This is a genomic window from Acuticoccus mangrovi (genome assembly GCF_016411865.1).
In the GTDB taxonomy this organism is placed as follows: Bacteria; Pseudomonadota; Alphaproteobacteria; order Rhizobiales; family Amorphaceae; genus Acuticoccus; species Acuticoccus mangrovi.
In genome coordinates this window covers 1-57,671 of the sequence record NZ_JAEKJA010000013.1, presented here as the reverse complement: position 1 = coordinate 57,671, position 57,671 = coordinate 1, and the positions used below count along the sequence as shown (strand labels likewise).

General features: G+C 69.8%; 48 protein-coding genes, 1 tRNA gene and 1 other RNA gene (1 of these 50 running past the window's edge). 22 read left to right on the top strand and 28 right to left on the bottom strand.

Going from position 1 to position 57,671, the window contains the following annotated elements:
- Nucleotides 1–1,322, bottom strand: the 5' portion of a protein-coding gene (argH, locus tag JCR33_RS15830; protein WP_198883080.1) for an argininosuccinate lyase. 130 nt of this gene lie to the left of the window's left edge; 1,322 of the gene's 1,452 nt are visible here — the first part of the coding sequence; the start codon lies at nt 1,320–1,322; the stop codon falls past the left edge of the window.
- 29 nt (nt 1,323–1,351) lie between these two features.
- On the opposite strand from argH, the gene JCR33_RS15825 reads away from it, so the two are divergent.
- A complete protein-coding gene (locus tag JCR33_RS15825) occupies nt 1,352–1,996 on the top strand; it encodes a TlpA family protein disulfide reductase (RefSeq protein WP_198883079.1) in 645 nt (214 codons plus the stop codon).
- A 226-nt stretch (nt 1,997–2,222) separates the two neighbouring features.
- The gene (locus tag JCR33_RS15820; protein ID WP_198883078.1) at nt 2,223–2,660 is read left to right on the top strand and encodes a L,D-transpeptidase; all 438 of its coding nucleotides are present in this window, start codon (nt 2,223–2,225) and stop codon (nt 2,658–2,660) included.
- Nucleotides 2,661–2,675: 15 nt separating this feature from the next.
- Here the strand turns inward: JCR33_RS15820 and JCR33_RS15815 are convergent, their stop codons facing one another.
- The gene (locus tag JCR33_RS15815; RefSeq protein WP_198883077.1) at nt 2,676–3,506 is read right to left on the bottom strand and encodes a potassium channel family protein; all 831 of its coding nucleotides are present in this window, start codon (nt 3,504–3,506) and stop codon (nt 2,676–2,678) included.
- A 128-nt stretch (nt 3,507–3,634) separates the two neighbouring features.
- On the opposite strand from JCR33_RS15815, the gene JCR33_RS15810 reads away from it, so the two are divergent.
- Both JCR33_RS15810 and pbpC read left to right on the top strand, forming a co-directional pair.
- Entirely contained in the window at nt 3,635–9,013 is a 5,379-nt protein-coding gene (locus JCR33_RS15810) for an alpha-2-macroglobulin family protein (RefSeq protein ID WP_198883076.1), read from the top strand.
- 101 nt (nt 9,014–9,114) lie between these two features.
- A complete protein-coding gene (gene pbpC / locus JCR33_RS15805) occupies nt 9,115–11,187 on the top strand; it encodes a penicillin-binding protein 1C (protein ID WP_198883075.1) in 2,073 nt (690 codons plus the stop codon).
- A gap of 97 nt (nt 11,188–11,284) precedes the next feature.
- On the opposite strand, the gene JCR33_RS15800 is transcribed toward pbpC, so the two are convergent.
- The 16 genes from JCR33_RS15800 to JCR33_RS15725 all read right to left on the bottom strand — a co-directional run bounded on the left by JCR33_RS15800 (nt 11,285) and on the right by JCR33_RS15725 (nt 26,803).
- Nucleotides 11,285–12,097: an inositol monophosphatase family protein gene (locus JCR33_RS15800; RefSeq protein WP_198883074.1), complete on the bottom strand. Its 813-nt coding sequence runs from the start codon at nt 12,095–12,097 to the stop codon at nt 11,285–11,287.
- Nucleotides 12,098–12,142: 45 nt separating this feature from the next.
- Entirely contained in the window at nt 12,143–12,706 is a 564-nt protein-coding gene (gene efp / locus JCR33_RS15795; protein ID WP_198883073.1) for an elongation factor P, read from the bottom strand.
- Nucleotides 12,707–12,841: 135 nt separating this feature from the next.
- Nucleotides 12,842–15,157, bottom strand: coding sequence for a tetratricopeptide repeat protein (locus JCR33_RS25530; protein ID WP_198883072.1), 2,316 nt, complete (start codon nt 15,155–15,157; stop codon nt 12,842–12,844).
- Nucleotides 15,154–15,735 carry a thiamine phosphate synthase gene (locus JCR33_RS15785; RefSeq protein ID WP_198883071.1) on the bottom strand — a complete coding sequence of 194 codons (582 nt, stop codon included), beginning with the start codon at nt 15,733–15,735 and terminating at the stop codon, nt 15,154–15,156. The genes JCR33_RS25530 and JCR33_RS15785 overlap by 4 nt, the downstream gene beginning before the upstream one ends.
- Before the next feature lie 21 nt (nt 15,736–15,756).
- A complete protein-coding gene (locus JCR33_RS15780; protein ID WP_198883070.1) occupies nt 15,757–16,785 on the bottom strand; it encodes a class I fructose-bisphosphate aldolase in 1,029 nt (342 codons plus the stop codon).
- 45 nt (nt 16,786–16,830) lie between these two features.
- Entirely contained in the window at nt 16,831–18,033 is a 1,203-nt protein-coding gene (locus tag JCR33_RS15775; protein ID WP_332461208.1) for a phosphoglycerate kinase, read from the bottom strand.
- The gene (locus tag JCR33_RS15770) at nt 18,030–18,611 is read right to left on the bottom strand and encodes a GNAT family N-acetyltransferase (protein WP_198883068.1); all 582 of its coding nucleotides are present in this window, start codon (nt 18,609–18,611) and stop codon (nt 18,030–18,032) included. The genes JCR33_RS15775 and JCR33_RS15770 overlap by 4 nt, the downstream gene beginning before the upstream one ends.
- Before the next feature lie 2 nt (nt 18,612–18,613).
- On the bottom strand, nt 18,614–19,615 hold the full coding sequence (gene gap, locus JCR33_RS15765; protein WP_198883067.1) for a type I glyceraldehyde-3-phosphate dehydrogenase: 1,002 nt from the start codon (nt 19,613–19,615) through the stop codon (nt 18,614–18,616).
- A 262-nt stretch (nt 19,616–19,877) separates the two neighbouring features.
- A non-coding RNA gene (gene ssrS, locus JCR33_RS15760) (6S RNA) lies at nt 19,878–20,033 on the bottom strand.
- Nucleotides 20,034–20,106: 73 nt separating this feature from the next.
- Complete coding sequence (locus tag JCR33_RS15755; RefSeq protein WP_198883066.1) at nt 20,107–20,721, bottom strand: LysE family translocator; 615 nt, start codon at nt 20,719–20,721, stop codon at nt 20,107–20,109.
- A 49-nt stretch (nt 20,722–20,770) separates the two neighbouring features.
- Nucleotides 20,771–21,247, bottom strand: coding sequence for a Holliday junction resolvase RuvX (gene ruvX / locus JCR33_RS15750; protein WP_198883065.1), 477 nt, complete (start codon nt 21,245–21,247; stop codon nt 20,771–20,773).
- Nucleotides 21,247–21,984, bottom strand: a complete 738-nt coding sequence (locus JCR33_RS15745) for a polysaccharide deacetylase family protein (RefSeq protein ID WP_198883064.1) — start codon at nt 21,982–21,984, stop codon at nt 21,247–21,249. Before JCR33_RS15745 ends, ruvX begins: the two co-directional genes overlap by 1 nt.
- A 184-nt stretch (nt 21,985–22,168) precedes the next feature.
- On the bottom strand, nt 22,169–23,287 hold the full coding sequence (locus JCR33_RS25525; RefSeq protein ID WP_198883063.1) for a glycosyltransferase family protein: 1,119 nt from the start codon (nt 23,285–23,287) through the stop codon (nt 22,169–22,171).
- Nucleotides 23,284–24,363: a glycosyltransferase family 4 protein gene (locus tag JCR33_RS15735; protein WP_198883062.1), complete on the bottom strand. Its 1,080-nt coding sequence runs from the start codon at nt 24,361–24,363 to the stop codon at nt 23,284–23,286. The genes JCR33_RS25525 and JCR33_RS15735 overlap by 4 nt, the downstream gene beginning before the upstream one ends.
- A complete protein-coding gene (locus tag JCR33_RS15730) occupies nt 24,360–25,589 on the bottom strand; it encodes a glycosyltransferase family 4 protein (protein ID WP_198883061.1) in 1,230 nt (409 codons plus the stop codon). The genes JCR33_RS15735 and JCR33_RS15730 overlap by 4 nt, the downstream gene beginning before the upstream one ends.
- On the bottom strand, nt 25,589–26,803 hold the full coding sequence (locus tag JCR33_RS15725; RefSeq protein WP_198883060.1) for a glycosyltransferase family protein: 1,215 nt from the start codon (nt 26,801–26,803) through the stop codon (nt 25,589–25,591). The genes JCR33_RS15730 and JCR33_RS15725 overlap by 1 nt, the downstream gene beginning before the upstream one ends.
- Before the next feature lie 139 nt (nt 26,804–26,942).
- Here JCR33_RS15725 and JCR33_RS15720 point away from each other — a divergent pair, with 139 nt between their 5' ends.
- Genes JCR33_RS15720 through JCR33_RS15705 form a run of 4 tightly spaced genes read left to right on the top strand, consistent with a single transcriptional unit; the run spans nt 26,943 to nt 31,713 of the window.
- A complete protein-coding gene (locus JCR33_RS15720; RefSeq protein WP_211110342.1) occupies nt 26,943–29,582 on the top strand; it encodes an ABC transporter ATP-binding protein/permease in 2,640 nt (879 codons plus the stop codon).
- Complete coding sequence (locus JCR33_RS15715; protein WP_198883058.1) at nt 29,579–30,037, top strand: cyclic nucleotide-binding domain-containing protein; 459 nt, start codon at nt 29,579–29,581, stop codon at nt 30,035–30,037. The genes JCR33_RS15720 and JCR33_RS15715 overlap by 4 nt, the downstream gene beginning before the upstream one ends.
- The gene (locus JCR33_RS15710) at nt 30,030–30,917 is read left to right on the top strand and encodes an MBL fold metallo-hydrolase (RefSeq protein ID WP_198883057.1); all 888 of its coding nucleotides are present in this window, start codon (nt 30,030–30,032) and stop codon (nt 30,915–30,917) included. The genes JCR33_RS15715 and JCR33_RS15710 overlap by 8 nt, the downstream gene beginning before the upstream one ends.
- A 31-nt stretch (nt 30,918–30,948) precedes the next feature.
- Nucleotides 30,949–31,713, top strand: a complete 765-nt coding sequence (locus JCR33_RS15705; protein WP_198883056.1) for an SDR family NAD(P)-dependent oxidoreductase — start codon at nt 30,949–30,951, stop codon at nt 31,711–31,713.
- Nucleotides 31,714–32,285: 572 nt separating this feature from the next.
- Here the strand turns inward: JCR33_RS15705 and JCR33_RS15700 are convergent.
- Complete coding sequence (locus JCR33_RS15700) at nt 32,286–33,467, bottom strand: helix-turn-helix domain-containing protein (protein WP_198883055.1); 1,182 nt, start codon at nt 33,465–33,467, stop codon at nt 32,286–32,288.
- Nucleotides 33,443–34,945, bottom strand: coding sequence for a lytic transglycosylase domain-containing protein (locus tag JCR33_RS15695; RefSeq protein WP_198883054.1), 1,503 nt, complete (start codon nt 34,943–34,945; stop codon nt 33,443–33,445). Before JCR33_RS15695 ends, JCR33_RS15700 begins: the two co-directional genes overlap by 25 nt.
- Nucleotides 34,946–35,124: 179 nt before the next feature.
- Between JCR33_RS15695 and JCR33_RS15690 the strand changes: the two genes are divergently transcribed.
- From JCR33_RS15690 to JCR33_RS15675, 4 genes are all read left to right on the top strand, one after another.
- The gene (locus JCR33_RS15690) at nt 35,125–35,739 is read left to right on the top strand and encodes a ribonuclease D (RefSeq protein WP_198883053.1); all 615 of its coding nucleotides are present in this window, start codon (nt 35,125–35,127) and stop codon (nt 35,737–35,739) included.
- Nucleotides 35,736–36,386: an LPS export ABC transporter periplasmic protein LptC gene (gene lptC, locus JCR33_RS15685; RefSeq protein WP_198883052.1), complete on the top strand. Its 651-nt coding sequence runs from the start codon at nt 35,736–35,738 to the stop codon at nt 36,384–36,386. Before JCR33_RS15690 ends, lptC begins: the two co-directional genes overlap by 4 nt.
- 31 nt (nt 36,387–36,417) lie before the next feature.
- Nucleotides 36,418–36,975 (top strand): LptA/OstA family protein, encoded by a 558-nt coding sequence (locus tag JCR33_RS15680; RefSeq protein ID WP_198883051.1) that lies wholly within the window; start codon nt 36,418–36,420, stop codon nt 36,973–36,975.
- A gap of 257 nt (nt 36,976–37,232) precedes the next feature.
- Entirely contained in the window at nt 37,233–38,771 is a 1,539-nt protein-coding gene (locus JCR33_RS15675; protein WP_198883050.1) for a 2-isopropylmalate synthase, read from the top strand.
- Nucleotides 38,772–38,936: 165 nt separating this feature from the next.
- Here the strand turns inward: JCR33_RS15675 and JCR33_RS15670 are convergent, their stop codons facing one another.
- Genes JCR33_RS15670 through JCR33_RS15655 form a run of 4 tightly spaced genes read right to left on the bottom strand, consistent with a single transcriptional unit; the run spans nt 38,937 to nt 41,893 of the window.
- On the bottom strand, nt 38,937–39,194 hold the full coding sequence (locus tag JCR33_RS15670; protein WP_198883049.1) for a hypothetical protein: 258 nt from the start codon (nt 39,192–39,194) through the stop codon (nt 38,937–38,939).
- A complete protein-coding gene (locus JCR33_RS15665; RefSeq protein WP_332461207.1) occupies nt 39,176–40,063 on the bottom strand; it encodes an SDR family oxidoreductase in 888 nt (295 codons plus the stop codon). Before JCR33_RS15665 ends, JCR33_RS15670 begins: the two co-directional genes overlap by 19 nt.
- Nucleotides 40,060–41,223: a tRNA epoxyqueuosine(34) reductase QueG gene (gene queG / locus JCR33_RS15660; RefSeq protein ID WP_211110340.1), complete on the bottom strand. Its 1,164-nt coding sequence runs from the start codon at nt 41,221–41,223 to the stop codon at nt 40,060–40,062. Before queG ends, JCR33_RS15665 begins: the two co-directional genes overlap by 4 nt.
- A complete protein-coding gene (locus JCR33_RS15655; RefSeq protein ID WP_198883048.1) occupies nt 41,204–41,893 on the bottom strand; it encodes a glutathione S-transferase family protein in 690 nt (229 codons plus the stop codon). Before JCR33_RS15655 ends, queG begins: the two co-directional genes overlap by 20 nt.
- Nucleotides 41,894–42,000: 107 nt before the next feature.
- On the opposite strand from JCR33_RS15655, the gene JCR33_RS15650 reads away from it, so the two are divergent.
- The gene (locus JCR33_RS15650) at nt 42,001–42,813 is read left to right on the top strand and encodes an undecaprenyl-diphosphate phosphatase (RefSeq protein WP_198883047.1); all 813 of its coding nucleotides are present in this window, start codon (nt 42,001–42,003) and stop codon (nt 42,811–42,813) included.
- Nucleotides 42,814–42,898: 85 nt separating this feature from the next.
- Here JCR33_RS15650 and JCR33_RS15645 read toward each other — a convergent pair whose 3' ends face one another.
- Nucleotides 42,899–43,888 (bottom strand): substrate-binding domain-containing protein, encoded by a 990-nt coding sequence (locus JCR33_RS15645; protein WP_198883046.1) that lies wholly within the window; start codon nt 43,886–43,888, stop codon nt 42,899–42,901.
- A gap of 142 nt (nt 43,889–44,030) precedes the next feature.
- Between JCR33_RS15645 and JCR33_RS15640 the strand changes: the two genes are divergently transcribed.
- The 7 genes from JCR33_RS15640 to JCR33_RS15610 all read left to right on the top strand — a co-directional run bounded on the left by JCR33_RS15640 (nt 44,031) and on the right by JCR33_RS15610 (nt 52,911).
- Entirely contained in the window at nt 44,031–44,975 is a 945-nt protein-coding gene (locus JCR33_RS15640; RefSeq protein ID WP_198883045.1) for a LysR family transcriptional regulator, read from the top strand.
- A gap of 130 nt (nt 44,976–45,105) precedes the next feature.
- Entirely contained in the window at nt 45,106–47,154 is a 2,049-nt protein-coding gene (locus JCR33_RS15635; protein WP_198883044.1) for a hydantoinase/oxoprolinase family protein, read from the top strand.
- Complete coding sequence (locus JCR33_RS15630) at nt 47,154–48,878, top strand: hydantoinase B/oxoprolinase family protein (protein WP_198883043.1); 1,725 nt, start codon at nt 47,154–47,156, stop codon at nt 48,876–48,878. Before JCR33_RS15635 ends, JCR33_RS15630 begins: the two co-directional genes overlap by 1 nt.
- A gap of 11 nt (nt 48,879–48,889) precedes the next feature.
- Nucleotides 48,890–49,918: a TRAP transporter substrate-binding protein DctP gene (gene dctP / locus JCR33_RS15625; protein ID WP_198883042.1), complete on the top strand. Its 1,029-nt coding sequence runs from the start codon at nt 48,890–48,892 to the stop codon at nt 49,916–49,918.
- A 106-nt stretch (nt 49,919–50,024) separates the two neighbouring features.
- Complete coding sequence (locus JCR33_RS15620; protein WP_198883041.1) at nt 50,025–50,558, top strand: TRAP transporter small permease; 534 nt, start codon at nt 50,025–50,027, stop codon at nt 50,556–50,558.
- Complete coding sequence (locus tag JCR33_RS15615; protein ID WP_198883040.1) at nt 50,555–51,850, top strand: TRAP transporter large permease; 1,296 nt, start codon at nt 50,555–50,557, stop codon at nt 51,848–51,850. The genes JCR33_RS15620 and JCR33_RS15615 overlap by 4 nt, the downstream gene beginning before the upstream one ends.
- Before the next feature lie 17 nt (nt 51,851–51,867).
- A complete protein-coding gene (locus JCR33_RS15610) occupies nt 51,868–52,911 on the top strand; it encodes a D-cysteine desulfhydrase family protein (RefSeq protein WP_332461206.1) in 1,044 nt (347 codons plus the stop codon).
- Nucleotides 52,912–53,023: 112 nt separating this feature from the next.
- On the opposite strand, the gene JCR33_RS15605 is transcribed toward JCR33_RS15610, so the two are convergent.
- Nucleotides 53,024–53,995 (bottom strand): complex I NDUFA9 subunit family protein, encoded by a 972-nt coding sequence (locus JCR33_RS15605; protein WP_198883039.1) that lies wholly within the window; start codon nt 53,993–53,995, stop codon nt 53,024–53,026.
- Nucleotides 53,996–54,131: 136 nt separating this feature from the next.
- On the opposite strand from JCR33_RS15605, the gene JCR33_RS15600 reads away from it, so the two are divergent.
- Nucleotides 54,132–54,216: transfer RNA gene (locus JCR33_RS15600), tRNA-Leu, on the top strand.
- 108 nt (nt 54,217–54,324) lie between these two features.
- A complete protein-coding gene (locus JCR33_RS15595; RefSeq protein WP_198883038.1) occupies nt 54,325–55,968 on the top strand; it encodes a tyrosine-type recombinase/integrase in 1,644 nt (547 codons plus the stop codon).
- Here JCR33_RS15595 and JCR33_RS15590 read toward each other — a convergent pair.
- Nucleotides 55,965–56,501 (bottom strand): BRO-N domain-containing protein, encoded by a 537-nt coding sequence (locus tag JCR33_RS15590; protein ID WP_198883037.1) that lies wholly within the window; start codon nt 56,499–56,501, stop codon nt 55,965–55,967. The genes JCR33_RS15595 and JCR33_RS15590 overlap by 4 nt on opposite strands.
- A gap of 748 nt (nt 56,502–57,249) precedes the next feature.
- The coding region (locus JCR33_RS24720; RefSeq protein WP_211110339.1) for a hypothetical protein at nt 57,250–57,671 on the bottom strand (422 nt) is incomplete at its 5' end.

Here is a 57,671-nt window from a genome sequence, read left to right as displayed (position 1 = left end):
AGCACCGTCAGCGCGTCCTCGGTGATGCGCCCGTCGACGGCGCGCAGCTCCGCGAGCGTCAGGTCGGCGATCTCCTTGCCCGCCCGCTCGGCGGCGAGAACGGCCTCACCGGTGATGTGGTGCGCCTCGCGGAAGGGAAGCCCCACCTCGCGCACCAGCCAGTCCGCCAGATCGGTCGCGGTGGTGTGGCCCTTGGAGGCGAGCGCGCGCATGGCATCCTCGTTCACGGTGAGATCGCGCACCATGCCGGCCGTCGCCCGAACGCACAAGGAGAGCGCGGGCAGCGCGTCGAACAGCGGCGGCTTGTCCTCCTGCATGTCCTTGGAATAGGCGAGCGGCACGCCCTTCATCACCACGAGCAGCGTCGTGAGCGCCCCGATGATGCGCCCGACCTTGGCGCGCACCAGCTCGGCGGCGTCGGGGTTCTTCTTCTGCGGCATGATGGAGGAGCCGGTGGTGAAGGCGTCCGACAGGGTGACGAAGCGGAACGGGGCCGAGCACCAGATCACCAGCTCCTCGGCGAAGCGGGACAGGTGCGTCGCCGCAATCGCCGCCGCCGCCAGCGCCTCGAGCGCGAAGTCGCGCGAGGAGACGGCGTCGAGCGAGTTGCGCATCGGCCCGTCGAAGCCGAGCGCGGCGGCGGTCATCTCGCGGTCGATGGGAAAGGCGGTGCCGGCGAGAGCGGCGGCACCGAGGGGGGACTCGTTCATCCGCCGCCGCGCGTCGGCGATGCGGCCGCGGTCGCGCGCGACCATCTCCACATAGGCGAGGCAGTGGTGGCCGAAGGTGACGGGCTGCGCCGACTGGAGGTGGGTGAAGCCCGGCATCACCGTCGCGGCGTGGCGCTCGGCCACCGTGACGAAGGCGCGCTGAAGGTCGGCCATCTCCCCGTCGAGCCCGTCGAGCGCGTCGCGCACCCAGAGCTTGAAGTCGGTCGCCACCTGGTCGTTGCGCGAGCGGGCCGTGTGGAGCCGCCCGGCGGGCTCGCCGATGAGATCCTTGAGACGCGCCTCGATATTCATGTGAATGTCTTCGAGGGCGCGGGAGAAGGGAAAGGTGCCCGCCTCGATCTCGCCGGCGATGGTGGTGAGGCCGGCGCTGATGGCCGCGGCGTCGGCGTGCGACACAATGCCGGTTTCAGCCAGCATCGCCACATGTGCCATCGAACCGGCGATGTCCTGACGGGCGAGGCGCTTGTCGACGTCGATCGAGGCGTTGATCTCTTCCATGATCTCGCCGGGGCCGGCTTCGAAGCGGCCGCCCCACAGGGCATTGCCGGCCTTCGCGGTCGGGGCGGATGGGTTCGGGGCGCGATCGGTCATGGGCGCTTCAACGCAGACTGGAGGTTCAGGTGGCGCGGCATCGTTGGCTCATCCTCGGCACGGCCGCGGTCGGTGTCGTCATGGTGTTCGCCGCGGCGGTTCTCGTCACCGCGCGGCCGGATCTCTTTAGTGGTCCGGGCGGCGCCTCGCAATGCCGCGCCGCCACGGCGATCCAGAAGGCGACCGCCCCGCTCGCCGAGGGACCGATGGCCGCCTTCCAGACCACCACCCCCGTCAGCCTCGTCGACCTGCCTTACGGCGACGGGCGCACCCTGTCGGACTTCGCCGGCCGCACCATCCTCCTCAACCTCTGGGCGACGTGGTGCGCCCCCTGCCGCGCCGAGATGGCCGATCTCGCCCAACTGCAGCAGCGCCTCGGCAGCGATGCGTTCGAGGTGGTGGCGGTGTCGATCGACAGCAACGACGCGAACCGGCCGGAAGACTTCCTCGCCGAGACCAACGCCGAAGCGCTCGCCTATCATCGCGAGCCCACCCTCGCCCTCTTCAACTCGCTGCGCACCGCGGGTCTCGCGCTCGGCATGCCCACGACCCTCCTCGTGGGCTCGGACGGCTGCGTCGCCGGCACCCTCGCCGGCGCGGCGCCCTGGGGCGGCCCGCAGGCCGAGCGTCTCGTCCGCGCCGCCCTCGCCGCCGACACCGGCTCCGGACAGTAGTTCACGCATCCGTGACCGAACTCGGCGAGAAATTCTTACCTCGCCGGTCCATTATCGATGCTCAATACTGTTGCCGTGCCCCGGAAGAGGGCATAGCGACGTATCCATGTCACAGCGTCGCCGAAAATCGTTTCGATCATCCATTTGATTTTGCTCTGGGTCCCCGTTTCGCCTCACCATTTCTCCCTGCGCCGCCGGCGTGTTCGATTTCTTGGAGACTTTTGCCATGCGTCATCCCTTTGCCGCCTGCCTGGCCGCCGCCCTCGTGGTGGCGGCGCTGCTCGCCCCCGCCACCGCCCACGCCAACCGCGTCAGCGCCACCGTCGACCTGTCGGCGCAGCGGATGTACGTGTCCGTCAACGGGCAACCGGCCTATACGTGGAAGATTTCCTCGGGCCGCAAGGGCTACCGCACCCCCACCGGCTCCTATCGGCCGACGCGGATGTACCGCGAATACTACTCGCGCAAGTACAACAACTCGCCGATGCCCAACGCCATCTTCTTCCGCGGCGGCTATGCGATCCACGGCACCTACTACACCAAGAGCCTCGGCCGACCGGCCTCGCACGGCTGCGTGCGCCTGTCGCCGGCGAACGCGCGCACCCTCTACAACCTGGTGCGCCGCCATGGCCGGGCGAACACCCACATCCGCGTCCGCTATTGAGCGCGGGCGGGCCGCCTACACCGCCCCCTCGGTCGGGATGTTCACGATCGACCCGCAATGCTTGCAGTGCACCGCGTCGAGATCGTGCCGCTCGAGGCCGCAGGTGGGGCAGGTGTAGTTCACCTTGGTGGGTCGGAAGAGGGCCTGGATCAGACGCACGAACAGACCGACGCCGAACACCATGATGACGATCGAAAGGAGCCGACCGGCGGCGCCGGTCGGCACGATGTCGCCGAAGCCGGTGGTGGTGAGCGTCGCGACGGTGAAATAGAGCGCGTCGAGAAAGGTGTTGACGTCCGGATTGGTGTCCCGCTCCACGACCAGCACCATCGACGTCATGATGAAGATGAAGACGACGAGGTTCACCGCCGACTCCACCACCTCCTCCTGCTGGCGGAAGGTGATGAAGTCGCGCCGCAGCTCCACGAGCAGGCGGTAGGAGCGCAGCACCCGCATCATGCGCAGGATGCGGGCGTAGTCGAGATTGGGCACCAGCGCGGAGCCGAACAGCGACACGATCACCACGAGATCGATCCAGAAGGACAGCCGGCGCACGGTATGGAGCTGCTGCCGGGCGATCGCGAAGCGCACGAGAAAGTCGACGAGCAGCACCGAGCCGATCACGAAATCGAGCCACTGGTAGTGGGCGGCCGTGAACGTCACCGTGCTCGCCACGAAATAGGCGATCGACAGCACGTCGAAGGTGAGGAGCGCGAAGCGGAAGCGCCGCGAGGCCGGCGACGCGCCGTAATAGAGCTCGCGCGCCCGCCGGATGGCGCGCACCCTGCGGCTGTCCTCCGGATCCACCGGTGCCGGTGCCGTCGTATTTGGGCCAACTCTCGCCATTGCCGTCCTTCCGCGTGTCGCCGCGCATCGGCCTCTCGGCCCTCCATCATGCGTGACGGTCATCCGCGATCCTCGTTCCAACACCTTTCCGATCAAGCTAAAATAGCTCGCATACAAGGGAGGCGATCATGATCGAAGGCCTAACGACACGCGCGGCACGCATCGCGCGGCTTGCCATCGGGGCCACGCTGCTGGCGCTCGCAGCCGCCCCGGCGCAGGCCGAGCGCACGCTGGAGCGTTTCGCTGGGCAGGACCTTCCGGGCGGCGACTACCGCACCCTGCGCCGCGTTCCGCTCGGCGAATGCGAGAGCGCCTGCCTCGGCGACACCGCGTGCAAGGCCTTCACCTACAACGAGCGCGCCCGCTGGTGCTTCCTGAAGAACACCCAGCCGACGCCCTCCCCCTATGCGGGCGCCACCTCGGCCATCGTGCGCGACAGCGTTCCGGCCGACGCGTTGCCGCTGCCCGACCTCGCCTTCCTCCCGTCCGACGTCGCCACGGAGGCGGCGCGCCTCGAAGCCCAGGTCGCCGCCGCGAACCGCACGGGACAGGCGATCGGCCTCCTCACCCCCACCGCCGCGAACGGCCTCACCGACCACGACGCCGACGCCTGGCTGAGCTTCGCGCGCACCCTCCTCGGCACCAACTATCCGAACTGGTCCGACCGGGTGGAGGCGAACCGCCTCGCCGGCGCCGCCGCCTATCTCGCGATCCGCGACGCCACCACCCCGATCGACCAGGGACGCGCCCTCGCCGCCCTGTCGCGCGCGCTGGAGCGGCAGAACCTCTTCCGCCCCGCCATCGAGGCGGCGGCGGCGAGCGTCACGCTCAACCTCAGCCAGGCCGAGGTGGAGCGCCTCGAGACGCTGCGCCGGAACCACGGCTTCCGCGTGCTCGACTACTCCGTCGACGCCGACACGCAGAGCCCGCGCATGTGCATCCAGTTCTCCGAGGGGCTGAAGGGCGAGGCGGCGGACCTCGAGCGCTTCGTGTCGGTGGACAGCATCGCCTCGCCCACCCTGTCGGTCGACAGCCAGCAGCTCTGCGTCGAGGGCCTTTCCCACGGCGGGCGCTACGACGTGACCCTGCGCGAGGGGCTGCCCTCGACCGTCGGCGAAACCCTTCCGAGCGCCAGCGAATACCGCATCTACGTGCGTGACCGCTCGCCCATCGCCCGCTTCGAATCGAACCGCTACGTGCTGCCCGCCTCCGCCAAGGGCGTCCCCGTCACCACCATCAACACGGCGAAGCTGGAGCTGACGCTCTACCGCATCAACGACCGCAACCTCGCCGACGTGGTGCGCAGCGGCGACTTCAAGAGCCAGCTCTGGCCCTACCAAGTCGACAACATCAGCGACGAGACCGGCGCCGTCGCCTGGAAGGGCACGATGGACGTCGCCTCCGTCACCAACGAGGAGGTGACCACCCTCTTTCCCGTCGACTCCGTGCTGACGCGCACCGAGCCCGGCGTCTACGTGCTCACCGCGGTGCCGGCCGAGCTCGCCAACCGCTCCGAGCAGGTGGCGACGCAGTGGTTCGTCATCTCCGACATCGGCCTGTCCACCTTCTCCTCCGACGGGACGGTCGACGTGTTCGTGCGCTCGCTGCGCACCGCCGCGCCCAGCGACGGCGTGGAGGTGACGCTCCTCGCCCGCAACGACGAGGTGCTCGCCACCGCGACCACCGACGCCGATGGCCACGCCCGCCTCGTCTCCACCGCGCCCATCAGCGGCGGCCAGGCCCCCGCCGTCGTCACCGCCCGCACCGGCGACGACTATGCCTTCCTCAGCCTCGTCGGCGGCGCCTTCGAGCTCACCGACCGCGGCGTCGCGGGCCGTACCGCGCCGGGGCCGGTCGACGCCTTCCTCGCCACCGAGCGCGGCGTCTACCGCGCCGGCGAGACCGTGCACGCGACCGTGCTCGTGCGCGACGACACGGCCGTCGCCCTGTCGCTGCCGGTGACGCTCAAGCTCACCCGCCCCGACGGCGTCCTCTCCCGCCGCATCGCCGCCCGGGCCGACGACGCGGGCGGCGTCGCCGTCGACCTGCCGCTCACCACCAACGCCGCCACCGGCACCTGGGAGCTGACGGCGCACATCGATCCCGAGGGTCCCGCCGTCGGCACCACCACCTTCCTGGTGGAAGACTTCGTGCCCCAGCGCATCGCCGTCGACCTCACCTCCGACGCCACCACCGTCGACGCCGGCGGCAGCCTCGAGGCTCGCCTCGCGGCCGACTTCCTCTACGGCGCCCCTGCCGCCGACCTCATGATCGAGGGTAGCGTGACGCTACGCCAGGCCGCGGGCGTCGCCGGCTTCGAGGGCTACCGCTTCGGCCTCGACGCCGAGCCCTTCACGCCGGAGCGCGTGCCGCTCTTCAACCTGCCGCGCACCGGCCCCACCGGCCGCGCGAGCTTTGCCGTGCCGATCCCCGAGGCGAGCGACGCGACGGGGGCGCTCGAGGCGCGCGTCGCCGTCTCCGTGCGCGAGCCCGGCGGACGGCAGGTGGCGGACACCCTCACCGTGCCGGTGGAAACGGGTGCGCCGCTTCTCGGCGTGAAGCCCAACTTCGCCGACGACCGCGTGCGCGAGGGCGCCGAGGCGTCGTTCAACATCATCGCCCTCGACGGCGCGCGCGCCCGCACCGGCGCCGAAGTCGAGTGGACGCTCACCCGCATCGTCCACAGCTACCAGTGGTATCGCCGCGACAATTCGTGGTTCTACGACGCCACGGAGCGGCTGGAGCGCGTCGCGAGCGGCACCGCCACGGTCGGCGCCGACGCGCCGGCCAAGGTCTCCTTCCCGACCTCCTGGGGCCGCTACCGCTTCGAGGTGGTGGACACCGACAACGGCGCCGTCGCCACCTCCACGGTGTTCTCCTCCGGCTGGGTCAGCACCTCCTCGAGCGCCGAGACGCCCGACGTGCTCGAGGTCCATCTCGACAAGGAGAGCTACGCCGCCGGCGAGACGGCGCACCTGCGCATCCTGCCGCGCCACGCCGGCCGGGCGCTGGTGACGGTGCTTACCGGCTCGCTGCGCTATTCGACCAGCCTCGACGTGCCCGCCGAGGGCGCCGAGGTGGCGCTTCCGGTGCGCGCCGACTGGGCGCCGGGGGCCTACGTCGCCGCGACCCTCTTCCGTCCCGCCGACGTCGCGGGCGGGCCGCCGCTGCCGCAGCGCGCCGTCGGCATCGCCCACCTCGCGATCGACACCGCCGAGCGGCGCCTCGACGTCGCCATCGACGTGCCGGAGGTCACGGCGCCCCGCCAGACCGTCTCGGTGCCGGTCACCGTGACGGGGCTCGCGCCGGGCGAGACGGCCCACCTCACCGTCGCGGCGGTCGACGTCGGCATCCTCAACCTCACCCGCTACGAAGCGCCGGACCCGACCGAATATTATCTCGGCCAGCGCCGCCTGGCGGTGGAGCTGCGCGACCTCTACGGCGACCTCATCGACGCCGGCGGCGCGCCGCGCGGCCGCATCCGCTCCGGCGGCGACGGCATCGCCTCCGGCACCGACGCGCTGCCGCCGACGGAGGAGCCCGTGTCGCTCTTCACCGGCGTCATCGAGACCGATGCCGACGGCACCGCCCACGCCACCTTCGACGTGCCGGCCTTCAACGGCACGCTGCGGGTGATGGCGATCGCCTGGAACAAGAGCCAGATCGGCAACGCCGCCGCCGACATGGTGGTGCGCGATCCGGTGGTGGTCGCCGGCAGCCTGCCGCGCTTCCTCGCCCCGGGCGACGCGACGCGGATGCGCTTCGACCTCCACAACGTCTCCGGCCCCGCCGGCGACTACACCCTCTCCGTCACCGCCGCCGGACCGATCGCGCTGGAGCCCGAAAGCGAGCGCTTCACCCTCGCCGCCGACGAGCGCACCTCCATCGAGATGCCGCTGTCGGCGACCGGCACCGGCGAGGCCGCGATCGTCGCCCACCTCACCGGGCCGGACGGGATCGATCTCGCGTCCGACTACACCGTCGTGGTGCGGCCGGCGGCGACGCCGGTGCGCGCGCAGCGCCGCGTCGCCCTCGCCCCCGGCAACACCACCACCCTCGGCGCCGACCTCCTCGAGGGCTACGACACCGGGGCGAGCGCCACCGTGTCGATCGGCTCCGGCGAGATCGACACCGCGGGCCTCGTGATGATGCTCGACCGCTTCCCCTATGGCTGCGCCGAGCAGACCGTGAGCCGCGCCCTCCCCCTCCTCTACCTCAACGAGGTGGCCGCCTCGGTGGGGCTTCGGAACGACGCCGACATCCCGGCGCGCATCGAGACGGCGATCGAGCGCGTGGTCGCCTTCCAGAGCGCGGCGGGCGGCTTCGGCCTCTGGTCGCCGGGCTACGACATGTGGCTGACGGCCTACGTGATGGACTTCCTGACCCGCGCCCGCGAGGCCGGCTACCAGGTCCCCCGCATCGCCTTCGAGAACGGCCTCAACCGCCTCCAGTCCACCCTCTCCTATATCGGCGACGTGGACGGGCAGCGGGGCGCGGAGATCGCCTATGCGACCTACGTGCTCGCCCGCAACGGGCGGGCCGCCATCGGCGACCTGCGCTACTTCGCCGAGGAGAAGCTCGACGACTTCCCGACCGGCCTCTCCCGCGCGCAGCTCGCCGCCTCGCTCGCCCTCTCCGGCGATCAGCCGCTGGCGGACCGGCTCTTCCAGAACGCCTCCTTCACCCCCGCCCCCACCGGGCTGATGGACTACGGCACGCCGCTGCGCGACGCCGCCGCCATCGTGACCCTCGCCGCCGAGAGCCGCGTGGGCGAGGACACCGTCGCCGGCCTCTCCGGCCTCCTCGACGGCATCAAGGCGCGCGACGACGACACCTACTCCACCCAGGAGGCGGCCTGGCTCCTCCTCAGCGCCAACGCGACGCGGCCGGCGCCGGGAAGCGTCACGCTCGACGGCGCACCGCTCGAGGCCCCGCTCTACCGCGCCCTCGACGCGGCGGCGCTCGATGCGGGCGTCACCATCGGCAACAGCGGCACGGAGACCGTCGCCGTGGCGGCCACCGTGGCGGGCACGCCGCTCACGCCGCTGCCGGCGACGGAGAGCGGCCTCACCATCACGCGCACCTATCACGGGCTCGACGGGGTCGAGGTCGACCCCTCCGAGGTCGCTCAGAACACGCGCCTCGTCGTGCGCCTCACCGTGCAGAAGACGGAGAAGCCGGCGATGCGCATCATGCTGACCGACCTATTGCCGGCGGGCTTCGAGATCGAGAACCCTCGCCTCGTCGGCGCCAACGACGTCGCGGCGATGCCGATGGCCTCGGTGGGACAGGCGCCGGAGTACACCGAGTTCCGCGACGACCGGTTCGCCGCGGCCTGGACGCTGTCGGAGGGCAACACGTTCGAGCCGATCACCGTGAGCTACATGGTGCGGGCGATCACGCCCGGAACCTTCACGCTGCCGGCGGCGGAGGTCTCGGACATGTACCAGCCCCAATATGTCGCCCGCACCGGCTCCGGCTTCCTCGCCGTCACGCCGACGCGCTGACCGTCGCGCCCCGGCGGTCCGCCGCCGGGGCAGCTCTCCGGGCGGAAGGCTCCGAAGCGACCATCCGCCAGAACGGCCCACCACTGCGAGTGACCCCCGCGATGACCGACCCCGCCCCCCGACACCGCCGCTACCGCCGCCCGCTCCGGGCGGGGCTCGCGGCGCTCGCCGGGGTCGCCCTCCTCGCCGCGGCGGGCGCGGTGGCACTGCCCATCCTCGACACGCGCTACCCGCCTCCACTCGAAGTGCCGGCCCCCTCCACCGTGGTCGTCGACCGCCACGGTGAGCTGTTGCGCGCCTTCACCGACGAGGGCGGCCGCTGGCGCCTGCCCGTGCGCCTCGACGAGGTGGACCCCGGCTTCGTCGATCTCCTCGTCGCCTACGAGGATCAGCGTTTTCGTGACCATGCGGGCGTCGACCCGCGGGCGGCGCTGCGGGCGGCGGGGCAGGCGCTCGGCGCCGGGCAGATCGTATCGGGCGCCTCCACCCTCACCATGCAGGCCGTGCGCCTCCTCACCGGAGCGCGAGAACGCACCTTCTGGCGCAAGGCGAGCGAGGCCGTCCGCGCGCTCCAGCTGGAGCGCCGCCTCGGCAAGGACGAGATCCTCGAAATCTACCTCAACGGCGCCCCCTACGGCGGCAACATCGAAGGGGTGCGGGCGGCGAGCCTCGCCTATTTCGGGCGCGAGCCGGCGCGGCTCACCCTCGCTCAGGCGGCGCTTCTCGTAGCGCTGCCGCAGTCGCCCGAAACGCGGCGGCCCGACCGGCACCCGCAGGCCGCCCGCGCCGCGCGCGACCGCGTGCTCGACCGCCTCGCCGGCCGCGGCGTAATCTCCGCCCGCGACGCCCGCGAGGCGAAGAGCGAGGCCGTGCCGACGCGCCGTCGGCCGGTGCCCCGCCTCGCCCCGCACCTCGCCCGCCGGCTGCACGCCGCCTCGCCCGACGCGCGGCTGATCGCCACCACCCTCGACGCCGGCTGGCAGGCCCAGCTCGAAACGCTCGCCGCGAGCCGCGTCGACCACATCGGCCCCCGCGTCTCCGCCGCGATCCTCGTCGCCGACCTTAGGACCGGCGAGATCCGCGCCGAGGTGGGCTCGGCGAACTTCCTCGACGCCCGCCGCGCCGGCCACGTCGACATGACCGAGGCGCTGCGCTCGCCGGGGTCCACGCTGAAGCCGTTCATCTACGGGCTCGCCATCGAGGCCGGCCTCATCGCTCCGGGTACGCTGATGGAGGACCGGCCCAAGAGCTTCGCGGGCTATCAGCCGGAGAATTTCGACAAGACGTTCCAGGGCCTCGTCACCGCCGCGGAGGCGCTGAAGCAGTCGCTCAACGTGCCGGCGGTGGCGCTGCTCGATTCGCTTGGCGCGGTGCGGCTCGCGGTGCGCCTACAAGAGGCGGGCGCCACCGTCGCGCTTCCCGAGCGCTACGGGCCGACGCTCGCGATCGGCCTCGGCGGCTTCGGCACCCGCCTCGTCGACCTCGCCGGCCTCTATACGGCGCTCGCCCGCGACGGGCGCCCGGTCGCCCTCCACGCGACGGCGGAGCGTCCCGCGATCCCAAACCGTCTCCTGGAGCCGCGCGCCGCACGGGCCGTCTCGGCGATCCTCACCACCATGCGGCCGCCGAAGAACGCGCGGCCCAACGAGATCGCCTATAAGACCGGCACCTCCTACGGCTATCGCGACGCCTGGGCCGTCGGCTACGACGCCCGCCACGTCGTCGCCGTGTGGGTGGGGCGGCCCGACGGGACCCCCGTCGCCGCCCTCACCGGGTGGACCGACGCCGCGCCGATCCTGTTCGACGCCTTCGCCCGCATCGGCCTCCACCCGCTGCCGCCGCCGCCCGTCGCCACCGCCACGGCGGACCTTCCGCCCCCGCTCCAGCGCTTCGCGCCGCGCGGCGACGCGACGGTGCGGGCCGATCAGGACCTCGCCATCGCCTTCCCGCCGGCCGACGCCTCGATCGCCCTCACTCGCGCCGACGGCGGGCGCGATCCCCTCATCGCCCGCGTGCTCGGCCGCGCCGTCGACACCTGGCTCCTCGACGGCCGGCCGCTGCCGGTGCGCGTCAACCGCCGCAGCGCGCAGATCGACGTCACCCCCGGCCACCACACGCTGACCGTGGTGACCGACGACGGCGCGTCGGAGCGCGTTTCCTTCTCGGTGAACTGACGGGGGCGCCGATCGGGTTTGGCGGACCGATCGGAAGGGCCGACGCGTGCGAGGATCGCGTCGGCCCTCGGCCGAAACTCGCGGACGAGCGGCGGGCTCAGGCGCCGACGGGATGCCCGTCGGCGACGGTCTTGACGTTCTTCAGCAGCGCCCGCTGCACGGTCTCGTTGCCGGCGACCACGGTGCCCGTCGACAGCATCTTGTCGCCGCCGGAGCCGTCGCTGACGAAGCCGCCCGCCTCGCGCACCAGCACGATGCCGGCGGCCATATCCCATGGCTTCAACTCGTGCTCCCAGAAGCCGTCGAGCCGACCGGCGGCGACGAAGGCGAGGTCGAGCGCGGCGGCGCCCGCCCGGCGGATGCCCGCGACGCGGCCCATCAACGGCTGCAGCTCGGCGAGGGCGCGGACGTGATTGCCGTGGCCCAGGAAGGGCAGCCCGGTGCCGATCAACGTGTCGGCGAGATCGGCACGGGCGGCGACGCGCATGCGGCGGTCGTTGAGGAAGGCGCCCTGACCGCGCTCGGCCACGTAGAGCTCGTTCATCGCCGGATTGTAGACCACCCCGGCGACGAGCTCGCCCTGTCGCTCCAGCGCGATCGACACCGCGAAGATCGGGATCGCGTGCAGGAAGTTGGAGGTGCCGTCGAGCGGATCGACGATCCAGCGGTGCTGATCGTCGTCGCCCTTGGTGAGGCCGCTCTCCTCCATCAGGAAGGAGTAGCCCGGGCGTGCCTTGGAGAGCTCCTTGTAGACGATCTCCTCGGCCCGCATGTCGGCCTTCGACACGAAGTCGGCCGGCCCCTTGCGCGAGACCTGCAGGTTCTCGACCTCGCCGAAGTCGCGGGCGAGGCTGCGGCCGGCCTTCTCGGCGGCCGCCACCATCACGTTGAGGAGTGCGGAACGGGCCATCAGCGACCCCCGCGCACGTGGCGCATCGTCATCATGGCGCTCCGATCAGTCCGCCCGGCGGACGTAGGAGATTTCCTCGGTGTCGACGACGATCTTCTCGCCGGCCGCGATGAAGGGCGGAACCATCACCTTGACGCCGTTCTCGAGTACCGCCGGCTTGTAGCTCGAGGAGGCGGTCTGCCCCTTCACCACCGCGTCGGCCTCGGCGATCTCCAGCGTCACGTGCTGCGGCAGCGAGATGCCGATGGGCTTCTCCTCGTACATCTCCAGCGTCACGGTCATGCCGTCCTGCAGGAAGGCGGCGCGCTCGCCGACGAAGTCCTTCGACAGCTCGATCTGCTCATAGCTGTTGTTGTCCATGAACACGAGGTCGTCGCCCTGCTCGTAAAGGAACTGGAAGTCCTTCTGTTCCAGGCGCACGCGCTCGACGGTGTCGGCGGAGCGGAAGCGCTCGTTGAGTTTGCGGCCGTCGAGGAGGTTCTTCAGCTCCACCTGGGCGAAGGCGCCGCCCTTGCCCGGCTTCACGTGCTGCACCTTCACGGCCGCCCATAGCGTGCCTTGGTGCTCCAGCACGTTGCCGGGGCGAATTTCGTTGCCGTTGATCTTCATGGCTCGTCTCTAAGGGTTGTCATGTCACGAAACGGGGACCGGTTCCGTGCACGCAGAACACGCCCCGGCGGGGTTCCGCGGCGTGGTAAACACAGTGGCGGCCCAAGGGCAACCTCTGCGCCGACGCGAGCCGCCTCAACCGCCGCGGAAGGCGCCGGCGCGGCGCTGCGCCTCGGCCACCACGTCGGCATCGGCGGTACCCATGTAGCCGTCGAGGAAGAGATCGGAGATGCCGGCGCCGCGGGCGATGAGGTGCCACTTGATCGCCTCGACCGGGTCGGCGGCGACGCCGCGGCCGTTGGCGAGGATGCGGGCATAGCGGTTCATCGCCACCGGATTGCCGCGGCGGGCCGCCTCGGCGAAATAGTGGGCGGCGACGGCCTCGTTCGGGACGACGCCGACGCCGTTGAAGAGGCGCATCGCGTAGGGGAGCACCGCCGATCGATCGCCGGCGCGCGCGGCCCGGCCATACCAGCGCGTCGCCTCGGCGTCGTCGGGCAGCGTGCCCTGCCCCTCCTCGTACATCACCGCGAGGGCGAACTGGGCGGCGCTGATACCGCCCTCGGCCGCCTGCTTCATCCATTTGAAGGCGGCGTCGAGATCGACCTTTCGTCCCTCGCCCTTGATGTACATGAGGGCGAGGCTGTGGGCGGCACCGGCGCTGCCGGCCTCGGCGGCCGCCTCGAAGGTGTCGGCGGCGCGCCCGGCGTCCTGCGGCAGGCCGCGCCCGGCGAGCATCATCGCACCGAGGCGGTTCTCGGCCCCGGCGTTGCCGAGATCGGCGGCGATGGCGTACCACCCGGCCGCCTTCTCGAAGTCCTGCGGCACCCCGAGCGCCTCCTCGTAGAGGCGGCCGATGAGGGCGGCCGCATCGGCGTCGTCCTCGGCGGCGGCGCGCAGGGCCACATTGAAGGCGGTGTTGTAGAGACCGCGCTGATAGGCGCCGAAGGCGTAGTGGGCGAGGCGCAGCGTCTCGCCGGTGCCCGTGCCGGCGTCGAGCATCGGCTGGGGGATCGCCGAGGGTCCGACGTCCACCACCGCGCCCTCGTCCGTATGGGCGGCCGACACCACCACGCCGGGCGCTTCCTGCTGCGGCAGAACCATCGGACGGCTGAGCGGCATCGGCAGGAAGTCGCGACGTGACCGGCCGAGAAGATCGTCGGCGGCCCCGGGGGTGCGCGGCGGAATGACCGTGGTGGTGGTGGTCGTGCGGGGCGGCCGGCTCGGCGCCCTCGGTGCGGAGGGTGCCGCCGTGCCCGACGGCTCGTCCCGCGGCACCGCTCGCGGCTTTTCGAGCGGCTCCGGTGCCGCGCCGGTCTCCTCGGGCACCGTGCCGGGACGCTTGTCGGAAGCGGCGTCGGCCGGAACGCCGCTCGTCGGCGCTTCGGCATCCGGCACCGGCATCGGGGGCTCGGCCGGCGCCCCTTCGCCCGCCGGGGCGTCGACGGGCGGCGTATCGGCAGGCGGGATGATGGCGGGCGGGGCGATGGCAGGCGGGGTGGCCTCGGCCGGGATGTCGCCCGATGTCGCAGGTGGCGCCTCGGGGGGGACGGGCTGTGGCAGCTCGGAGTCGGAGACGCGGTTGCGTTCGGCGAGGTCGCCGATGGCGTCGTCCTCCGTCGGCTCGGCCTCACTCTCCGTCGGCGTCGGCATCGGCATCGGCGAGGCGCCTGGCTCGACCGGTGGCCGCTCGGCGTTCGTTGCCGGAGCGGTGTCGTCGGCCTGCGGCGCGATGTCGTCCGGCGATGCGGCGGACGGCTCCGGCGGCAGCGGCTCCACCGGCGCACCGGTGGTGGACGTATCGCCGGCTGATGTATCGGTGGTGGACGTGTCGATGGCGGACGTGTCGTCGGCGCGGGGCGTCACGTCCCGCAGCGGCGGTTCCTCCGGCGTGACGACGCGCACGGGGGCCAGCGCGGGCGCGTCCGCATCCGGCGGCTCGCCACTCGCCGGCGCTTCATGCTCCGCCCCGTCCGCCTCCGGCGAGGGAAGCGACGCCCCCTCCTCCACCGGAGCGGCGCTCTCGTCGGCAGGCGCCCCGATGGGGGATGAGGCGGTGGGGGGCGACGCGGTGGGCGATGAAGCAGGAGCCGGACCTTCGGTACCTGGCGCCGGGGCGAGGGGAACCGCCTCCTCCGTCGCCTCGGTCGCGTCGGCCGGAGGCGACGGGGGCTCGGTCTCGGCGGCTTCGGCGCTTTCGGCAGCCGCCGCCGGGGGATCGTCGACATCGTCCGCGGGCGCCCGGGGGGAAGCCTCCGGAACGCTCGCCAAGGGGTCCGTCGCCACGCCGTCTCGGATGGCCGGCGGCGCGGTCGATGGGGTGGCTTCAGCGGTCGGGGTGGTGGTCTCCGCGGTGAGCGGCGGACGCACCTCGCCCGTCCCGGGGCCGTCCTGCGCTGCCGCCCCGGTGCCGATCGCAAGTGACAGGACCAGCGCGCCCGCGCGCCTCACGACGCGGCGACACCGTTCTGAAGGCGCGCATTGATGTAGGCCACCTGCTCGCCGGGCCCGACCGAACCCTGAAACACGTTCACGGCGATGAACTCCGATTTCGTCGCGATCAACCGGTCGATCGCACTCCACTCACACGGGCCGGCAATGACGGCAGGCACCTCGAACAGCGCCTGCCACCACGATGCGAGGGCGAGAGCGTCCTCGTCGAGACGGGCATCGTCGCCGAACCAGATATAGTCTGCGCCCGTGTCGCCCAGTGTCATCGCCTCGTGACGGTCGCGCGCCAATGCGCCGATCGTCGCGCCCTCGGGGCGGGTATCGACCGCGCGGTAGCATTCGTCGAAGCCACCGCTCGCGTGGATGCCGTCGGCACCGTGCTGCACGGGCCACGGCAGCGCGGCCCCGCTCTCGAAATCATAGCCGAGAAGGGCCGCGACGCCAGCCTGCTGCGCGACGCGGACGAGCTCGTCGGTCTCAGCGGACGCCGCCGGCAGGACGACGGCGGCGACGTCGCCCCCGCCGATCGCCTCGGCGAGGGCCGCGCTCGGTAGCTGCGCCGGCGCGACGAGGATCAAACGCTGACGCAAAGGCTCGCCTTACGCCGCCTCGCGCTCGTCTTCCGGGCTCCAGGTGCCCGTCGCAGCGCGACCATTCATCCGGGCCCGATGGGTGAACGCCGCCTGCGCCGCCGGCACGTTCTCCTCGCGTCCGCCCCACGCCTTCAGCGCCGCCTGCTGCAGCGCGCGGCCATAGGAGAAGGTCATCTTCCAGGGGAAGCCGCCGATCTTGTTCATGATCGCGAGGTGCTCGGTGGCCGCCTCGTCGGACTGGCCGCCCGACAGGAAGGCGATGCCCGGCACCGCCGGCGGCACCGTCGCCTTGAGGCAGGCGATGGTCATCTCGGCGACCGTCTCGGCCTGCACCTGCGGCCCCTTCTGGCCGGGGACGACCATGTTGGGCTTCAGCACCATGCCGGTGAGGTCCACGCGCTGGGCGAACAGCTCGTCGAACACCATGTTGAGGGCGAGCTCGGTCACCTCGTAGCAGCGCTCGATGGTGTGGCCGGAGTTCGGCCCGTCCATGATCACTTCCGGCTCCACGATCGGCACGATCCCGGCTTCCTGGCAGAGCGTCGCGTAGCGGGCGAGGGCGTGGGCGTTGGCCGCGAGGGCGCCGCGGGTCGGCAGACCCTCGGCGATGTCGATCACCGCGCGCCACTTCGCAAAGCGCGCGCCGAGCTCGTAGTACTCCTTGAGGCGCTCGCGCAGGCCGTCGAGGCCTTCCGTCACCTTCTCGCCCGGGAAGCCGGCGAGCGGCTTGGCGCCCATGTCGACCTTGATGCCCGGCACGGAGCCCGAAGCCTTCATGATCTCCACGAAGGTGCGGCCGCTCTTCGCCGACTGGCGCAGCGTCTCGTCGTAGAGAATCACGCCGGATACGTAGTTCTTCATCGCCTCGTCGGCGGTGAAGAGCATTTCGCGGTAGGCGCGACGGTTCTCCTCGGTGTTCTCGACACCGATCTGGTCGAACCGCTTCTTGATGGTGCCGGTGCTCTCATCGGCGGCCAGGATCCCCTGTCCGTCCTGCACCATGGCCTTGGCAATTCCAGCCAGTGTCTCGGTCATCTCAAAACTCCCTTGGACCCTCTGCGCTTGTGCTGCTTTTAGCGCTCAGCTCGCCGACTTCAAAGCTTCAACACCGGGCAACGCCTTTCCTTCCAGCCACTCCAGGAAGGCGCCACCGGCGGTGGAAAGATAGGTGAACTCGTCCGCCACACCGGCGTGGGCGAGAGCGGCCACGGTGTCGCCGCCGCCGGCCACCGTCAGCAGCCCCTTCTTGGTGCAGGCGGCGGCGTGACGCGCCGCGGCGACGGTCCCCTGATCGAAGGGAGGAATCTCGAAGGCGCCGAGCGGGCCGTTCCACACGAGCGTCGCCGCGTGGTCCATCTCGCCGTTGATCGCCTCGATCGTGTTGGGGCCGACGTCGAGGATCATCTTGTCGTGGTCCACCCCCTCGTCCACGCCGATGTGGAGGTGGGGGGCGTCAGCCTCGAACTTCTCCGCCACCAGAGCGTCGTGCGGCAGCATGATGGCGCAGCCCGCGCGCTCGGCCGCCGTCATGATGCGGCGGGCGGTGTCGGCCTGATCGGGCTCGCAGAGCGAGCGGCCGACGTCGATGCCGAGGGCGTGAAGGAAGGTGTTCGCCATGCCGCCGCCGACCACCAGGGCGTCGACCTTGGCGACGAGGTTTTCGAGAAGCGCGATCTTGGTCGACACCTTGGCGCCGCCGACGATCGCCATCACCGGCCGCTTGGGTGTGCCGAGCGCCTTCTGGAGCGCGGCGAGCTCGGCCTCCATCGCCCGGCCCGCATAGGCCGGCAGGCGGTGGGCGAGCGCCTCGGTCGAACCGTGGGCGCGGTGGGCGGCGGAGAAGGCGTCGTTGACGTAGAGGTCGCCGTTCGCGGCGAGGGCGTCGGCGAAGGCGGCGTCGTTCTTCTCCTCGCCCGCGTGGAAGCGGGTGTTCTCGAGGACGAGCACGCCGCCCGCCGGCAGCGCCGCGACGGCGGCGGCGGCCGCCTCGCCGGTGCAGTCCTCGGCGAAGGCCACCTCGCGGCCGAGCACGTCGGCGAGCGCCGGCACCACCGGCTTCAGCGACATCTCGGGCACCACCTTGCCTTTCGGCCGGCCGAAGTGGGCGAGCAGGATCACCTTCGCCCCCTTGTCGGCGAGCTCCAGGATGGTGGGCTTCACCGCCAGGAGACGCGTCGCGTCGGTGACGCGGCCTGCCTGCATCGGCACATTGAGGTCCACGCGCACCATGACGCGCTTGCCGGCGACATCGCCGATCTGGTCGAGGCTTTTGACACCCGTCACGCTTCGATCGCCTTCTTCAACAGAATCCATTGGGACGACGGGTTGTCCCACCCGTCCTTCACTATGTCGGCGCGGGCGATTTCGCCATAGCCGAGCCGCTCGTAGAGCCGCCGCGCCCCCACATTCTCGTCGGCCACGATGATGGAGACGGCCGCCAGCCCCTCCTCCACCGCCCGCCCTTCGGCGTAGGCGAGGAGGCGGGAGCCGAGCCCCCGGCCGCGCGCCCGCGGATAGGTGGCGACGACGTTGAGGTACCAGGTCCCCACCACCATGTTCTCGAGCATCTGGAGCGGCCGGAAGATCGGCGGCATCGCCTCGCCGATCTCGACGACGCCGCAGATGGGATAGCCGTTCATCGCCGCCACCACGGTGCCGGCTTCCTCGATCACCACCATCTGGCCGTCCTCGGCGCGCTTGACCTGGCGCGCCGCCCCGATCTCCCACGGGTCCTCGTCGGGACCCGCGAGCTCCTTCCACAGATGCAGCGGCAATCCCTCCCCCGCGAAATTCACGAGGTCGGCGAGGGCAGGACCGTCGCTCGTCCGCGCGAGACGCATGCGGGGAGGGAAAGGCAGCATCGTCAGATGGTCTTCGCCATCGCGACGGCCGTGTCGGCCATGCGGTTCGAGAAGCCCCACTCGTTGTCGTACCAGGAGAGGATGCGGCAGAAGTTGCTGTCCATCACCTTGGTCTGGTCGGTGGCGAAGATCGAGGAATGGCTGTCGTGGTTGAAGTCCATCGACACCAGCTTGTCGTCGGTGACGCCGAGGATGCCGTCGAGCTCGCCGGCGGCGGCCTCCTTGATGGTGGCGTTGATCTCCTCGACCGAGGTGTCGCGCGCGGCCTCGAAGGTGAGGTCGACCACCGACACGTTCGGCGTCGGCACGCGGATCGAGACGCCGTCGAGCTTGCCGTTGAGCTGCGGCAGCACCAGCCCCACGGCGCGCGCCGCGCCGGTCGAGGTCGGGATCATGCTCATCGCCGCAGCACGGGCGCGGTAGAGATCCTTGTGCATCGTGTCGAGCGTCGGCTGGTCGCCCGTATAGGAGTGGATCGTCGTCATGAAGCCGCGCTTGATGCCGATCGCCTTGTCGAGCACGTAGGCCACCGGCGCCAGGCAGTTGGTGGTGCACGAGGCGTTGGAGACCACGAGATCCTCGCTCGTCAGCACGTCGTCATTGACGCCGAAGACGATGGTCTTGTCCGCGCCCGAGGCCGGGGCGGAGACGAGGACCCGCTTGGACCCGTTCTCGAGATGCATCGCCGCCTTGTCGCGCGCGGTGAAGATGCCGGTGCACTCCATCGCGATGTCGACGTCGCTCCAGGGCAGGGCCTTCGGGTCGCGCTCGGCGGTGACGCGGATCTTGCCGTAGCCGACGTCGATGGTGTCGCCGTCGACCTTCACCTCGGCGGGGAAGCGGCCGTGCACGCTGTCGTAGCGCAGAAGGTGGGCGTTGGTCTCGACTGGGCCGAGGTCGTTGACGGCGACGACCTCGATGTCCGTCCGCCCCGATTCCACGATCGCGCGCAGCACGTTGCGCCCGATCCGTCCGAATCCGTTGATTGCCACCTTGACAGCCATGTGTCGCCTCCGAGTGAATTTCCTCTGCTTCTGTCGCAGCCGGGCCACAAGAGCAAGAGCAGGCTTGCGCGTTGCCATGCCTTGCCGCACGGGCCAAGGAAAGCCCCTCGGCGTCCCCGATCGCTCAAGCTGGTAACTATCCCGTCAAAAAGACGGATCCACTGCCCGAACGTGCCGGATCGCAGAAAAGTCCCAGCACGTTTCGGCCGCGCGCTGGCGCGCCGGCGAAACGGTGGACCGATGATGTCGGAAAGGGGGAAGTGACGAAGCCGCCTCGGCCGATGGAAGGTTCGATCCCGGGACCTACAAAGTAGGTGGGCGCCGTATGTCCCAGCCCACGGGCCAGGTCAGGAACAGCTCCCTTTAGGATCGATAAGGCCCCGGGGATTCAAGTTCCTGTCGAGCCGAACAGCCTCGTCACCGCCAATATAGATGCGCCCGGGCCCGGCGGGAAGAAGCCCGTCGTCTTTTCCGAGCGAAAGTCGATCGCCTCACCGCCGCGTCAGCGCGAGGGCCGCGCCGCCGAGGAGGAGCATGCCCCCGCCGACCTTCTCCAGAAGGCGCACCCGCTGGCGGTTGAACATCGACCCGGCGCGCCCGGCGAGGACCGCGTAGGCGCTGTCGAGCGGCGTCGCCACCGCCATGAAGATGCCGCCGTAGACGGCGACCTGGAGCCAGGCGGGCTCGGCCGGATCCACGAAGGGCGGGATGAAGGCGCCGAAGAAGAGCAGCGCCTTGGGGTTCGACCAGATGACGAGAAAGCCCTGAACGCCGTATCCGAGCAGCGAACGGCGCTCGGCGCGGCGGGCGGCGAAGGTGCCGTCGGAGCGCAGCAGCTTGATGCCGAGATAGACGAGATAGGCCGCGCCCGCGAGCTTCACGTAGACGAAGGCCTCGCCCATCACCGCCACCACCACGTCGAGGCCCAGCGCCACCACGACGATCATGGTGGCGACCCCGAGCTGGGTGCCGGCGATGTTGGCGAGCCCCGCCGACGTACCCGAGCGCAGCGAATTCGCCACGATGAGGCTGATCGTCGGCCCCGGAACGATGGCGATCGCCGCCGAGGCGAAGACGAAGGTGAGGATCACGGAAAGGTCGAACATGGCGCGGCTCCCTGCGGGGGGCTCACCAAGCACCCGAACGCGAAGCCGTTCAATCTCTTTTCGGCAGGCCGAGGACGCGCAGCCGGTCGAGCGCGCCTTGCAGGATCATCGTGGCGGCCACCTTGTCGATCGCGGCGCGGCGCTTGGCGCGCGAGGTGTCGGTCTCGATGAGCGAGCGCTCCGCGGCGACGGTCGACCAGCGCTCGTCCCACGCGACCAACGGACGCTCGGTGAGGCGGGAGACGTTGCGGGCGAAGTCGCGCGTCGACTGCACCCGCGGCCCGGCGGAGCCGTCCATGTTGAACGGCATGCCGATGACGAAGGCGCCCACATTGTAGCGCGCCGCGAGCGCGAGCAGCGCCTCCGCATCGGCCTTGAACTTCGTCCGCCGGATGGTGTGGAGCGGCGAGGCGATGCGCCAGCCTTCGTCGGAGACGGCGATGCCGATGGTCTTGGTGCCGAAATCGAGGCCGAAGAGCGCGCCGTGGACGCCGCCGATCTCCTCGATGGGGGTGAAGGGGTCCATCAGCTCGCTCCGAAGAGATCGCGGGCGGAGCGCCAGACGGCGCCCTCGTGCGCGCTGACGAGGCGCACGAAGGCGGCGACGAAGGCGTCGACCGCCGCGGTGTGGACGGCGTGGTGGGTGAGGAGGCCGACGGGGCCCTCCCCGGCCATCGCCTCCGCCAGGATGGCGGCGCGGATTTCGGGCGCGTGGAGATCGCGCGTGGTGCGCCAGGCGATGGGGTCGACGTGGGTGTCGACCCGCAGCAGCACGCCGGCGACGGGCGGGCCGCCAAAGCGGGAGAGGCCCCGATAGCCGGCCTCGGCGAGAGCGGGCGCGAGGTCCTCGCGCATGCGGTTCCACGGCGGCACCATCACCGGCAGGAACGCCGCCGATCGGGCGAGGCGCTCGCGGGCGGCGACGCACTCGGCGACGATCGTCGCCACCGGGCGGGCGGCGCCGAGCTCGGCGGACTTGCCGTGCCGCTCGTGGTTTGCGTGGGCGACGCCGTGCTGCAGCACGTCCACCCCCTCCTCGCCGCACCAGTCGAGAAGGCCCGCCTCCACCCCGGCGGGGATCACCGCGAGCGAGAGCGGCGCGCCGTGCCGCGCCGCCACCTCCCGCAAGGCGCACAGCCGCGGGCCGACGCGCACGGCGTCGTCGTCGCGCCACCAGAAGGCGCGCGGACGGCCGGCGGCGGCCGCCGCATCGAGCGCGGCGACGAGCGGGGCGAGACCCTCCATCAGCCCACCATCCTCCATCGACGCTCCATCCTCCACCAATCTGCCACGCAACGGCGACGACGAAGGGGGGTGCCGCGTCCTGTCGTCATCATAGGCCCATCCTCGGCGTCCTCGGCGCACCGGCTTAGAGCACGTCCCGCTCCAGGGAAACGCTCGAGCGGGAAAAGCGCATTCGATGAGACGGCGCCCGCGAGAGGCGTGCTCAGCCGCCCTTCGCCGCCGCCAACAGGATCTCGGCGGTGCGGGCGGCTCCGTCGACGTCGATCGCCGGACGCGGCGGCGGTGGCGCGGCGAACGAGGCGGCGACGGCGCTCGCGAGGCGTTCGGTGGTGAGCGCATCCTCGTCGATCACCTCGGCGAGGCCGCGCCGGGCGAGCGCGGCGGCCCGGTCGGACTGCTCGGTCTCCTCGTGCGCCGCGAAGGGAACGAGCACGGCCCGCACCCCGGCAATCAATACGTCGAGGACGGTGTTGTAGCCCGCCTGGCTCACCGAGAGCTCGGCACGGGCGAGGAGGCTGCGGAAGTCGGGGCGGTTGGGCTCGAGGGTGACGCCCGCCGGCGCCGCCCGGCGCCACGCCGAGAGCCGGTCGCCGAGCTGCGGCGAGGTGAGGATGCGCCAGTCCCGCCCCGGCGTCAGCCGCGCCGCGCCGATCGCCGCCTCCACCAGCGCCGCGCCGACGCCGCCCCCGCCGGACGAGACGAGGATCTCCCCCTCCCCGTCCCCCGCCGAGACGGGTGGCGCCGGAGCGTGGACGAACCCCGTGTAGCGAATGCGCTCGGCAAAGGCGGCCGTCGCCCCAAAACTCTCCTCGAGCCGCACGAAGGCCGGGTCGGCGTGGACGAGCACCATATCGAACCAGTCCGACACCAGCGCCGCCATCGCCGCTTCCTTGGCGGCGCTCTTTCGCACCAGCACGTCGCGCACCGAGGCCGCGATCGGCACGCGGCCCTTGAGGGAGGCGAGCGCCGGCACGATCTCGCCGGCGAAGGCGCGGCGGCCGAGGGGGAAGGTCTCGGTGAGCACCGCATCGGGCCGCACCGAGCGCACCACCTCGTCGAAGGCGGCGCGGCGAGCCGGCTGCCAGTCGGCGTAGGGGCGGCCATCCTCGCCGAGGATGGTGGTGAAGCTGCCGTCGGTGGCGAGCACCGGGGGAAGCTGCACCACGTCGAGCCCGGCAAGACCGAGGGTCGCCGGCGGGCGGGCGCCGAGAACCAGCGTCACCGCGGTACCGCGCGCGGCGAGAGCATGGCCGATCGCCGCCGCCCGCACGGTGTGGCCGGTGCCCAGGAGGTGCTGCACCCAGATCAGAACGCGCGTCACCGCCGGCATCCCCGGTGCGCGGCGGCGGCGTTCAGAAGCGCCGTGACGCGGGCGGCGCCGGCCGCGAGGTCGTGGCGGGCGGCAAAGCGGGCGGCGGCCTCGCCCATCGCGCGGCGGCGCGGCGTATCGGCCAGGAGCGCCAGCGTGGCGTCGGCGATGGCGCCGGCGTCGTGCGGCGGCACGAGGATCCCGGTCTCCCCGTCCACCACCACGTCCACGGTGCCGCGGGTCGCCCCGCCCACCACCGCGAGACCGGCCGCCTGCGCCTCCAGAAAGAGGAAACCGAAGGGCTCGTCGATCGCCGGCCACATGAAGATCTCGGCGCTGCGCAGGAGTCGGCCGAGCGCCGCCTGCTCCAGCGCGCCGCGGAAGACGCCGGGCGGAAAAAGCGGCTCCAGCCGGGAGCGCGCCGGCCCGTCGCCGGCGACGACGAGGCGCGTCGCGGGCACCGCCTGCCGGACGAGGGCGAAGGCGTCGGCGAGGACGGCAAGGCTCTCCGCCTTGCGCCCCTCCCGCATCATCGCGGCGGATACGAGCGGTGCGCCACCCTCTTCGCGCGGGCCGGCGAAGGGCGCGGTGTCGATGAAGGGCGGCAGGTGGACGAGCCGCTGCGGCAGATGGGCGGCGAGCCCCGGCATGTCGTAGGCCGTCACGGCGGCGACGCGGTCGGCCCGGTCGAGCGCGGCGTCGGCGAGGGCGAAGTGGCGCGCCCAGGGGCCGTCGGCGTGGCGCGGCGCCCGGCTCGCCTCGATGATCGCGTAAGGCAGATCGAACGCCGCCGCGAGCCGCGGCCCGAGGAGATCGGGCGCCTTGTGGTAGTTGTGATAGGTGAGGATCGCGTCGGGCGCCCCCTCAGTCCGCCAGAGGGCGGCGAGGCGCGCGGCTTCCCGCTCCGCCTCGGCAAGCAGGGCGTCGAGCCCCTCCGGCGTGCGCCTCCACGTGACGAGGCGGGAGACGAGCGCCGCTTCGTGCCCGCCCCGCGCCAGCGCCGCGAGGATCAGCCGGACGAAGGTGCGGTCGCCGGAGGGCACCGGATGATCCGGCGGCTTCATCGGCGCGAGGACGGCAACCCTCATGCAGCGCGGTGAGCGGGCTCGTCGTCTCCCGAGAGGCGGCTCGCCAGGAGCTCGAGCGTCGGCATGGGCGAGAAGCGCGTCTTGACGCGGCTGATCCCCGCCTCGGCGAGGCGGGCGCGCAAGGCCGGATCGCCGCCCACGCGGGCCATCGCGTCCGCGAGCGCGGCCGGATCGCGCTGCTCGACCAGGATGCCGGTCTCCTCCGTCACGATCTCCGGCACCGCCGACACGCGGGTGGAGACCACCGGCAGCCCGAGCGCCATCGCCTCCATGATCACGTTGGGCAGCCCGTCGCGGTCGCCGTTCTTCGCCACCCGGCTCGCCAGCACGAAGACGTCGGCCCGGCGATAGGCCTCGATCACCCCGTCCTGCGCCATCGCGCCGGAGAAGGTCACGCGGTCGGCGATGCCGAGCCGCTCGGCGAGCTTTTCGAGCCGCGCGACGAGCCCGCCGCCACCGACGTGCTCGAACCGCCAGTCGAGGTCCGCCGGCAGCTTGGCGAGCGCGCGCAAGAGGTCGTCGAGCCCCTTCTTCTCCACCGCCCGGCAGACCGACAGGAAGCGCACCGGCCCCGCCCCCGTCCGCTCGGGCGGAGCGGGAAAGCGCGAGAGATCGAGCCCGTGATAGCCGAGCGTCACCTTGTCGGGCCGGTCGGCGAGAGCCCTGAGCCGCGCGACGTTGGCGGCGGTGCAGGTGACGCCCCACTCGGCCGCGGCGATCTTCTCGGCGATCTCCCAGTCGGGCGTCGTGTAGATGTCCTTGGCGTGGGCGGAGAAGGCGAACGGCAGGCCCCGCATGGTGGCGGCATAGCGGGCGACCGACGCGGGCGTGTGCAGGAAGTGCACGTAGATCATCGCGATGTCGCCAGGCAGCTCGGCCGCGAGCACGGCGGCCTGGCCCCAGCGACGACGGCGGCTCGCCGAGGGGTCGCGCGCGAGGTCGGCGGCATAGATCGCCTCCGCCTCGGCGTAGCCCGGCAGCCTCGCCGCCACGTTGCGCCCCGCCCGCACCCGCGCCGGATCGTCCTTCAGATACTCGGGCAGGTAGAGGACGGGTGCCGAGATCTCCCGATGGAGCGCGTGGACGGCGCCGTCGTAGGGCTTGCGGAGCGACACGATGAGGAGATCGAGACCGAGCCGCTCGAGCCCCAGAATCTCCTGCGCGATGAAGGTCTCCGACAGGCGCGGATAGCCCTTCACGACGACGGCGATGCGACCCTTCGCCATCAGCGCACGAGCGTCAGGGCCGGGGCCGCCCGGCGCGGCGCCTGCAGGATCTCCGCCGCCCGGTGGTTGATGGTGTCGAGCCCCGACAGGAGCTCGGTGAACCCCGCGGCGGACGGGCGCCGCTGGTCCGGCAGGTTGGCAAGTGCCTCGATCATCATCTCGACATCCGGGTAGGAATCGATGGGAAGCGACGTGAGGAGTCCCGCCGCCTCGGCCTTCGCCGCCCGGATCGCCTGCTCGCGCCGCGGCACGATGCGCGGCACGAGCAGGGTCGGTTTGTCGAAGGACAGGATCTCACAGAAGATATTGTAGCCGCCCATGCCGACGATCGCCGTCGCCTGGGCCATCAGGCGCTCGATCACCGGGGTGAAGCGGATGAGATGCACGTGGCGCAGCGCCTCGGCCCGCGCCTTGAAGCGCGCCTGCGCGTCCGGCGGCATGAAGGGACCGAGCACGATGAGCGCGGGGAACAGCGGCCGCTCGTGCGCCTCGTAGGCCTTCAGCACCCAGTCGACGAGCTCCATCCCGTCGCCGCCGCCGCCCGGGGTCACGAGGATGAAGGGCTCGTCGCCGAAGGGGTTCTCCTCGGCGTGGTCGTCGCTATCGGGGATCTCGCGGCGGAGGTAGCCGGTGAACAGCATCTTGTCGCGCACCTTCTCCGACACGGCGATGCCTTCGAGCGGGTCGTGCACGGCCTGCTTTCCGTAGACCCAGATGTCGTCGTAGATCTCCTCGAGCGCGCGCACGGCGTGCTTGCGGTCCCACTCGTCGGCGAGGCTCGCGGGGTCGTCCATCACGTCGCGCAGCCCGAGGACGAGACGCGTGCCGCGCCGCTTCAGCATGTTGAGCGTGTCCTCCACCTCGCCACGCAGGCCGAGCGGCTCCTTGTCGACGAGGAAGATGTCGGGGTCGAACACGTCGGCCGTGTGCTCGATGATCGAGGCGCGCAACTTCAGCATGTGCTCGATGTCGAGCCGCAGCGAATGGGGCGAGTAGGCCCCGTCGCGCAGCTTGATCACGCCGGGGACGCGCACGAAGTCGACCCGCGGACGAAAGTCGAAGCTGCCGATGATCGGCGATCCCGACAGGATGATCACCGACAGGCGTGGCATGGCCGCCACCATCGAATGAGCGATGGCGCGGCAGCGGCGCAAGTGACCCAGCCCGAACGAATCGTGCGAGTAGATCAGGATCCGCGGATGTTCGGTCGGCATAGTTCAGCCATCCGGAAGCCTGCGCGCACCGAAATTAGCGCCGCGCTAACTCAACAGCTATGCGACACGCAGCGCAAGGGCGCAACAACCGGAGATAAACGTTCCCCCGGCCGTTGGCTGATGCTAACGTCCGGCCACGATGGAAAGCACCCTGTTCGGCTTTATTTGGCGGTACTCGAAGCGCCAGCAAATCATCATCCTCGGGATGACCGTGGTGTCGTTCCCGATTCTCTATATGACGCTAGAACTGCCGAAGTGGATCGTCAACGATGCCATTTCGGGCAAAGATTTTCCGAAGTCGATCATGGGTTTCGAGCTGACGCAGATCCCCTATCTGATCGTGCTCTGCGGCATCTTCCTCGGCCTCGTCGTTCTGAACAACGGCGTTAAATATGTCCTGAACATCTACAAGGGCGTCTCGGGCGAGCGGATGCTTCGCCGCCTGCGCTACATCCTGTACAACTACATTCTCCGCTTTCCCCTCACCCGCTTCCGCAAGGTGTCGGGCGGCGAGATCATCCCGATGATCACCGCCGAGGTGGAGGACGTCGGCGTGTTCATCGGCGAGGCGATCGCCACGCCCGCCTTCCAGGGCGGCACGCTGCTCGTCTACATCGTCTTCATCTTCGCCCAGGACCCGTTCCTCGGCGCGGCGGCGGTGTCGCTCTATCCGCTGCAGGCCTACGTGATCCCCAAGCTGCAGCGCCGCGTCATCATGCTGACGCGCGACCGGATCAAGAACATCCGGGTGATCTCCGACCGCATCGCCGAGACCGTCAGCGCCGCCACCGACATCAAGGCCAACGACACGGCCCGCTACCACCTCGCGGACCTGTCGGACCGCCTGTTCCTCAACTACCGGATCCGGCTTGCGATCTTCCGTCGCAAGTACATGATTAAATTCCTCAATAACTTTCTCAACCAGCTCCCGCCCTTCTTCTTCTATTCGGTGGGCGGTGTGCTGGTGATCAACGGCTCGATGTCGTTCGGTGCCCTGGTGGCGGTGCTTGCCGCCTACAAGGACCTCGCCTCGCCCTGGAAGGAGCTGCTGAACTGGTACCAGAACCTCGCCAACGTGTCGGTGAAGTACCAGACGGTGGTGGAGAATTTCGACGTCGACGACGCCGTGCCGACGCACCGCCTCGACGGCCTCGGCGAGGATGCGATCAACCTCACGACCCCCACCATCGCCCTCTCCTCCCTCGCCGTCAGCGGCGGCGGCAGCGGGCAGGAGGTGCTCGACGTGTCGATGGAGGTGAAGCCGAAGGCCCGTCTCGCCGTCTATGGCCGCGACGGGTCGGGGCGCAGCGAGCTGCTGCTCGCAATCGCCGGCCTCCTCCCGCCGATCGCCGGCCGGGTGACCATCGACGGCCACCGCATCGACGAGCTCTCCCACGCGATGGTGGCGCGCCACGTCTCCTTCGTCGGCAGCGAGCCCTACATCTTCAACGACACCATCCGCGACAACATCGTCTACAGCCTCAGAACCGAGCCGCGCCGGGACGGCGAGAACGGCGGCACGGGCGACGTCAGCTCGCTGCGCTACGCCGAGGCGACGCTGACCGGCAACTCGCTGCTCGACATCTCCGCTCCGTGGGAGGACTACGAGCGGGCCGGCGTCAGCGACCCGTCCGAGCTCGACGACCGGCTGATCGAGCTCGTCGAGCTCGTGGGGCTCGAGGGCGACCTCTATCGCCTCGGCCTCGCCGCCCATCTCGAGGAGCAGCTCACCGAGAGCTTTGCCGACAAGATCATGACCGCCCGCGCCGAGGTGGTCCGCCGCGCCACCGAGGACAAGAGCTGGGCCGGACTCGTCGAGCTGTGGACCTCGGGCGAGCTCAACAACTCGGCGACGCTCGGCGAGAACACCCTCTTCGCCGTGCCGAGCGACCCGGGCTCGCGGGTGTGGGAGGCGGCGTTCGACCCGACGGTGCGCGACGCGCTGAAGACCGCGAAGGTCTACGACCTCCTCGTCGACATCGGCGCCTCGGTCGCCGCCACCATGATCGAGCTGTTCTCCGACACCGGAGCCGACGCCAGCCTGATCGGCGACTACTCCTTCCTCTCCGCGGACGAGATCCCGCTCTTCGAGCAGCGCCTGCGCCGCTACAACGCCAAGCCGCAGAAGCCGCTGCCGCAGGAGGATGCGGACGCCTTCGTCGGCCTCGCCTTCCGCCTGGTGCCCGGCCGCCACCGCATCGTGACGCTCGACGCCGAGCAGGAGGCCAAGATCGTCGGCGCCCGCGAGTACGTCCACAAGGCGCTGAAGGGCAACGACCGCTACGCGCTGTTCGACGAGGCGAGCTACATCCCGCCCCTCTCGGTGGAGGAGAACATCCTGTTCGGTAAGCCGCGGGTCGACCGTCGCGGCGCGTCCGAGCGCATCGACAACCTGCTGCGCGACACGGTGAAGGAACTCGGACTGCGCGACCCGATCGCCCGCGCCGGGCTCAACTTCGAGGTGGGTGTCGCCGGCGGACGGCTCTCGGCGAGCCAGCGGCGCCGCATCGGCCTGGTGCGCGCGCTCGTCAAGCGGCCGGACGTCCTGATCCTCGACGCGGTGGCCGACGGCGACAAGGCGCTGATGACGCGCATCATGGACGCCTGCGCCGAGCACACGCTGATCGTCGGCACGGCTGACCCGCAGATCGCCAAAACGCTCGACAAGGTGGCGGTGATGCGCGAGGGCAGGTTGGTCGCTCAAGGTCCATGGGATAGCGTGCAACAGATCGCGATCGACGGCGTGGCCGTCGAAGCCCTCGAGAAGGAGGCGTCATGAGTCTGGAGAGTGACGCCGCCGCGCTGCGGAAGATCCCCCTCTTCCGCAATGTGGACGACCAGAAGCTGAGGCTTCTCGCCTTCCTATCGGAGCGCGTGCGGTTCGATGCCGGTGAGAATCTCGTCGAAGAAGGCGACTTCGGCGATACCGCCTACATCATCCTGGCGGGCAACGCCGACGTGGTGATCCAGAGCGTCAACGGCGAGCAGCTCGTCGCCACCGTCAAAGAGAACGATATCGTCGGTGAGATCGCCATTCTGATCGACGTGCCGCGCACCGCCACCGTCCGCGCCACCTCCGACCTCGTGGCGCTCGCCGTCTCCAAGGAGCACTTCTTCAAGCTCCTCACCAATTTCCCGGACATGGCGGTGGAGGTGATGCGCGCCCTCGCTCATCGCCTCGAGCGCACCACACGCGAATTCGGACGGCTCCGCGCCGCCCTCGCCGATGGTTGAGCAGACACCCGATACGCTGTCCCTCACCATCTGGGGCGCCCGCGGATCGATCCCGGCGCCCGGCCGCGACACCCTGCGCTACGGCGGCGAGACGACCTGCTTCGAGCTGCGGGTGGGCGAGAAGACCATCCTCATCGACTGCGGCTCCGGCATCCGGCCCGCTGGAGGCGCCCTCGCCCGCCGCGGCGTCAGCCAGGTGGACGTGCTCTTCACCCACACCCACATGGACCATCTCTGCGGCCTGCCCTTCTTCTGCCTCGCCTACGATCCGACGGTGAAGGTGAACCTGTGGGCCGGCCACGTGCCGCCCGGCGGCACGCTGGAGAAGATCATCGAGCGGATGATGAGTCCGCCGATCTTCCCGGTCGCGACGTCGGCGCTCAACAACACCTTCTTCCGCAGCTACAAGGCCGGCGAGACCATCACCCTCGACTGCGGCGTCACCGTGCGCACCGTGCGGCTCAACCATCCCGGCAACGCCTGCGGCTACCGCTTCGACCATGCCGGCTCCTCCATCGCCATCATCACCGACCACGAGCACGGCAACCCGGCGATCGACGATCCCATCGCCGAGCTCGTCGAGGGCGCCGACGTGATGATCTACGACGCGATGTATCTCGACAGCGAATATCCCCGCTTCGTCGGCTGGGGCCATTCGACCCCCGGCGAGGCGCTGGCGCTCGCCGCCCGGGCCGGCGTCAAGATACCCGTGCTCTTCCACCACGATCCCGACCGGACCGACGACGAGCTCGACCGGCTTCTGGAGGACGCGCGGCGGCGGATGCCGACCACCTCCGTCGCCTATCAGGGCCAGACCTTCACCCTGCGCGGCGGACGGCTGCTCGAGACCTCGAACGCGCTCGCCTCCACGGTGAGCTGACCCGTTTGCGCGATAGCAAGGAGCGCCCCCGATGAAACTCTCCACCGCGCCCGCCGCCGTCGTCACCGGCGGCGCCTCGGGGCTCGGCGAGGCGACGGCCCGACGGCTCGCCGCCGAAGGTGCCAAGGTCGCGATCTTCGACATGTCCGATGCCGGCGCGGCCGTCGCCGAAGAGCTCGGCGGCGTCTACGCCAAGGTGGACGTGACCAGCGAAGACAGCCTGAAGGCCGGCTTCGAGGCCGCCCGCGCCGCGCACGGACAGGAGCGCATCCTCGTCAACTGCGCCGGTATCGCGCCGGTCGCGAAGACGGTGTCGCGCGGCGCCGCCCATCCGTTCGACATGTTCGCCAAGGTGATCGACGTGAACCTCGTCGGCTCCTTCCGCGCCTCGGCCCTCTCCGCGCTCGGCATGTCGGCGACTGATCCGGTCACCGAGGACGGCGAGCGCGGCGTGATCGTCTCCACCGCCTCCGTCGCCGCCTATGACGGCCAGATCGGGCAGGCCGCCTACGCCGCCTCGAAGGGCGGCATCGCCGCCCTCACCCTGCCGCTGGCGCGCGACCTCTCCCAATACGGCATCCGCGTGATGACCATCGCGCCCGGGATCTTCGAGACGCCGCTCCTGATCGGTCTCGGCGAGAAGGTGGTGAACTCGCTCGGGGAGCAGGTGCCGTTCCCCAAGCGCCTCGGCAAGCCCGCCGAATATGCCGATCTCGTGGCGGCGATCGTCCAGAACCCGCTCCTCAACGGCGAGGTGATCCGCCTCGACGGCGCGATCCGCATGGCGCCGCGCTAAGGCGCGTCGCCCGGACGCCCCGATCATGTCCGGGCTTGTGGCTGATTGCCCAGAGGGCGCCCCTCCGGGCGCGATCGCGCGAACGCCAGATGGAAACGGGCAGCCGGAGCCGCCCGTTTCCTGGAGTGCTGGGACCAGGTGAAGAGGGCATCTTCGGGAAGGTCCTGATCCCAGCCGACGAGCACCACACAGTTATGCTCGCCGATGGCGAAAGGGGGCCGCCATCATGAACGATGGCGGTGACGCTGCTTGGATCGATCGAGCCGTCAGGCCGCAGCCAACCTGCCGAGCCGAGATGCGGAATCACCTCGGCGGCGTCGGCGGACGGTGTGCTCAGGTCGATATTGAGGGGGGAAGAGTCCTCCCATCGAGATCGCCGGCTCGCCGCGGCCCGCGCGGTTGGTCGCCATGGAGAGGAAGATCCTCCTGGCAACGACCGTCGCCGCACCGTTTCGACGGAGCAGATCCGATGTGATTCCGCTTAAACGCACCATACTCTAGCTTTATCTTAATAGATCGTTGAAACTCTAAACCCAACAGACAATACGTTACGCGACATGAACGAACATAACTTACCAATTTGCGTCAGAGAGCCTCGGAGTTCGTGGTGAGCGTCCGCAGATGCTGCGGAACTCCGACGGAGAAACGCCAACCCAGCGCTTGAAGGCGCGAGTGAAGCCGGAATGCTCCTGATAGCCGAGCGCGACGGCGATCTGAACGAGCGAGAGATCGGTCTCCAACAGCATCGCGATCGCGCGCTCGCGCCGCGCCGCGTCCACGACCTCGCGATAGGAATAGCCCTTTTCGCGCAGTCGCCGCTGCAGCGTCTGTACGCCCAGTCCCGCGAGCTGCGCCGCCCCCTCGATGTCGGAGCGGCCGTCGAGGAGGCGCAGGCTCACCAGCGCGGACAGTGAGCGGGCAGGCTCCGGGGCGTCGCGCATCACGCTGTCGGCCACCACCTCGCGAAAGGTCACCGGCCCGTTGAGGGCGTGGTCCGGCAGGAGCCGGACTTGCGCGAGGTCGGCGCCCGCCAGCGGAACGCCGACGCCCGGCTTGCCGCAATGGACCGGAACACCGAGCCGCTCTTCGAGGAGCAGCACCCCCGGATCGTGCGGGTAGCCCACTTCGATCCATTCCGGCAGCCAATCCTCACCGAGGTAAATCCGGCAGAAACCGAGGAGGATGGGGATCAGGTGATCGCTGTGGTGACGCCTGTCGATGTCGACGGGGCGGTCGAAGTTGCGCAGGATGAGGCGCTCCTCGTCCCGCACCAGCCGAACGGTCCCCTGGTTGTGGTGCGCCGACACGGTGGTGGACAGCCGTGCGATCGCCGTGCCGAGCGTGAGGGCGCTGATCGTATATTGGCCCCAGCGCCCGAACGCCTTGCCGGCCATCTGCTCGCCGATGTCGAGACCGAAGGTGCGATCATCGAGATAGAGCCCGCATCGCCCGATGATGTTGACCATGGAGCGAAACGGGATCGGGATGTCGGGAAGCCCGGTCACATCGGCCGGGAGGCCGGCGCCCTCGAACATCCGCCACAAGGCGGCCTCTCCGGCGCGCTCCTCGAACAGATTTGGAAGGGGACCGAAGCCGTTCGCCCGCACCAACCCGATCGCTCCAGTGGGACGCGTCTCCATTCCGTTCGGCCTCACGCTACTAAATGTCTTCTTGTCGATTTGAGTCAGTTGTGGGCCGAGTTCTCGTTCGTTTGCAATTGGCGAATTGTTCAGCTGTTGCGAACGACCACGCACGGCGCAAGCGCGGCCGAGATGCGCTTGCAGAGCGCCTGTGCCTCGGCCCGGTTGGTCGCGCCGAACTGCACCGCGTGAATCGGCCGCCGGCCGCGCGCCGCGAAGCGGCGGAGCACCACGTGCGGCCCCTTGGCGACGAGATCGCCCGGCAGACGGGGCTTGAGCCGAGCATATTGGCGCATGGCGATGGTCCGATTCGGGTGGCCCGCGACCTGCGCCCCCCACGGCGTCCACCCGCCGGCCGTATCCGCAGGCGGGGCGACGGAACGCTGCCGCCCGAGGCGAGCGATGAGCGTCGGGCAATCGATCTCGGCCTGGTAGTCGGGCCGCGGCTGCGGGGTCGGCATCTCCGTCGCGACGCTCTCCGCGTCGGAGATGACGTCGCCCGCGGCGGCTGCCACCTCCACGGGCTCGGCCGTCGCAGAGCCGTCGTCCTCGGCGGCGGGTGGCGCGGCGGTCGCGTCCGCGCCGGAGGACCCTTCGACCGCCTCCACCTCCAGCGCGGCAGACGGCTCCGTCGTTACCGGGGTCGCGGCAGGCCGCTTTGCCGTCAGCGGGGTCGCAGCAGGCCGCTCCGCCGTGGTCAAAGTCGCGGCAGGCCGCTCCGCCGTCGTCGAAGTCGCTGCAGGCCGCTCCGCCGTCGTCGAAGTCGCTGCAGGCCGCTCCAGGGGCGTCGGGATCGCGGCGGGTGCGGCACCGCCGAGCGATCCCATCGAGCCGAGCACGTCGGCCTCCCAGCGCGCCTCCAGCACGGCCGCCTCCGCCGCCCGCGTCGCGGCCCGGCGCGCCCGCAGCGCCCAATAGTGGGCCGAGCGTCCAGTGATCGAGAAGACGTAGTCGATGGTCTCGTAGGGCAGCCCCCCGTCGCCGGCGACGAAGGGCGGCACGCGGTTCGGCCCGCCATTGTAGCCGGCCGCCGCGAGCCCCCAGGAGCCGAAGCGCTGCTTGAGGTCGGCGAGGAAATGGGCGGAGGCGAAGAGGGCCTCCCTCCGGTCGAACGGATTGGCGAGGCCGCGGATGCGGGCGGTGCCGGGCATGAACTGGGCGATCCCCTCCGCCCCCATCGGGCTGACCGCGCCGGCGTTGAAGCGGCTCTCCTTCCAGATCAGCCGAATGAAGAAGTCGTGCGGCACGCGGTAGCGATCGGCGGCCGTGACGAGGAGGCGGCAAAGCTCGGCCGTCTCCGCCGCCTTCGCCGCGTCCTCCTCCGTCTTCTCCCTTTCGGCTTCGGCCGGCTCGTCCTCGGCGCTCGCCCCGACGGCATCCTCGGTGGCTTCGCCCGCGGCGTCTGTGGCGTCTTCGGTCCCGTCCCGGGGAGTGCCGGACGCTTCCGGCACGGCTTCTGCCGGATCCTCGGTGGTCGCCACGGTGACTTCGGCGATCGACCCGCCGGTGCTCGCAAGCGTCGCCACGCTGGCGCCCGCCGCGGCGACAGGCGGCGGCGCGATCATCAGACCGGCGAGGAGTGCCGCGACCACACGACGCTCCCCTCTCAAACGGCATGGCATTCGCAACTCCCGAACATTCGCGAAGCCGTTTCCTCAATGACACGCAAATGAGGCATCGGCATATCAAATGCACCCGATGCGACGGAAAACATTGTCAAGGCGCGGTTTCATCCCCATCACAGGGCATGACACGTAAACTTGGAGCCACGGTGAAGATCCGACACCATCAGGGTGATCTGCCCGTCCCGCATGCTGGCATCTCCTCCATAGCCATCGATACCGAGGCGATGGGGCTGCAATACCCGCGTGATCGCCTCTGCGTCGTGCAGATGTCGACGGGCGACGGCTCCGTGGACATCGTACAGATCGCCCGGGGGCAGAGGGAAGCCCCCCACCTCCAGGCACTGCTCGCCGATCCGGCCGTGGAAAAGATCTTCCACTATGCCCGGTTCGACATGGGCATCCTGAGGGCGACGTTCGGGGTCATGCCGGCGCCCGTCTACTGCACCAAGATCGCCTCCAAGCTGGTGCGCACCTACACGGATCGGCACGGCCTCAAGGAGCTCGCCCGCGAGCTCGTGGGCGAGGACATCTCCAAGCAGCAGCAGAGCTCGGACTGGGGCTCGCCCAGCCTGTCCGACGCGCAGCTCACCTATGCGGCCTCCGACGTGCTCTACCTCCACAGGATTCGCGACGTGCTCACCGGCATGCTGGAGCGCGAAGAACGCCTCGCCCTCGCCCGCGAGATCTTCGCCTTCCTCCCGACGCGCGTGACCCTCGACCTTGCCGGCTGGCCCGAAACAGACATCTTCGCCCACTCATGACCGACGCGAGCGCCACCTTCTCCTATGCGGACGCGACCGCCGACGGCGGGCGTCACCTCGAGCAGCGTCGCGCTCGCCGGCACACGCGGCGCGTCCGCCGGCTTAGGGTCGTCATTCCGATCGTGAGCGCCATCATCGCGCTCGGCCTCACGGCGGCGGCGGTGCTGCCGAAGCTGCTGCCCTTCTCCGCGCTTGCCGGCCTGTCGCTCACCGCCGACGGGCTGGTGATGAATTCCCCCCGCCTCGCCGGTCATCTCGGCGAAGGGCGGCGTTACGAGGTGGTCGCCGACCGTGCGGTGCAGAGCCTCCTCAATCCGGCGCGGCTCACCCTCGAAGGGCTCAACGCCGATCTCGACATGGGTAACGACCAGCGCGTGACGATCCACGGCAACGAGGCGACCTACAACACGAGCACCGAGGTGCTCGACGTGTCTGAGGGCGTGTCGCTGGTCTCCTCGGACGGCAACGAGGCTCAGCTGAACGCGGCCACCGTGTTCCTGCGCGAAGGCCGGGTGGAAGGCGACGGCGGCATCGAGATCACCTCGCCGCGCGGCCACATCCGCGCCGGTCGCATCGACATCACCGAAGGTGGCGCACGCATCCGGATGACGGGTGGCGTCTCCATTGTCATCAACCCCGCACCTTGACCGATTAAGGCATCATCCGGAGACGACCGTTATGATCTTCCCATGGGCGCGCGCAGGGCTCGTCATCGCCATCCTTGCGGCCAGTCTCTCCGCCTCGGCCGCGCAGACACTCCAGACGGGCTTCGCCGACTTCGGGTCCGATCAGAACACCCCGATCGAGATCGAGGCCGACGCCCTCGAGGTTCAGGACAAGTCCAACATCGCCGTGTTCACCGGCAACGTGACGGTGCGCCAGAAGGAGGCCTCGCTGCAGACCTCGCGCCTCACCGTCCACTATGCCGCGAACCCGCAAGCCCCGCGCACCGACGGAGATGCCCCGGCGACGCCGCAGAACCAGCGCATCTCGCGCCTCGAGGCCGACGGGAAGGTGCTCCTCACCGCCAACGGCCAGTCGGCGACGGGTGACGCCGGAACGGTCAATTTCGACGACCGCACCCTGGCGCTCAACGGCAACGTGACGCTGTCGCAGGACGGCAACGTCATCACCGGCGACACGATCACGGTGAACCTCGACACCGGCATCGCCCGGGTGGAATCGCGCTCGCGGGTGCGGGTGCTGCTGTCGCCGGGCGGTGCGAAGTCGAATTAGCCGGCGGCGGCGGCGAGAAAGCCACTGGTCAACGAAGCGGCACGGGTGTACAAACACGCGCCATGAGACATACCGACGCCCTCCCATGCCCTCTGCGGCCGATCGCTACGATCGGGACGGGCGCGCTCGGCCTCCTTCTCCTTACCAGCCCCTGAGCGTCGGCGGCCCGCCGAGACGGGCGCACGTTCAGGGGATGATCGAAACACAGACCCGATCATGCGGTCCGGCCGTACGCCCGCCGCCCTAGGACAAGAGCCATGAGCGATCAGATCATCATTTTCGACACCACCCTGCGCGACGGCGAGCAAAGCCCCGGCGCCTCCATGACGCTGGACGAGAAGGTCCAGATCGCCACCCTGCTCGACGAGATGGGGGTGGACGTGATCGAGGCCGGCTTCCCGATCGCCTCCGAGGGAGACTTCGAGGCGGTATCGGAGATCGCTCGTCAGGTGGAGACCAGCGTCATCGCCGGCCTCGCCCGCGCGATCCCGGCCGACATCGATCGCGCCGGCGAGGCCGTGCGGCACGCCAGGCGCCCGCGCATTCACACCTTCGTCTCCACCTCCCCGATCCATCTGGAGCACCAGATGAAGAAGAATCAGGACGAGGTGCTCGAGATCATCAACGCGACGGTGCGCCAGGCCCGCAACCTGTGCGACGACATCGAGTGGTCGGCGATGGACGCGACGCGCACCCCGCTCGACTATCTGGCGAAATGCGTCGAGGTGGCGATCCGCGCCGGCGCCACCACCATCAACCTGCCGGACACCGTCGGCTACTGCGTCCCGGCGGAGTACAAGGCGATGTTCGAGTATGTCCGCGCCAACGTGCCGGACGCCGACAAGGCGGTCTTCTCCGTCCACTGCCACAACGATCTGGGCCTCGCCGTCGCCAACTCGCTGGCGGGCGTGGAAGGCGGCGCACGGCAGGTGGAATGCACCATCAACGGTCTCGGCGAGCGGGCGGGCAACGCCGCGCTGGAGGAGATCGTGATGGCGGTCAGAACCCGCGCCGACGTGCTGCCCTACACCACCCGCGTCGACACCACGCAGCTCACCCGCGCCTCGAAGCTCGTCGCCGTCGCCTCCGGCTTCACGGTGCAGTACAACAAGGCGATCGTCGGCAAGAACGCCTTCGCCCACGAATCCGGCATCCATCAGGACGGCATGCTGAAGCACGCCGAGACCTACGAGATCATGCGGCCGGAGGACGTCGGCGTGCGGGCCACCTCGCTCGTCATGGGCAAGCACTCCGGGCGCCACGCCTTCAAGGAGAAGCTCGCCGAGCTCGGCTACGAACTGGGCGGCAACGCCCTGCAGGAGGCGTTCCGCCGCTTCAAGGACCTCGCCGACCGCAAGAAGCACGTCTACGACGAGGACATCGAGGCGCTGATCGAGGATCACATCACCGAGGACGCGGAGAGCGCCAAGGTGATGTCGCTGACGGTGATCGCCGGCACCGGCGGGCCGCAGAAGGCGATCCTGGTGATGGACGTCAACGGCCGCCACGTCACCGAGGAGGCGACGGGATCGGGCCCGGTGGACGCCGTGTTCAACGCGGTGAAGAAGATTCTGCCGCACGAGGCGAAGCTCTCCCTCTACCAGGTGCACGCCGTCACCGAGGGGACCGACGCGCAGGCCGAGGTATCGGTTCGCCTGGAGCAGGGCGGCCGCATCGAATCGGGCCGCGGCGCCGACGTCGACACCCTCGTCGCCTCGGCCAAAGCCTATGTCGCGGCCGTCAACAAGCTGATGGCGCGCCGCCGCCAGCACGCCCAGGCCGTCAACGCCGCCTGACGTGGGGGGAGGACCGGTGGGCCGCCCCTCCTCTCCCCAGGATGGCGCCGGAGCGGGGCGACGAGCCCGAGTTCGTCGACCCGCCCCGAGCTCTAGCGAGAGCCCAATGACAAACGCCGGCGCCCTCCGCGCCGGCGTTTGTCATTGGGCCGACGCCGCGCGCCGTCAGCGCTGCTGCGGATCGACGGTGTAGCGCGGCATCGAGTTGGCGTCGATCTGGCGCTGCAGCGACTGCCGGTCGATCCGGTCGTTGATGGCGCGCGTCGTGTCGCGCGTGGTGATCTGCCGATCACGCGAGATCTGATCGAGCTGGCGCTGCGAATTCTGCAGGTTCAGCCGGTTCTGATACTGGTCGGCGGATTGTGCGGCGACCGGCCCCACCGTCAGCACCGCCGCCGCGGCGATCAGAAGCGTTCGTTCCATCGTCCGCTCTCCCACAAGCCTCTCAATCCTTCCCTATAGGTGGGGTTTGCGAGGCGCACGCCCAGCTCCGTGCGGATGCGGCGATTGGAAACACGCTTCACCTCGCCATAGAAGGTGCGCGCCATCGGGGAGAGGGCGGCATCATCGAACGGCACGGCGGGCGGCGGATCGACGCCCATGAGCTCGGCGGCGTAGGTCAAGACGTCCTCCGGCGGGGCGGGCAGGTCGTCGGCGACGTTGTAGATGCGATGCTGCGGCCGGGCGACGGCGGCCTCGAGGGTCGCGGCGATGTCGTCCACGTGGATGCGGTTGAACACCTGCCCCTTCTTGATCACCCGCCTGGCCCGACCTTCGGCGAGCGAGACGAGCTTGTTGCGGCCCGGCCCGTAGATGCCGGCAAGGCGGAAGATGCCCACCGGCACGCCGATCCGTCGTCCGAGCGCCGACCAGGCCTCCTCCGCCCCGAGCCGCCAGACGCCGCGGTCGGACATCGGCATGCACTGGGCCCGCTCGTCCACCTCCGCGCCCTGATGGTCGCCGTAGACGCCGACGGTGGAGAGATAGCCGATCCACTCCAGCTGTTCGGCGTGGGCGAGATCGCGCTCCACCTGGTGCAGAAACGGATCGCCCCGCTCCCCGGGCGCCGCCGACACCAGAACGTGCGTCGCCTCGCGCAGCGCTTCGGCGAGCGTCGCGCTCGGCTCGCCATGCATCAGAATGGAGCGCACGCCCCATTGGTGGAGATCGTCGGCCTTTTCCGCCGAGCGCGTGGTGCCGACCACGCTCTTCGGTCGGACCCGACGCATGAACGCCTTGGCGCTGTAGCCGAAGCCGAGGGCCACCAATCGCATGTCGTGCGGCTCGCTCACGCCGCCCACTCCGCGCGCACCATAGGATCGCGCTCCTTTTCCAGACGCTGTTCGGCAAGGCGACGGACGCGCTCGGGCGCCATCGTCTCACGGGCTGCCCAGGCGGCGGCGGCGCGCACCTGCGGCGCATCGTCGGCGGTCCGGGCGATGATGACCGGCTCGAACGCCGGGTCGTGCGCGTTGCCGACGGCCACCATCACGTTGCGCACGAAGCGCTCTCGCCCCACCCGCTTCACCGGCGATCCGGCGAAGCGGGCGCGGAATGAGGGATCGTCCAGTTCGGCGAGAACGGCAAGCGGCGGCTCCATCGCATCGTCTCCGCCGGCGAGCTTCGCCTCCCGCGCCGTGCTCGCAAAGCGGTTCCAGGGGCAGACGGCGAGGCAATCGTCGCAGCCGAACACGCGGTTCGCCATCGGGCGCCGAAACGGGCGCGGGATCATCGTCTTCGCTTCCACCGTGAGATAGGCGAGGCAGCGCCGCGCATCGAGCCGGTAGGGTGCCGGGAAGGCGTCGGTCGGACAGACGTCGAGGCAGCGCCGGCAGGAGCCGCAATGGTCGGCATGGGGCGCGTCCCCCGGAAGCTGCAAGGTGGTGAAGAGCGCGCCGAGAAAGAGCCACGAGCCGTGCCGCCGCGACACCAGATTGGTGTGCTTGCCCTGCCAGCCGATGCCGGCGAGAGCGGCAAGGGGCTTCTCCATGACCGGCGCCGTGTCGACGAACACCTTCACGTCGCCGCCGTGACGGGCAACGAGGCGCTGCGCCAGCGTCTTGAGGCGACCCTTCATGAGGTCGTGATAGTCCCGTCCGCGCGCATAGGCGGAGATCAGCCCGCGGTCCTTGTGGGCGAGGCCCTCGAGGGGATCGGCGGACGGGCCGTAGTTCATCGCCACCATCACCACCGCGCCGACGTCCGCCCAGAGCGCCAGCGGATGGCGCCGGCGGTCGGCGGTGGTGGCGAGCCAGACCATGTCGCCGTGGTGGCCGTCGGCGAGGGCGGCGTCGAGGCGCGCGCCGAGGGTCCCGCTCACCTGACGCGGGTCGAGAATGCGCGCCTCGTCGAAGCCGAGCGCGGCGGCGTCCTCCATGACGAAGGCGCGCGCCGCGGCCGCGGCGTCGGAGCGGGCGCCCTCCCCGGCTCGATCAGAAGTCGAGGTCGGCATAATGGGGCGCCGGGTGGACGAGGCGCGCCCGGTCGCTCAGGAGGGGACGGAAGGCGGGGCGCGACTTCAGCCGCTGATACCAAGTCTTCACCGCCGGGTCGGCATCCCACGGCGCTTCGCCGAGATAGTCGATCACCGAGAGAGCCGCGCCGGCGGCGAGGTCGGCGAAGGAGAATTGCTCGCCGGCGAGCCAATTCCGCGCCGAGGCGATGGATCCGAGATAGTGCATGTGGCCGACGATATTCTCCCGCGCCACGCGCAGCGCCCGCGAATCGGGCGCGCCGCCGCCGTGGCGGTTGGGGATTTCCACCTTGAGGATGCGCTCGGTCACGAAGGGTCCGGCCACCTCCTCCTCGAACTTCACCAGGAACCATTCCACGAGACGCCGCACCTCGGCGCGCTGGAAGGGGTCCGACGGCATCAGCCGGTGGCGCGGCCGGCCGGCGCCGTAGCGCTCGTCGAGATACTCCATCAGCACGGTGGCGCCGATCAAGGGGCCGCGACCATGGTCGTAGCCCATCGGCAGGGTGAGGCCCGGGTTGACGGCGACGAAGCTCTCGCGCGCCTCCCAGAAGGGCTCGGACACGAGGTCCACCTCCAGCGCATGCTCGGCAAGAGCCAGCCGGACGAACCGACATGGCGCCAGAAAAGGATGGTGATGGAGGATCATCGAGAACGCCTGACGCTGGAAAACCGGACTGATGCGCCGCCGGCGGGAAGCGCAATCACGTCAGCCGCGATATAGCGGTCTGTGCCAATAGAATGAAGGGCGCTTTTATGGAAGCGGTAGACACCGGGACGATCGCCTCGGCGATCGTCTTGGGCATCGTCGAGGGGCTGACCGAATTCATCCCCGTCTCCTCCACCGGTCACATCCTCCTCCTCGGCGAGCTCATCGACTTCCACTCGACGGGCAAAACGTTCGAGGTGCTGATCCAGCTCGGCGCGATCTGCGCCCTTCTCGCCGTCTACACCGCGCGGCTCACGCAGATCGTCTTCGCGACGCCCTACGATCCGGCGGCCCGCCGCTTCATCGCCGGCATCCTGCTCGCCTTCCTGCCGGCGGCGGTGGCGGGGGTGCTGCTCCACTCCTTCATCAAGGAGGTGCTCTTCGAGACGCCCTCCCTGATCTGCACGACGCTGATCGTCGGTGGCATCGCCCTCCTCTACATCGACCGGAAGGCTCTTACGCCGCGCTTCCACGACGCCACCCAGTTTCCGCTGTGGCTCGCCTTCGCCATCGGCTGCTGCCAGATGCTGGCGCTGGTGCCGGGCGTGTCGCGCTCCGGCGCGACGATCGGCGGGGCGCTGCTCCTCGGAGCCGACAAGCGGGCGGCGGCCGAGTTCTCCTTCTTTCTCGCCCTGCCGACGATGACCGGCGCCTTCGCCTACGACCTCTACGCCAACCGCGACGCGCTCTCGATGAACGACGCGCTGATCATCGCGGTGGGTTTCGTCGCCGCCTTCGTGGCAGCGGTGATCGTGGTGCGGGGCCTGCTCGACTTCGTATCCCGTCACGGCTTCACGCCGTTCGCCTGGTGGCGCATCGCGGTGGGCGTGATCGGCCTCGCCGCGCTCCACTTCGGCTGAGGGACAAGACCACCGCGCCCACAGGCCCCCGGCTCCGTTCGCCGCGGACCCCGCTCAACGGGGCGTGACGAGCGCCTCGGGAAGGCTAATGCATGGCCTCGAAGGGGAAGAGGTCCGCCACGGTCAGCTGCTGGCTGAGGAGGCCGTGGCGCACCGTGTAGTCGAGGAAGGTCTCCACCGCCTTGCGGTTGCGCTCCAGGCCGTAGGGCCAGAAGTCCACCCCCAGCATCTCCACCGCCCGCTCCACGGGCCGCGGCAGGAACGGCAGCGACGTGGTGAAGCAGGACATGTCCCCGAGCCGCGCGAGCGCCATGTCCTTGGCGGCCGTGAAGGCGGTCGTCAGGCTGGAATAGCGGGCGGGATCGTTGGCGAAATCCGCGCGCCGGCCCACGAGGCAGTGGACGAGCGGAATGATGCCCGTCCACGCATGGTAGGCGGTCTCGGCCGCGGCGATGTCGGCGATGAGGCGCTCCGCGTGACCGCTGCGGTAGGCCGACGGAATCTCGTAGCTGAGGAGGGCGTCGACCTCGCCGCGCCGCAACATGGCCGACAGGCAGTCGCCGGGTCGGACATAGCTCACGTCGGCGCCGGCCGGGTGATGCCGGCGCGGTTCGCCGGCGGCACCGTCGACCGCCCCGACCACCCATCGCGAGCGCGCGAAGTCGACGCCGTAAAAGTCCTCCAGCACCCCGCGGATCCACGTGATCGACGTGCCGAAATACATCGGCACCCCGATGCGGGCGCCGTCGAGGTCGGAGATCGTGGAGACCGGCCCGCCGCGCGCGCCATAGACCGCGTCGAAGCGGAAGCCCATCGCCAGGAAGATCGGCAAGGCGACGAGATCGTCTCGCCCGGCGGCGAGAAGCTGGACGTACTGGCCGAGGGAGAGCTCGGCCATCGCCACGTCTTCGCAGGTGAGAAAGGAGCCCGGCAGGTCGTGCGGATCCATCAGCTGCATCTCGAGGCGGTAGCCGTCGGCCGTCACGTGTCCGTCGGCAAGGGGCGCGACCCGATCGTAGGCCCCACACGCGATTCTGATGGTCGGGAGCGCGGAGCGGCTTGGTGTGGTCGGCATGACGACTCTCTGGTTTGGCACCACACCATTGGATCTGCGTGCTGCACACCAGCAAGGCCGTGCGGGAGACAACAATCTTTCGCCGTTTGCAACAATCGGGGAAAGCGCCTATGATTTGACCTCCCCCTCGGACTGCCCAGTAATGCATCATCAGTGTGATGTCTTCGGCTTCAACGTCTCCCCGGATCAGCTCGGACGGATCGTAACCTTCGTCGCGGTCGCCGAACGGCGCAGCTTCTCGGGCGCGGCGGATGCGCTCAATCTCACCTCCTCGTCGGTCAGCCGCCGCATCAGTCAGCTCGAGGAGGAGCTCGGCGTTCAGCTCATCGTGCGCACCACGCGCCGTGTCGCCCTGTCCGAGCTCGGCGAGACCTACCTCGCCGAGTGCCGCAGCATCCTCGCCCGCCTGTCGGAGGCGAACGACGAGATCTCCGCCCGCAACGCAGAGCCGCGCGGCGTCCTGCGGATCAGCCTCCCCGTCGCCTTCGGCCGCCGACACGTGGCGCCGGTGATCGCGCGCTTTCTGGCGACGCACCCGAAGGTGTCGATCGACGCGAGCTTCTCCGACGTGTTCGTCGACCTCGTGAAGGAAGGCTTCGACCTCGCCGTGCGCATCGGGACGCCCACGGATTCGTCGGTCAAGATCCGAGCGATCGCGCCGAACACGCGCATCCTGATGGCCTCGCCCGACTATCTCGAGGCAGCGCCACCGCTCACCGCGCCGAGCGATCTCAGCCTGCACAGCTGCATCCGCTACAATCGCTACGCGTCGGCAGGCAATCTCTGGAGCCTCAGCGACGGCAACGCCAACCTGAGCGTTCCCATCAGCGGAACGTTCCGCTGCGACGACTCCGAGGCGGTCCACGAGGCGGCGCTCGCCGGGCTCGGGGTCGGCCTCGTGCCCCGCTATATCGGCTACCGCAACCTGCAGTCCGGCCGCCTGGTGAACGTCCTGCCGGGATGGCACAGCGTACCGGAAGCCGGGATCTACGTCGCTTATCCCTCGGCCCGCCACCTCGCCCCCAAGGTGCGCGCCTTCATCGACCATCTGGCCGCTCACTTCCGCCACCCGAGCTGGGACGCCTGAGACAGATCCTCCGCGCGATTGTTGCACCGAGCAAAGAAATGTCTTGCGGCTCCAGCTCTTTTCGCAGGCGCGAAGATCCGTGAACCTCGCGAGGTCGCGATCGGTCGAACCCAGCGGAGTGAGTTACCCCATGAGTATCGAGATCGGCGTCGACACGGGCGGAACCTTCACCGACCTCGTCTGCCGCGCCCCGGGTCAGCCGCCGCGCATACTCAAGGTTCCGAGCACCCCGTCCGAGCCGAGCGAGGCGATCCTCGAAGCGCTCGCCCACGCCCGGCGCGAATGGGGGATCGACGCCGCCGACGTCACCCGCTTCATCCACGGCACGACCGTCGCCACCAACGCCGTGCTCGAGCGTAAGGGCGCGCGGGTCGGCCTCCTCGCCACCAAGGGGTTCGGCGACGTGCTCGACATCGGCCGGCAGTTCCGCAAGGAAATGTACGCCGTCAAGATGGTCAGCCAGGTGCCGGGTTTCCTCGCCCCCGGCGCGCGCCGCCGCGAGGTCCCCGAGCGGATCGACGCGGCGGGCACCGTGCTCGTGCCGCTCGACGAGGATGCGGTGCGCGCGGCCGTCACCGACCTCGTCGAGAACAAGGGCGTCGCGGCGATCGCGGTCGCCTATCTCTTCTCGTTCCTCAACCCCACCCACGAGGCACGCACCCGCGAGATCGCCCTCGAGCTCTACCCGCACCTTGCCGTGTCGCTCTCGCACGAGGTGAACCCGGCCTTCCGCGAATACGAGCGGACCCTCGCGACCGCCTTCGACGCCTACGTCAAGCCGACCCTCGACACCTACCTCTCCCGCCTCGACGCCGGGCTCAAGGCCGCCAGCGTTCCGGCCAGCCTGCAGGTGATGCAGTCGCGCGGCGGCGTCGCCTCGGCGGCCGTCGCCCGGCTGAGGCCGATCCGCCTGTTCCTGTCGGGGCCGGCGGCGGGCGTCGTTGGCGGCCGCATCGCCGGCGAGAGCGCCGCCCAGCAGGACCTCATCACCGTCGACATCGGCGGCACGAGCTCCGACATCGCCCTCATCAGCCGCGGCAAGCCGATGCTGCGTCCCGAAGGCCTCGTCGACGGCTATCCGGTGCGGGTGAGCATGGTCGACGTCAACGCCATCGGCGCCGGCGGCGGGTCCATCGCCTGGCTCGACGGCGCGGGAGGGCTGCGCGTCGGACCGCATTCGGCGGGCTCGGAGCCGGGCCCCGCCTGCTATGGGCGCGGAGGGCGCAACGCGACCGTCACCGACGCCTCCATCGTCCTCGGTTATCTCAACCCCGCCTACTTCGCGGGCGGCCGGCTCAGCCTCCAGCCGGAGCTTTCGCACGAGGTGATCGCGCGCGAGATCGCCACGCCGCTCGGCCTCGGCATCGAGGAGGCGGCGCTCGGCATCCACCGCGTCGTCAACGCACAGATGGCGGAGGGCATCCGCGCCGTCTCGGTCAACCAGGGGCTCGACGCGCGCAGCTTCGCGCTCGTGCCGCTCGGTGGCGCGGGGGCGGTCCACGCCACGGCTCTCGCCGAGGAGCTTTCCATCCGGCGCATCGTCGTGCCCCGCCATCCGGGCGTTCTCGCCGCCGCAGGGCTTCTGTCGGCCCCCGTCGAGCACGAGGCCTCGAGCGGCATGCAACGCCGCCTCGACGCCTTCGGCCTCGCCGAGCTCGAGGCCGCGCTCGCCGCGCTCGACGCCGAATGCGAGGCGCTGATGCGGCTCGAAGGCGTCGACCTGTCGCGGCGGGTCGTCTCGTACTTCGCGGACCTCTGCTTCGTCGGCCAGTCGCACCACCTCGAGGTGCCGCTCGCAATGGACGGACCCGACCCGCTCGGCGCGCTCTACGAGGCCTTCCTGTCCGTCCACGACCGCGTGTTCGGACACGCGGAGCGGCAGCCGGCCATGCTGACGGCGTTGCGCGTGGTTCATCAGGTGTGGCCCGAGGCCGACACGCCCCCGGCCGACACGCCACCCGACGCCGAAGCCTTCAAGGGCACGCGCACCGTGGTGCTGCCCGGCGCCGGCAAGGTCGATGCCCGGCTCTACGAGCGCGAGCGTCTCGCCGTCGGGACCGCCATCGAGGGACCTGCGATCATCGAGCAGGCCGACACCACCACCGTCATCGGCCTCGGCTGGCACGCCAGCGTCCTCGCCGGAGGCACCCTCCTCCTGACCCGTGCGGAGAACGCCTGATGCCTCCCGCCCTCACGCTGAGCCCGGCGACCACGCTCTGCGGCTCCACCCACGGCGAGGCGCTCGACCCGATCACCGTCGAGGTGATCCGCAACAAGCTCGACGGCATCGCCAACGAGATGCAGACGACGCTGGTGCGCAGCTCCTTCTCGCCGTTCGTGAAGGAGGGGCTCGACGCTTCGGCGAGCCTCTTCACCGTCTCCGGCCAGACGCTGGCGCAGGCGACCGCGATCCCGCTCCACCTCGCCACCATGATCCCGATGGTGGAGCGCTTCATCGCCACCTTCCCGCCGGCCGAGATGGCCGAGGGTGACATCTACGCGATGAACGACCCCTATCTCGGCGGCACGCATCTGCCCGACATCTATCTCGTCGCGCCGGTGTTCTACGACGGCACCCTCGTCGCGCTGGCGACGGCGATCACCCACCACCAGGACGTCGGCGGCATGTCGGCGGGATCGCTGCCCACCCATGCGACCGAGATCTTCCAGGAAGGGCTGCGCCTGCCGCCGCTGAAGCTGCGCGACCGCGGGCGTATGAACGAGACGCTTCTCGCCATCCTCAAACTCAACGTGCGCACGCCCGACCTTCTGATGGGCGACCTCAACGCCCAGATCGCGGCCTGCACCATCGGCGCACGGCGCCTGTGCGCGCTCGCCGAGACCTATGGCGCCCACGACCTCGCCGCCGTCTTCGACACGCTGCTCGACCGCTCCGAGCTCCTCACCCGGCAGAGCCTCGCCGCACTGCCGCGCGGCACGTTTCCCTACGTCGACTATCTCGACAACGACGGTGTCGACCTCGAGCGCCGGGTCAAGATCGCCGTGGCGGTCACGATCGACGACGCGGGGCTGACCTGCGACTTCAGCGCCTCCGATCCGCAGGTGCGCGGCCCCTTCAACAGCGTACCCTCCGGCGCTCTCGCGGCCGGCTGCTTCGCGATCCGCGCCCTCGCCGATCCGACGATCCCGACCAACGGCGGCTGCTTCCGCCCGCTGAAGGTGATCGTGAAGCGCGGCACTCTGTTCGACCCGGTACCGCCGGCGCCGGTCAACGCGCGCACCGCCACGATCAAGCGGGCGACCGGTTGCATCCTCGGCGCCTTGCGCGAGGCGGCGCCGGGCGCCTTTCCCGCCGACGGCTCGCACTCCACGATCACCCTCGCGATGGGTGGACGCCGGTCGGACGGGACGCGCTACGTCACAGGACAGGCCCTCGTCGGCGGCACCGGCGCCCACTCGGCCGGCGACGGCATCGACGCGCTCGAGACCGACGTCGGCAACGTGATGAACCAGCCCGTCGAGGCGCTGGAGGCGGATGCGCCGATCCACGTCGTGGAGCGCCGGCTGCGGATCGACTCGGGCGGGCCCGGCAAGTTCCGCGGCGGGCTCGGCATCAGCACCGCCTACACCCTCCTCGACGGAGAGCTGACCCTCACCCATCGCGGCGAGCGGCACAACAGCCAAGCGCGCGGCTATGCCGGCGGCGGCGCGGGCGCGCCGACGAACTCCCTCATCGTGCGCGCCGACGGCACACGCGAGGTCATCCCCTCGAAGATCGTCACCACCATGCACGCCGGCGACACGCTGCTGATCGAGACGCCGGGGGGCGCCGGTTACGGCGACCCGCACGAGCGCGATCGCGACCGGCTGCGTGAGGACATCGAAAACGGACGCGTCTCGGAAGGGGCCGCGACCGCCGCCTACGGACCGATAGAGACCTGAAGGATCAACAGATGCTCAAGATGACGCACCTTCGCCGAACCGTCGCGGCGATTGCGACCCTCGCCGCGGCGAGCGCGACGGCCGGCGGCGCAACGGCCGCCGAGAACGAGTGGCGCATGCACATGGTCATCTCCGACACGCGCGAGGAGGCCAAATACGTCAAGGAATTCGTCGACGAGGTGAACGAGCGCTCGAATGGCGACCTCGAGATCACGCTCTACCCGAGCGCCTCGCTCGGCATCAAAGACGTCGACCTCATCCGCATCCTGCCGCCGGGCAACGCCGTCCAGGCGGCGCTCATCGCGCCGGGCTACATGGCACGCGACGTGCCCGAGCTCGCCTACACGATCGCCTTCGGCTCGGTGCCGACGCGCGCCAAGCTCGTCGAGCTCTACCCGCTGCTGCACGAGATCTATGGCGGCATCTACGCCCGCTATGACACCGTGCTGCTCGGTTTCGTCAGCAACCAGCTCTCCACCGTCGAGGTATTCTGCAAGGAGCCGATCAACACGCTGGAGGAGCTGCGCTCCAAGAAGCTGCGCGTCAGCGACAAATTCTCGGTCGACCTGTGGGCCAAGCTCGGCGTGTCGGCCCAGATCATCGGCCAGTACGACCTCTACGTGGCGATGTCGACCGGCGTGGTGGACTGCGCGCAGCACCTGATCGGCATGTCGCTCGACATCTCGCTGCACGAAGTGGCCCCCTATGCCGCCTACATCACCCCCTACAACGTGCCGCCGTGGGGCATCGTCGCCTCCAAGCGCGCGTTCGACAAGCTGAAGCCCGAAACGCAGGCGATGCTCTTCGAGGTCGGTGAGAAGATCGGCCTGGAATCGGCCGAGCCGTTCCTCTCCGGCTCGCACAACGACGCGATCTCGGCCGAAGCCATCGCGGCGGGCGTCAAGGTGGTCGAGCCGTTCTCGGAGGCCGACCAGAAGGCCTATCGCGACGCCGCCCTCGAGATCTGGGAAGCCAAGATGCGCTCCCTCGGCGAGAGCGCGACGGCGAACTACGAGAAGATTCACGCCATGGCCCACTGACGTTGTCCGCCGCCCGACCGAAGAGGGCCGGGCGGCCCCTCCCCTTCCGCGAGGGGACGCACGGCTCGGAAGCCCGGGCCACATCCACCACCTGGGGAACGCAGCGATGGATCGCATAATCGACTGGACCGCCAGGGTGATCGCCGCCGTCGCGGTCGCCACTTCGGTCTTCATGACCGGGGTCATCCTGGTGAGCGTGGTGATGCGCTACATCGTCGGCGCCCCGCTCGCCTTCGGTGAGGAGCTCGTCGGCCTCGCGTTCGCCGGCATCGTCTTCCTGATGCTGCCCTACTGCGAGTACACCGGGCAGAACATCCGCATCACGCTTCTCGTGGAGCGCTATCCCCCAGCGCTGCGCCGGGTCGCCGACGCCGTCGCCCGCCTCCTCACCGCGTTCTTCTGCCTCGCCTTCGCGTGGCTCTCCTACGACTTCACCGCGACCTCCTACCAGTGGGAGGTGCGCACCCTCGTCGCCAACCTCATCGCCTGGCCCTGGATGGCGATCATGCCGGTCGGAATGGTGCTGACGGTGATCGTCACGCTGTGGCTGATCCGTCGCCCGCTCAACTCGAGCCCCACCGCCGGCGAGATCGGCGACCTCGACGCCATGAAGCTCGACCCCGTGGAGTCGCGCCCATGATCTGGCTCGTCATCCTCGGCGGCCTCGGCGTCATCGCCCTCACGGGGGTTCCGGTGGGCATCGGCCTCGGGCTGATCGGCCTCGTCATCCTGCACTTCCTCGCCGGCGGCGCCGAATCGCTCGCCGTGACCGCGGTGTGGAACGTCTTCACCGACGCGACCATGAGCTCGGTGCCGGCCTTCATCGTGATGGGCGAGCTGCTCCTCTACAGCGGGCTCGGACGGCGGGTCTATTCTTCGATGGAGCCGTTCTTCCGGCGCTACCCCGGCGGCCTGCTTCACACCAACATCGCGGTGTCGACGCTGTTCGGCAGCGTCGCCGGGTCGAGCACGGCGACCGCCGCGGCGATCGGCTCGGTCGCCTACCCGGTCCTCGCCCAGAAGGGCTATCCGCGCCCCGCCATCGTCGGCAGCCTCGCAGCCGGTGGCACGCTGGGACTCCTCATCCCGCCGAGCAACACCCTCCTCGTCTACGGCGCGACGCAGAATGTCTCGATCGGCAAGCTGTTCGTCGCCGGCATCCTGCCGGGGATCCTGTTGGCGCTGATGTTCATGGGGGTGATCGCGTTCCTCGCCAGCCGCAACAAGGACATGGCGCTGCGCGACACGCGGACGGTGACGCTGCGGCAAAAACTCCTCGGTCTCGTCGACGTGCTGCCGCTGATCGCGCTGTTCACGATCGTCATCGGCAGCATCGTGTTCGGGATCGCGACGCCGACCGAGTCGGCCGGCGTCGGCGTCCTCGCGGCGATCCTCCTCGGCGTCGTCTGGGGCGATCTCACGCTCAAACTGATCTGGAAGTCGTTCGTGGCCGGCGCGGTGGCGTTCGGTGCGATCGGCCTCGTCGTGGTGGGCGCCCTGGTGCTCGCGCAGGCGATCAGCATCCTCGGCGCGCCGCAGCAGATCATCACCTCGATCAGCCATTCCGGCCTCTCGGCGACGAGCGTCTTCTTCGTGATCGTCGCGATCTACATCCTCCTCGGCTGCTTCTTCGACGGCCTGTCGCTCCTCCTGATGACGACGCCGCTCGTCTACCCGCTGCTGACAAGGCTCGGCTTCGACCCGGTGTGGCTCGGCGTCATGATCACGGTGCTGATCGAGATCGGCATGATCACGCCGCCGGTGGGCATGAACCTCTTCGTGCTCTCCGCCATCAGCAAGAACGAGGTGTCGCTGATCAGCGCCAGCCGCGCCTCGCTTCCCTACTTCGTCGTGATGCTGATCGCCGTCGTGCTCTTCACGACCTTTCCGCAGATCATCCTGTTCCTGCCCAACCTGATGTCGACATTGTGATCGACTTGGAGAGTCCCGTGCCGAACGCTCGTGCCGAGATGTCGCGGATCCGCTTAGCCGGCCTGCCGACGCCCCTTGAACCGATGCCGCGCCTCACCGCGGCGACCGGCGGCCCCGAACTGTGGATCAAGCGCGACGACTGCACCGTGCTTGGCGGCGGCGGCAACAAGGCGCGCAAGCTCGAATATCTGATGGCGGATGCGATCGACCAAGGCGCCGACATCGTACTGACGGCCGGCGCGAAGCAGTCGAACCATGCGCGCCAGACGGCGGCGGCGGCCGCGAAGCTCGGGATCGACTGCCGACTGCTCCTCGCCGACTCCGTCGATGGACGGGGTGAAGCCTATGCCCAGGGCGGCAACATCATGCTGTCGCGCCTGTTCGGCGCAGAGGTCGAGTTCCTGGCGAAAGGGACGGGCCTCGCGGACGCCCTCGACGCGCACGCCGAGGCGCTGCGCGCGGCCGGGCGGCGGCCCTACGTCATCCCGGCGGGCGGCTCCAGCGTGGTCGGCGCCGCCGCCTACGCCGACGCCATCCCCGAGCTCTTCGCCCAGATGAGCGACCTCGGTGTGACCTTCGACCGGATCGTCGTCGCCACCGGAAGCTTCGGCACGCATGCGGGCCTTCTCGCGGGGCTCGCCAAGATGGGCTCCTCGATCCCCGTCACCGGCGTCTCGGTCGGCCGTTCGCGCGAGGTCCTGACGCCGCTAGTAACGGCGCTCGCCGAGGAGACTTTGGAGCGCATCGCACCGGGCGTGCGGCTCGCCGAAGACGCGGTGGACGTCGACGACGGCTTCGTCGGTGCCGGCTACGGCCAGCCGACGCCGGAGATGCTGGAGGCCGTCCGCCTCGTCGCCCAGACCGAAGGGATCCTGCTCGATCCGGTCTACTCCGGCAAAGCGATGGCGGCCCTCCTCGCCCGGATCGCCGACGGCACCTTTGCCGCCCTGAGCCGCATATTGTTCTGGCACACCGGCGGCAGCCAGGGACTCTTCGCCTACGACGAGATCTTCAGCTTCGCGAATCTGGAGCGGACAGCGGCCGACCCCCAGCCGGCCTAGGCTCGAAGCCGTTCCGACACGCCGACCGCTGGCGCCACTATCGCCTTCGCCGGGTTGGCGCCGGCGGAGGCGCTGATGGCGCGCCTCTCGCGGCGATCGGATGCCGTCGGTGCTAGGAGGCGCTGCCCGGTTCGGCGAACTGTCCGCCGCTGCGGTAGGTCCAGAGATAGGTCGGCAGCGTGACCGCGAGACTGTGGGGAACGATGCCCGCCGCCGCCAAGGTGCGGCCCTCGGCCGCGGCCGCGTCGGACACCACGTTGTCGCTCTTCAGCAATTCGACTTGGTCCACCGTGAGGGGCGCGTTGGGCAGGATCGACATCAGCTTCGCCTGGAAGGCGGCGAGGCCGAAGGGGATCTCGACGATCTTGCGCTTCAGCCGGGTGATCTCGAGCATCATCTCCATGAGCGCGCGGAACGTCTTCACGTCCGGACCGCCGAGCTCGTAGATCGTGCCGCCGTCCATCTGGCCGTCGACCGCCGCGGCGACGAAAGCGCCGACGTCACCGGCATAGATCGGCTGAAAGCGCGTCTCGCCACCCACGATGGGCAGTATCGGCGAGATCTTCGCGATCCCGGCGAAGCGGTTGAAGAAGCTGTCCTCCGGGCCGAACACGACGGACGGGCGGACGATGGCCGCCGACGGCATCGCGGCGAGCACGGCCGCCTCGCCCTTCGCCTTGGTGCGGGCATAGTTCGACGTGCCGTTGGGATCGGCGCCGATCGCCGACAGGTGCACCATGCGGCCGATGCCGGCGGCCTTGGCGGCCTCGGCGATGTTGGCGGCCCCCTCGGCCTGCACGGCCTCGAAGGTCTGCTTGCCGCCCTCGGCGAGGATGCCGACGAGGTTCACCACCGCATCGACATGGGAGACGGCGTGGGCGACGCTCGCCTTGTCGCGCACGTTGGCCTGGATCGGTTGGATCTGCCCGACCATTCCCATGGGCTGAAGGTGGCCCACGAGGTCGGGTCGCCGCACAGCGACGCGCACGCGCCAGCCGTGGCGCGCGAGTTCGCGAACCACGTAGCGGCCGATGAACCCCGATCCGCCGAACACCGTGACAAGCTTGGAAGGAATGCGCTCCATCGTGCCCCTCGTCGACCTTAATTAGAAGAGGGTTAGGGCCTTGTGGCTCCGGAGGCAACGGCCCTGTGCGGTCTGGATGTCGCGAGCATTGACTTTCTGCCGAGCACCCTTTACGTCGCGGGCTCCGACGCACGATGCCCAGGTGGCGGAACTGGTAGACGCGCACGGTTCAGGTCCGTGTGCCGCAAGGCATGGAGGTTCGAGTCCTCTCCTGGGCACCACCTTAGGGTGGCCGCCGCACCAGTCCTGAAGTTCAGACATTCTGCGGAGTTCGCGAAGCCCGAGTGCACCATACGGGTGCCCGCACGCTCCTCCGCATGCCCTCTCCGATGAAGCGTCCGAAGTCCTCCCTCTTCCAGTGCGGACGGCGGATCCCCGGGGACATCCTCGACAAGGCCCGGGGTCGGACGATCGCCGTGCGAATCGGCGACCGCGTAGTCGAAAAGTCCATCGGCCCGAAGACTGTGGAACTGTGGTTCTCCCTCGGCACCCGCGATCCGGCGGAGGCCAAGGTGCGTGAAGCGGCGGCCCTCGCCGATCTCGACCGCACATGGGAGGCGTTGCGCAACGGGCCGATCCGGCTGACGAAGCGGGAGGCGGTGGCGCTTGCGGGCGAGATCTACCGTGGCTGGATGGAGATCGTCGGGGATGACCCGGGGTCGGCAGCCCTCTGGGAGGAGATCAACGCCGTCAACGAGCTGGCGATGAAGGGGGAGTATGGTCAGGCCTCCCTGATCATCGACACCGAGGCCGCACGGCGCCGCGCATCCCTTGACATCCGCTTCGGTCATCTGGCGGATCACCTGCTGTCACGGCACGGCTATCTGGTGGACGAGACCTCGCGCCATCTCCTCGTGGAGGAAACGGCAAGGGCCATGGTGCAGGCCTCGCGACAGCTTGAGCGCCATGCGAACAGCGACTTCCGCCCCGACCCCGACGCGGATCGCTTCCCGTCCCTTCCCTCCCCCCGGCCGGATCCGCAAGGCGGACGCACCGGACGGGCGCCCGAGCCCGCCCGGCAGGTATCGCTCGCAGACCTGATCGCGAGCCGCTGGCTGGAAGCGAAGGCCGGAGGGGGCTCCGAACGGACCCTCGGCGCGTGGCGGACCACCTTCCGCCATCTGGCGAACCATCTCGGCCACGAGGATGCGCTCCGGGTCACGCGGGCGGATATCGTCGCCTTCAAGGATCAGCGTCTGGCCGCAGGCGTTTCCATCAAGACGGTGAAGGATGGCGCCCTCGCCGCGCTGAAGTCGGTGTTCGGCTGGGCGAAGGCCAACGGACGTCTCGCGGAGAACCCGGCCGAGGGCGTGTCCGTGCGCCTCGGACGGCCGAAGGACCAGGTCAGGCCGAAGGGCTTCACCGAGGACGAGGTACGCCGGATCCTCTCGAACGCTACCTTCCACACGCCCGGCGAGCGGGAGAAGCCGAAGACGGCCGCGGCAAGACGCTGGGTGCCATGGCTCCTTGCGTTCACGGGCGCACGTGTCGGCGAGATCGGCCAGTTGCGCCGTTGCGACGTGTTCCGGCAGGCCGATCGGTGGGTCATCCGCATCACCCCCGAGGCCGGCTCCGTGAAGACGGGCCAGTCCCGCGTCGTGCCGCTTCATCCACAGCTGGTCGACGCGGGATTCCCCGACTTCGTCCGCAAGGCCCCCGAGGGACACCTGTTCGTCACCCCGAGGGATCCCGACAGGCCACAGGCGACCGTGGTGGGTCTGGCGAACCGGCTGAGAACGGAGATGCGGAAACTCGTGGACGATCCCCACGTCCAGCCATTCCACGCCTGGCGCCACCGGTTCCAGACGCTCGCCCGGGAACTGGGCTGTGACGACAGCATGGTGCGGGCCATCGTGGGACACGCCGCCCGCGACGTGCACGACCGCTATGGCGACCACACCATCAAGGGGATGACCCGAGTGATCGATGCCTTCCCGCCGATCGATGTCGGGCGGCCACCCTCGCCGGGCTAGCGGGTACCCACGGCCTTCGCGAAGTGCTTGCCGAGGAAGTAGACGCCGTTCTCCCTCGTCATCTGCGCGAGGAACTCCCGCACCGTGATGCGGTCGTGGAAGCGGTCGATCACCACGTCCTTCTTCTCGATGGTGCGCTGGGCGATCAGGAGGGCCTTCGCGAGCACGGTCTGCTCGTCGTCCCCCTCGGCCACCGGAATGTACCCGCCGACCTCCTCGATCTGCGGAAGCACCTCGCTGGTGACCCAGTTCTGGATCTCCACGGCCTCGGCCTTGCGGGAGCGCATCACGAGGCGGAAGAAGCCCGCCCGGTTGATGATCCGGGGGCGGGAACCACGCATGCCGGGAAAGGCTGCATTCGATGCGGACTTTTCATCGCCGGGCATCGAGCGGAGTGCGGAGGTCACGTCCGCGAGGTCGAGCATGTCGCACACGTCCTTGGCGATGAACCACGCGCTCCCCTCGATGTCGAAGGCGCGGAGCTGGAGGCCACGGAAGGTGAACGTGAAAGCGTTGTCGTTGGTGGTGGTCATGGGGTCACTCTCGGCTGCTTTCGGCCCGGTCACCGAAGGAGGAGGACCGCCGACGTCCGAAGGGATGCGGACACCCTCGACCCTCATCCGATCGACCTCGGACAGACTGAAGCACGATCGGAAGGGTGGTCGGGCGACGGTTCTGCCCCCACACGACGACATCCCGGCTCGATGATCGGACCATCGCCCCGGCGATCCGACCCTCGCCCAGCGACCTTCACCACACGCCCCCTCCCCTGGAGCGTCAGACCGTGCCGTCCTGCGCGGCCCTGCCGGCACCTCTTCAGGAGAAGGAAGAAGAACACCCCATGGAAGGGATCTCCGGGTGCTCCGTAGGAAGGAATGTCGAGCGTTGTCGCTTCGGGGCCCACGAGCTGACCCCCGACGCCTTGCGAAAAGTTTGACGGAGCGGGGCCACTCCTCCTTCGGCACACACGCATTTTCGAGTTGGACATCCTGTCGGAAACCGTGGATCCCCTTCGCGTACCTGTCGATCGCCGTGAAGGGCGCCTTCAGTGGGCGGGAGGGTGCCCTGCCTCCTCGCCCCTGACACACCGACAATTCGAGGACCCGTGAAAGGGACTTCAGGGGAACACGAACATCGATTGATTGGAGGAAGCAGAAAAACACCCCATCGAAGGGGTGCTGGTGTCCCACGCACGTCCGGCGTGCAGACACCGAGTTGTGCCACCATGAGTGACTTGGTGTTGGTGTTGGTCGGAAAATACCGTTGTCCGGGTAAAGTCCCTTATCCGCCTGACCCCATTTTCGGGTTGCCAAACGGGAAGATCAGTCGGCCGACATTCCCCCGTCCTCTTCGGGCGATCCGCTCGACCCCGTTCTCCGTCAGCCAGAGGCCGACCTCAGGCAGACCCAGCCTCCGGCCAACGTCCCTGCGCGTGATCATGGCACCCGTGGCAAGCTCGTCGTACGAGACTTCGGCTGCACCCTCTGCCCGGCGCCGGATCAGATATTCGATGATCCTGCGCGACGTGGGCACTCCCCTCAGTGTCAGCCGGAAGGCCGATCCCTCGTCATAGGTCAGGAGCCCTGCCTGTCGTGCTCCCGGGAAGCCAAGCCGCAGGTGGCAGTCGAGCCGAACGATGTCCCCGGCGGCATACAACCGCATCGTTGTCAACGCCGATCCAAATCTGACCCACTTACGGCGGT

Excerpts from the sequence above, each read along its gene's own strand:
- JCR33_RS15820 (WP_198883078.1), top strand. The coding sequence starts at position 2,223 with ATGCGTCATCCCTTTGCCGCCTGCCTGGCCGCCGCCCTCGTGGTGGCG.
- JCR33_RS15815 (WP_198883077.1), bottom strand. The coding sequence starts at position 3,506 with ATGGCGAGAGTTGGCCCAAATACGACGGCACCGGCACCGGTGGATCCG.
- JCR33_RS15810 (WP_198883076.1), top strand. The coding sequence starts at position 3,635 with ATGATCGAAGGCCTAACGACACGCGCGGCACGCATCGCGCGGCTTGCC.
- pbpC (WP_198883075.1), top strand. The coding sequence starts at position 9,115 with ATGACCGACCCCGCCCCCCGACACCGCCGCTACCGCCGCCCGCTCCGG.
- JCR33_RS15800 (WP_198883074.1), bottom strand. The coding sequence starts at position 12,097 with ATGGCCCGTTCCGCACTCCTCAACGTGATGGTGGCGGCCGCCGAGAAG.
- efp (WP_198883073.1), bottom strand. The coding sequence starts at position 12,706 with ATGAAGATCAACGGCAACGAAATTCGCCCCGGCAACGTGCTGGAGCAC.
- JCR33_RS15780 (WP_198883070.1), bottom strand. The coding sequence starts at position 16,785 with ATGACCGAGACACTGGCTGGAATTGCCAAGGCCATGGTGCAGGACGGA.
- JCR33_RS15770 (WP_198883068.1), bottom strand. The coding sequence starts at position 18,611 with ATGCTGCCTTTCCCTCCCCGCATGCGTCTCGCGCGGACGAGCGACGGT.
- gap (WP_198883067.1), bottom strand. The coding sequence starts at position 19,615 with ATGGCTGTCAAGGTGGCAATCAACGGATTCGGACGGATCGGGCGCAAC.
- JCR33_RS15755 (WP_198883066.1), bottom strand. The coding sequence starts at position 20,721 with ATGTTCGACCTTTCCGTGATCCTCACCTTCGTCTTCGCCTCGGCGGCG.
- ruvX (WP_198883065.1), bottom strand. The coding sequence starts at position 21,247 with ATGGACCCCTTCACCCCCATCGAGGAGATCGGCGGCGTCCACGGCGCG.
- JCR33_RS15745 (WP_198883064.1), bottom strand. The coding sequence starts at position 21,984 with ATGGAGGATGGTGGGCTGATGGAGGGTCTCGCCCCGCTCGTCGCCGCG.
- JCR33_RS15735 (WP_198883062.1), bottom strand. The coding sequence starts at position 24,363 with ATGAGGGTTGCCGTCCTCGCGCCGATGAAGCCGCCGGATCATCCGGTG.
- JCR33_RS15730 (WP_198883061.1), bottom strand. The coding sequence starts at position 25,589 with ATGGCGAAGGGTCGCATCGCCGTCGTCGTGAAGGGCTATCCGCGCCTG.
- JCR33_RS15725 (WP_198883060.1), bottom strand. The coding sequence starts at position 26,803 with ATGCCGACCGAACATCCGCGGATCCTGATCTACTCGCACGATTCGTTC.
- JCR33_RS15720 (WP_211110342.1), top strand. The coding sequence starts at position 26,943 with ATGGAAAGCACCCTGTTCGGCTTTATTTGGCGGTACTCGAAGCGCCAG.
- JCR33_RS15715 (WP_198883058.1), top strand. The coding sequence starts at position 29,579 with ATGAGTCTGGAGAGTGACGCCGCCGCGCTGCGGAAGATCCCCCTCTTC.
- JCR33_RS15710 (WP_198883057.1), top strand. The coding sequence starts at position 30,030 with ATGGTTGAGCAGACACCCGATACGCTGTCCCTCACCATCTGGGGCGCC.
- JCR33_RS15705 (WP_198883056.1), top strand. The coding sequence starts at position 30,949 with ATGAAACTCTCCACCGCGCCCGCCGCCGTCGTCACCGGCGGCGCCTCG.
- lptC (WP_198883052.1), top strand. The coding sequence starts at position 35,736 with ATGACCGACGCGAGCGCCACCTTCTCCTATGCGGACGCGACCGCCGAC.
- JCR33_RS15680 (WP_198883051.1), top strand. The coding sequence starts at position 36,418 with ATGATCTTCCCATGGGCGCGCGCAGGGCTCGTCATCGCCATCCTTGCG.
- JCR33_RS15675 (WP_198883050.1), top strand. The coding sequence starts at position 37,233 with ATGAGCGATCAGATCATCATTTTCGACACCACCCTGCGCGACGGCGAG.
- JCR33_RS15670 (WP_198883049.1), bottom strand. The coding sequence starts at position 39,194 with ATGGAACGAACGCTTCTGATCGCCGCGGCGGCGGTGCTGACGGTGGGG.
- queG (WP_211110340.1), bottom strand. The coding sequence starts at position 41,223 with ATGCCGACCTCGACTTCTGATCGAGCCGGGGAGGGCGCCCGCTCCGAC.
- JCR33_RS15655 (WP_198883048.1), bottom strand. The coding sequence starts at position 41,893 with ATGATCCTCCATCACCATCCTTTTCTGGCGCCATGTCGGTTCGTCCGG.
- JCR33_RS15650 (WP_198883047.1), top strand. The coding sequence starts at position 42,001 with ATGGAAGCGGTAGACACCGGGACGATCGCCTCGGCGATCGTCTTGGGC.
- JCR33_RS15645 (WP_198883046.1), bottom strand. The coding sequence starts at position 43,888 with ATGCCGACCACACCAAGCCGCTCCGCGCTCCCGACCATCAGAATCGCG.
- JCR33_RS15640 (WP_198883045.1), top strand. The coding sequence starts at position 44,031 with ATGCATCATCAGTGTGATGTCTTCGGCTTCAACGTCTCCCCGGATCAG.
- JCR33_RS15635 (WP_198883044.1), top strand. The coding sequence starts at position 45,106 with ATGAGTATCGAGATCGGCGTCGACACGGGCGGAACCTTCACCGACCTC.
- JCR33_RS15630 (WP_198883043.1), top strand. The coding sequence starts at position 47,154 with ATGCCTCCCGCCCTCACGCTGAGCCCGGCGACCACGCTCTGCGGCTCC.
- dctP (WP_198883042.1), top strand. The coding sequence starts at position 48,890 with ATGCTCAAGATGACGCACCTTCGCCGAACCGTCGCGGCGATTGCGACC.
- JCR33_RS15620 (WP_198883041.1), top strand. The coding sequence starts at position 50,025 with ATGGATCGCATAATCGACTGGACCGCCAGGGTGATCGCCGCCGTCGCG.
- JCR33_RS15615 (WP_198883040.1), top strand. The coding sequence starts at position 50,555 with ATGATCTGGCTCGTCATCCTCGGCGGCCTCGGCGTCATCGCCCTCACG.
- JCR33_RS15605 (WP_198883039.1), bottom strand. The coding sequence starts at position 53,995 with ATGGAGCGCATTCCTTCCAAGCTTGTCACGGTGTTCGGCGGATCGGGG.
- JCR33_RS15595 (WP_198883038.1), top strand. The coding sequence starts at position 54,325 with ATGAAGCGTCCGAAGTCCTCCCTCTTCCAGTGCGGACGGCGGATCCCC.
- JCR33_RS15590 (WP_198883037.1), bottom strand. The coding sequence starts at position 56,501 with ATGACCACCACCAACGACAACGCTTTCACGTTCACCTTCCGTGGCCTC.